This window comes from Microcoleus pseudofavosus SVA1_A4 (assembly GCF_036700565.1).
Classification (GTDB): Bacteria; Cyanobacteriota; Cyanobacteriia; order Cyanobacteriales; family Microcoleaceae; genus Microcoleus.
The window spans coordinates 57672-115342 of sequence record NZ_JAUBPE010000011.1 but is presented as its reverse complement, the minus strand read 5'-3'; the positions used below and the strand labels follow the sequence as shown (position 1 = coordinate 115342).

52 protein-coding genes, 1 pseudogene and 1 riboswitch (1 of these 54 only partly in view) are annotated in these 57671 nt (G+C 46.4%); of the genes and pseudogenes, 24 read left to right on the top strand and 29 right to left on the bottom strand.

The window, feature by feature from the left end:
* Positions 1–82: 82 nt before the first annotated feature.
* On the bottom strand, positions 83–1063 hold the full coding sequence (locus tag QUA02_RS07380; protein WP_333026384.1) for an Npun_R2479 family HD domain-containing metalloprotein: 981 nt from the start codon (positions 1061–1063) through the stop codon (positions 83–85).
* Positions 1064–1339: 276 nt separating this feature from the next.
* Here QUA02_RS07380 and QUA02_RS07375 point away from each other — a divergent pair, with 276 nt between their 5' ends.
* Complete coding sequence (locus tag QUA02_RS07375; protein ID WP_333026383.1) at positions 1340–3079, top strand: alpha/beta hydrolase; 1740 nt, start codon at positions 1340–1342, stop codon at positions 3077–3079.
* Between the two features lie 46 nt (positions 3080–3125).
* Here the strand turns inward: QUA02_RS07375 and uca are convergent, their stop codons facing one another.
* The 6 genes from uca to QUA02_RS07345 all read right to left on the bottom strand — a co-directional run bounded on the left by uca (position 3126) and on the right by QUA02_RS07345 (position 11580).
* On the bottom strand, positions 3126–6743 hold the full coding sequence (gene uca / locus QUA02_RS07370) for an urea carboxylase (protein WP_333026382.1): 3618 nt from the start codon (positions 6741–6743) through the stop codon (positions 3126–3128).
* Positions 6744–6887: 144 nt separating this feature from the next.
* Positions 6888–7529 (bottom strand): urea amidolyase associated protein UAAP2, encoded by a 642-nt coding sequence (locus QUA02_RS07365; RefSeq protein WP_333026381.1) that lies wholly within the window; start codon positions 7527–7529, stop codon positions 6888–6890.
* Positions 7530–7606: 77 nt separating this feature from the next.
* Positions 7607–8335, bottom strand: a complete 729-nt coding sequence (locus tag QUA02_RS07360) for an urea amidolyase associated protein UAAP1 (RefSeq protein WP_333026380.1) — start codon at positions 8333–8335, stop codon at positions 7607–7609.
* A 293-nt stretch (positions 8336–8628) separates the two neighbouring features.
* The gene (locus QUA02_RS07355; RefSeq protein ID WP_333026379.1) at positions 8629–9405 is read right to left on the bottom strand and encodes an ABC transporter ATP-binding protein; all 777 of its coding nucleotides are present in this window, start codon (positions 9403–9405) and stop codon (positions 8629–8631) included.
* 149 nt (positions 9406–9554) lie between these two features.
* On the bottom strand, positions 9555–10406 hold the full coding sequence (locus QUA02_RS07350; RefSeq protein WP_333026377.1) for an ABC transporter permease: 852 nt from the start codon (positions 10404–10406) through the stop codon (positions 9555–9557).
* Positions 10407–10512: 106 nt separating this feature from the next.
* Positions 10513–11580, bottom strand: coding sequence for an ABC transporter substrate-binding protein (locus QUA02_RS07345; RefSeq protein ID WP_333026376.1), 1068 nt, complete (start codon positions 11578–11580; stop codon positions 10513–10515).
* A 144-nt stretch (positions 11581–11724) separates the two neighbouring features.
* A riboswitch (guanidine-I (ykkC/yxkD leader) is annotated at positions 11725–11879 on the bottom strand.
* Between the two features lie 662 nt (positions 11880–12541).
* Between QUA02_RS07345 and atzF the strand changes: the two genes are divergently transcribed.
* From atzF to QUA02_RS07310, 7 genes are all read left to right on the top strand, one after another.
* Complete coding sequence (gene atzF / locus QUA02_RS07340) at positions 12542–14356, top strand: allophanate hydrolase (protein ID WP_333026374.1); 1815 nt, start codon at positions 12542–12544, stop codon at positions 14354–14356.
* A gap of 40 nt (positions 14357–14396) precedes the next feature.
* Positions 14397–15143: a calcium-binding protein gene (locus QUA02_RS07335; RefSeq protein ID WP_333026373.1), complete on the top strand. Its 747-nt coding sequence runs from the start codon at positions 14397–14399 to the stop codon at positions 15141–15143.
* A gap of 116 nt (positions 15144–15259) precedes the next feature.
* Positions 15260–16183 carry a tRNA pseudouridine(55) synthase TruB gene (truB, locus tag QUA02_RS07330; RefSeq protein WP_333026372.1) on the top strand — a complete coding sequence of 308 codons (924 nt, stop codon included), beginning with the start codon at positions 15260–15262 and terminating at the stop codon, positions 16181–16183.
* A gap of 18 nt (positions 16184–16201) precedes the next feature.
* Positions 16202–16843 (top strand): NADPH-dependent F420 reductase, encoded by a 642-nt coding sequence (locus tag QUA02_RS07325; RefSeq protein ID WP_333026370.1) that lies wholly within the window; start codon positions 16202–16204, stop codon positions 16841–16843.
* A 10-nt stretch (positions 16844–16853) separates the two neighbouring features.
* The gene (gene yidD / locus QUA02_RS07320) at positions 16854–17084 is read left to right on the top strand and encodes a membrane protein insertion efficiency factor YidD (RefSeq protein ID WP_333026368.1); all 231 of its coding nucleotides are present in this window, start codon (positions 16854–16856) and stop codon (positions 17082–17084) included.
* A 216-nt stretch (positions 17085–17300) separates the two neighbouring features.
* Positions 17301–18515, top strand: a complete 1215-nt coding sequence (locus tag QUA02_RS07315; RefSeq protein ID WP_333026367.1) for a response regulator — start codon at positions 17301–17303, stop codon at positions 18513–18515.
* Positions 18516–18620: 105 nt separating this feature from the next.
* Positions 18621–19619, top strand: a complete 999-nt coding sequence (locus QUA02_RS07310; protein WP_333026366.1) for a glycosyltransferase family 2 protein — start codon at positions 18621–18623, stop codon at positions 19617–19619.
* A 200-nt stretch (positions 19620–19819) separates the two neighbouring features.
* Here the strand turns inward: QUA02_RS07310 and QUA02_RS07305 are convergent, their stop codons facing one another.
* The 6 genes from QUA02_RS07305 to QUA02_RS07280 form a co-directional block, all read right to left on the bottom strand.
* Positions 19820–22492 (bottom strand): two-partner secretion domain-containing protein, encoded by a 2673-nt coding sequence (locus QUA02_RS07305; RefSeq protein WP_333026365.1) that lies wholly within the window; start codon positions 22490–22492, stop codon positions 19820–19822.
* 188 nt (positions 22493–22680) lie between these two features.
* Positions 22681–23253 carry a Uma2 family endonuclease gene (locus tag QUA02_RS07300; RefSeq protein WP_333026393.1) on the bottom strand — a complete coding sequence of 191 codons (573 nt, stop codon included), beginning with the start codon at positions 23251–23253 and terminating at the stop codon, positions 22681–22683.
* Positions 23254–23261: 8 nt separating this feature from the next.
* The gene (locus QUA02_RS07295; RefSeq protein WP_333026363.1) at positions 23262–23591 is read right to left on the bottom strand and encodes a HesB/IscA family protein; all 330 of its coding nucleotides are present in this window, start codon (positions 23589–23591) and stop codon (positions 23262–23264) included.
* 111 nt (positions 23592–23702) lie between these two features.
* Positions 23703–24122, bottom strand: a complete 420-nt coding sequence (locus QUA02_RS07290; protein WP_333026362.1) for a phosphomannose isomerase type II C-terminal cupin domain — start codon at positions 24120–24122, stop codon at positions 23703–23705.
* Between the two features lie 277 nt (positions 24123–24399).
* Positions 24400–25380 carry a Fic family protein gene (locus tag QUA02_RS07285; RefSeq protein ID WP_333026360.1) on the bottom strand — a complete coding sequence of 327 codons (981 nt, stop codon included), beginning with the start codon at positions 25378–25380 and terminating at the stop codon, positions 24400–24402.
* Between the two features lie 135 nt (positions 25381–25515).
* Positions 25516–25728 (bottom strand): DUF433 domain-containing protein, encoded by a 213-nt coding sequence (locus QUA02_RS07280; protein ID WP_333026359.1) that lies wholly within the window; start codon positions 25726–25728, stop codon positions 25516–25518.
* Positions 25729–25926: 198 nt separating this feature from the next.
* Here QUA02_RS07280 and gltB point away from each other — a divergent pair, with 198 nt between their 5' ends.
* Together gltB and QUA02_RS07270 are read left to right on the top strand one after the other, a co-directional pair.
* Positions 25927–30513: a glutamate synthase large subunit gene (gene gltB / locus QUA02_RS07275; protein WP_333026357.1), complete on the top strand. Its 4587-nt coding sequence runs from the start codon at positions 25927–25929 to the stop codon at positions 30511–30513.
* 104 nt (positions 30514–30617) lie between these two features.
* The gene (locus QUA02_RS07270) at positions 30618–31151 is read left to right on the top strand and encodes an NUDIX hydrolase (protein ID WP_333026356.1); all 534 of its coding nucleotides are present in this window, start codon (positions 30618–30620) and stop codon (positions 31149–31151) included.
* A gap of 74 nt (positions 31152–31225) precedes the next feature.
* Here QUA02_RS07270 and QUA02_RS07265 read toward each other — a convergent pair whose 3' ends face one another.
* The 5 genes from QUA02_RS07265 to QUA02_RS07245 form a co-directional block, all read right to left on the bottom strand.
* Positions 31226–31723, bottom strand: coding sequence for a hypothetical protein (locus tag QUA02_RS07265; RefSeq protein ID WP_333026355.1), 498 nt, complete (start codon positions 31721–31723; stop codon positions 31226–31228).
* 37 nt (positions 31724–31760) lie between these two features.
* Entirely contained in the window at positions 31761–35768 is a 4008-nt protein-coding gene (locus QUA02_RS07260) for a P-loop domain-containing protein (protein WP_333026354.1), read from the bottom strand.
* A 5-nt stretch (positions 35769–35773) separates the two neighbouring features.
* On the bottom strand, positions 35774–36499 hold the full coding sequence (locus QUA02_RS07255; protein WP_333026352.1) for a toll/interleukin-1 receptor domain-containing protein: 726 nt from the start codon (positions 36497–36499) through the stop codon (positions 35774–35776).
* A 254-nt stretch (positions 36500–36753) separates the two neighbouring features.
* On the bottom strand, positions 36754–36885 hold the full coding sequence (locus QUA02_RS07250) for a hypothetical protein (RefSeq protein ID WP_333026350.1): 132 nt from the start codon (positions 36883–36885) through the stop codon (positions 36754–36756).
* Complete coding sequence (locus tag QUA02_RS07245; RefSeq protein WP_333026349.1) at positions 36869–37012, bottom strand: hypothetical protein; 144 nt, start codon at positions 37010–37012, stop codon at positions 36869–36871. Before QUA02_RS07245 ends, QUA02_RS07250 begins: the two co-directional genes overlap by 17 nt.
* An 88-nt stretch (positions 37013–37100) precedes the next feature.
* On the opposite strand from QUA02_RS07245, the gene QUA02_RS33585 reads away from it, so the two are divergent.
* The 7 genes from QUA02_RS33585 to QUA02_RS07210 all read left to right on the top strand — a co-directional run bounded on the left by QUA02_RS33585 (position 37101) and on the right by QUA02_RS07210 (position 39179).
* Positions 37101–37271, top strand: coding sequence for an element excision factor XisI family protein (locus QUA02_RS33585; RefSeq protein WP_445305151.1), 171 nt, complete (start codon positions 37101–37103; stop codon positions 37269–37271).
* The gene (locus QUA02_RS07235; protein ID WP_333026347.1) at positions 37222–37470 is read left to right on the top strand and encodes a DUF4926 domain-containing protein; all 249 of its coding nucleotides are present in this window, start codon (positions 37222–37224) and stop codon (positions 37468–37470) included. The genes QUA02_RS33585 and QUA02_RS07235 overlap by 50 nt, the downstream gene beginning before the upstream one ends.
* Before the next feature lie 17 nt (positions 37471–37487).
* Positions 37488–37832 (top strand): XisI protein, encoded by a 345-nt coding sequence (locus QUA02_RS07230; RefSeq protein ID WP_333026345.1) that lies wholly within the window; start codon positions 37488–37490, stop codon positions 37830–37832.
* A gap of 94 nt (positions 37833–37926) precedes the next feature.
* A complete protein-coding gene (locus tag QUA02_RS07225) occupies positions 37927–38211 on the top strand; it encodes a hypothetical protein (protein ID WP_333026344.1) in 285 nt (94 codons plus the stop codon).
* The gene (locus tag QUA02_RS07220; protein ID WP_333026343.1) at positions 38201–38575 is read left to right on the top strand and encodes a type II toxin-antitoxin system RelE family toxin; all 375 of its coding nucleotides are present in this window, start codon (positions 38201–38203) and stop codon (positions 38573–38575) included. The genes QUA02_RS07225 and QUA02_RS07220 overlap by 11 nt, the downstream gene beginning before the upstream one ends.
* On the top strand, positions 38572–38820 hold the full coding sequence (locus QUA02_RS07215) for a DUF4926 domain-containing protein (protein ID WP_333026341.1): 249 nt from the start codon (positions 38572–38574) through the stop codon (positions 38818–38820). The genes QUA02_RS07220 and QUA02_RS07215 overlap by 4 nt, the downstream gene beginning before the upstream one ends.
* Positions 38821–38837: 17 nt before the next feature.
* Positions 38838–39179, top strand: a complete 342-nt coding sequence (locus QUA02_RS07210) for a XisI protein (RefSeq protein WP_333026339.1) — start codon at positions 38838–38840, stop codon at positions 39177–39179.
* A gap of 25 nt (positions 39180–39204) precedes the next feature.
* Here the strand turns inward: QUA02_RS07210 and QUA02_RS07205 are convergent, their stop codons facing one another.
* Entirely contained in the window at positions 39205–39975 is a 771-nt protein-coding gene (locus QUA02_RS07205; RefSeq protein WP_333026338.1) for a class II glutamine amidotransferase, read from the bottom strand.
* 541 nt (positions 39976–40516) lie between these two features.
* On the opposite strand from QUA02_RS07205, the gene QUA02_RS07200 reads away from it, so the two are divergent.
* The 3 genes from QUA02_RS07200 to QUA02_RS07190 all read left to right on the top strand — a co-directional run bounded on the left by QUA02_RS07200 (position 40517) and on the right by QUA02_RS07190 (position 43451).
* Positions 40517–40732 carry an ATP-binding protein gene (locus tag QUA02_RS07200; RefSeq protein WP_333026336.1) on the top strand — a complete coding sequence of 72 codons (216 nt, stop codon included), beginning with the start codon at positions 40517–40519 and terminating at the stop codon, positions 40730–40732.
* Between the two features lie 78 nt (positions 40733–40810).
* Complete coding sequence (locus QUA02_RS07195; RefSeq protein ID WP_333026334.1) at positions 40811–42730, top strand: iron uptake porin; 1920 nt, start codon at positions 40811–40813, stop codon at positions 42728–42730.
* A gap of 391 nt (positions 42731–43121) precedes the next feature.
* Positions 43122–43451: a hypothetical protein gene (locus tag QUA02_RS07190; RefSeq protein ID WP_333026333.1), complete on the top strand. Its 330-nt coding sequence runs from the start codon at positions 43122–43124 to the stop codon at positions 43449–43451.
* 156 nt (positions 43452–43607) lie between these two features.
* Here the strand turns inward: QUA02_RS07190 and QUA02_RS07185 are convergent, their stop codons facing one another.
* The 5 genes from QUA02_RS07185 to QUA02_RS07165 form a co-directional block, all read right to left on the bottom strand.
* The gene (locus QUA02_RS07185; RefSeq protein ID WP_333026331.1) at positions 43608–44498 is read right to left on the bottom strand and encodes a thermonuclease family protein; all 891 of its coding nucleotides are present in this window, start codon (positions 44496–44498) and stop codon (positions 43608–43610) included.
* A gap of 96 nt (positions 44499–44594) precedes the next feature.
* Positions 44595–45197 carry an acyl carrier protein phosphodiesterase gene (locus QUA02_RS07180; RefSeq protein ID WP_333026330.1) on the bottom strand — a complete coding sequence of 201 codons (603 nt, stop codon included), beginning with the start codon at positions 45195–45197 and terminating at the stop codon, positions 44595–44597.
* Between the two features lie 77 nt (positions 45198–45274).
* Complete coding sequence (gene acs / locus QUA02_RS07175) at positions 45275–47245, bottom strand: acetate--CoA ligase (protein WP_333026329.1); 1971 nt, start codon at positions 47243–47245, stop codon at positions 45275–45277.
* A 121-nt stretch (positions 47246–47366) separates the two neighbouring features.
* Positions 47367–47729 carry a DUF5615 family PIN-like protein gene (locus QUA02_RS07170; protein ID WP_333026328.1) on the bottom strand — a complete coding sequence of 121 codons (363 nt, stop codon included), beginning with the start codon at positions 47727–47729 and terminating at the stop codon, positions 47367–47369.
* Positions 47707–48222: a DUF433 domain-containing protein gene (locus QUA02_RS07165; protein ID WP_445305149.1), complete on the bottom strand. Its 516-nt coding sequence runs from the start codon at positions 48220–48222 to the stop codon at positions 47707–47709. Before QUA02_RS07165 ends, QUA02_RS07170 begins: the two co-directional genes overlap by 23 nt.
* 105 nt (positions 48223–48327) lie before the next feature.
* On the opposite strand from QUA02_RS07165, the gene QUA02_RS07160 reads away from it, so the two are divergent.
* Entirely contained in the window at positions 48328–48987 is a 660-nt protein-coding gene (locus QUA02_RS07160) for a restriction endonuclease subunit R (RefSeq protein WP_333026390.1), read from the top strand.
* 14 nt (positions 48988–49001) lie between these two features.
* Here the strand turns inward: QUA02_RS07160 and QUA02_RS07155 are convergent, their stop codons facing one another.
* Positions 49002–49841, bottom strand: a complete 840-nt coding sequence (locus QUA02_RS07155) for a hypothetical protein (RefSeq protein ID WP_333026326.1) — start codon at positions 49839–49841, stop codon at positions 49002–49004.
* A 454-nt stretch (positions 49842–50295) separates the two neighbouring features.
* Here QUA02_RS07155 and QUA02_RS07150 point away from each other — a divergent pair.
* Positions 50296–50514: pseudogene (locus tag QUA02_RS07150) on the top strand (AAA-like domain-containing protein); the annotation flags it as partial.
* A gap of 155 nt (positions 50515–50669) precedes the next feature.
* Here QUA02_RS07150 and leuB read toward each other — a convergent pair.
* Positions 50670–51749 carry a 3-isopropylmalate dehydrogenase gene (leuB, locus tag QUA02_RS07145; protein ID WP_333026325.1) on the bottom strand — a complete coding sequence of 360 codons (1080 nt, stop codon included), beginning with the start codon at positions 51747–51749 and terminating at the stop codon, positions 50670–50672.
* A gap of 119 nt (positions 51750–51868) precedes the next feature.
* On the opposite strand from leuB, the gene QUA02_RS07140 reads away from it, so the two are divergent.
* Together QUA02_RS07140 and QUA02_RS07135 are read left to right on the top strand one after the other, a co-directional pair.
* A complete protein-coding gene (locus tag QUA02_RS07140; RefSeq protein ID WP_333026323.1) occupies positions 51869–52690 on the top strand; it encodes a Uma2 family endonuclease in 822 nt (273 codons plus the stop codon).
* 249 nt (positions 52691–52939) lie between these two features.
* Positions 52940–54145, top strand: a complete 1206-nt coding sequence (locus tag QUA02_RS07135; RefSeq protein ID WP_333026322.1) for a DUF4336 domain-containing protein — start codon at positions 52940–52942, stop codon at positions 54143–54145.
* Positions 54146–54302: 157 nt separating this feature from the next.
* Here the strand turns inward: QUA02_RS07135 and QUA02_RS07130 are convergent, their stop codons facing one another.
* The 3 genes from QUA02_RS07130 to QUA02_RS07120 all read right to left on the bottom strand — a co-directional run.
* On the bottom strand, positions 54303–54944 hold the full coding sequence (locus QUA02_RS07130; RefSeq protein ID WP_333026320.1) for a HEPN domain-containing protein: 642 nt from the start codon (positions 54942–54944) through the stop codon (positions 54303–54305).
* 13 nt (positions 54945–54957) lie between these two features.
* Entirely contained in the window at positions 54958–56205 is a 1248-nt protein-coding gene (locus QUA02_RS07125; protein WP_333026319.1) for a GmrSD restriction endonuclease domain-containing protein, read from the bottom strand.
* A gap of 117 nt (positions 56206–56322) precedes the next feature.
* Positions 56323–57671, bottom strand: partial view of a purple acid phosphatase family protein gene (locus QUA02_RS07120; protein WP_333026318.1) — the 3' portion only. The gene runs 475 nt beyond the window's last position; 1349 of the gene's 1824 nt are visible here — the last part of the coding sequence; the start codon falls outside the window, past its right edge — the gene reads right to left on this strand; the stop codon is at positions 56323–56325.

Sequence of the window (57671 nt, the reverse complement as noted above, 5' to 3'; positions counted from 1 at the left end):
AAAGCGAGTCAGCAACTAGGTTAAAATATTTTCCCTAATTTTGGCTCGCTCGATTGGCTTCAGCGTAAGGCTGGTTACTCAATCACAAATTCAGGTCGGGAAACTCAGTAAATTTCTTCCGATCCCCCGACATGGAAGGTTGAAGATTCTCAGTATCTTTTTCGCCATTTAAGTTGCCATTGGCGCGGGATTTTATTAATTCTTGAGCGTTCGTCTTGTTGAAAGCGATGGGTTCAGCGTGTTCTACCTGAAACACGTTAGCGTAGAGGTTGGCAATAATCTGTTTGCCTCCCTGGGTCAATTCCAAGTAGTTCAAAGCTGCTGGAATGTAGGGAAAAACTCCGTTCCAATAAAACTTGGCGTAATTTTGCCGCAAATCTCCTGGAGACTTGTAGCCCAAGATTTTATTAGTGCCGACTTCCTCAAATTCGTAGAACAGGGCACTTATTTTTCGCAGGTAATTGGGATCGCTCAACTGACCGATCAAATCTGCGGCCCTAGCGAGTCCAGAATAATTGTTTCTGTCTTGATGAGTTTCGCTAGCAGGAACTGGGAAGCGAGTCAATTCAATATTGCGCTTGATTTGTTCGGCATCGATTAATGTGTGGCCGCCGAAGCGTTCGTCAATTACGAGTTTTCCTCGATCGACATGATAAGCAGTTAAACTGGCAGAAGTGGCGCCGATCGGCACAGAAACCATGCCCCCGTCAATACCCGTAGCGTAGAGTCCCACAGCTTCTTGGTCTTGGCGGCAAACACCTTTCACGTAGCCGATATCGTGGCACAGCAGCGAGATCAAGTAGTGCAGCCAATCTTCCGGCGACACTCCCCCTTCGCGAATATGCTTGCCCCGGAGAATCTCTTGTCCCACCAAGGCCACCAGCATTGTGTGTTCCACATTGTGGTACAGAGCATCGCAGTTAGCGATATTTTCCAGGGCCATAGTCCCCGCCCAGGCGATAATTTCAGGGTAGTCAGGCTTATACTTGCCGTAGGTGCGGCGGTAGCCGGCCTGCAGCTCTTGTACAAAAGCGTCAATCAGGATAGCAGTTGCATTGAACATGATAAATTCTCTCACTCAGACGGTAGTTACAAACTCGATCGAAAATATCTTGCATAGCTGAAAAAATAATCAATGGGCATTCCAGCAGGTTTGACCCCTCGGCGTTGAATTTTAAATTTCAGCTAGCCTTGTCAAATCAGAAAATTACTTTTAGGCTATGCTTCCCACGATAACCTAATTTCCGAAGCAACAGATCGATTTTGGGTTATTAAATATTGGCGAAACAATTTAGATCGTTTCACCGACTAATTATTAGAAGTCCTAGGTGTGAAAGTTATGAACTGTCTGTTTCCGAGTCTCTCCAATGCTGCCCTTCGCACTCGGCGGTCGATCGCCCCAAGATACCTAGGATTGTTTGCATTCACGGCTGTTTGCACCGCCGCACCAGCTTGGGGAGCAGAGCGAATTTACGTAACTTACGGGCCGCTAGAAGAATCAGTTCCCATCGAATCCCTGGCACTCTTCGCCAAAGAAGGCAAAATAGACTCAAACTTGGACGGCTTTGCTCAGTACGTCAAAAAAGCACAGCTAGCTGAGATTCGCAGCGCCCTGCAAGCGAAATCTGAAATCAGCCACGTGACGATCGCCCAATTCCTCTACACGCCTCAAGGAGAAGTGCTGCTGAAACGCTTGGGGCGAGTCATTCAAACCAAAGCTCGGCAGCCCGGATTTTATGCCATCCGAGCCGCCCTGATTTTAGCAGCCTCAGATCCCGAAGGCCTGACAATACTCAACGTGCTGCGGAAATTCCCCACTTACGGCATCAGAATTGACATCGCCCGCGGCTTGGGTATCGCCAACGAGCTGACATCGCTGATCAACCGTTCCAATCAGACGATCGCCGGAGTCGCCCAGTTGTCGGAAGCACAAGCAGCCTCAGAACCCGCCATACCGCCTGCCGAAATGCTACAGCCCCAGCTACCGGGCCCCTATACTTGGAACAAATCATCGGTAACTGTGACGAGTCCAAATCGCGCTCGCACCTTTGATATGGACATTTACCTGCCGCAGGGCAGCCCGAAACCGGCCCCTGTCGTAGTAATTTCGCACGGTTTAGGTTCCGATCGCACTTCCTTCCAGTATTTAGCCAAACACCTAGCCTCCTACGGCTTTGCCGTCGCCGTCCCCGAACACCCCGGCAGCAACGCCCAACAAATCCAAAACTTAGTAACAGGCAGAGCCAAGGAAGTAGCAGAACCAGCAGAATTTGTCAACCGCCCCCTCGACATCAAAGACCTTCTGGATTATTTAACCAAACTTTCTACAACCGATCCGACTTACCAAGGGCAGCTAGACTTGCAGCGAGTGGGCGTCATCGGCCAGTCTTTCGGCGGCTATACGGCTTTAGCATTAGCCGGGGCGGGGATTAATTTTGCACAGCTAGACCAAGATTGCCGGCTCGACGAAAACGACACTTGGAACCTCTCCCTGCTGTTGCAGTGCGGCGCCCGGGGCCTAGAGCGCAACCAGTACAATTTCGGCGACCCGCGCGTCAAAGCTGCGATCGCCGTCAACCCGATCGTCAGCAGCATTCTCGGCGAAACAAACCTCAGCAAAATCAAAATCCCAGTCATGGTAATCGGAGGCAGCGCCGATACCGTCGCCCCCGCTTTGCTCGAACAAATTCAACCGTTCACTTGGCTGACATCGCCCAACAAATATCTGGTACTGATGAGAAACGGGACTCACTTCTCAACGATCGAGGATTCCCCTCAAAGCCTATTTCTACCACCACCAGAGGTCATCGGGCCCGAACCAGCTTTAGCCCGCCGCTACCTCAGCGGACTCAGCCTAGCTTTCATGGAAAGCTATTTGAACAACAAATCAAATTTCCGCCCGTATTTGGAGCCATCCTACGCTTTAAGCATCTCCCGAGACACTCTCGGACTGAGAATTTTGCGATCGCTCACCCCGCAGCAACTCCAGCAGTTCAGCAGTGCTCCACCTCCTCGCAGCCCGGCCTCTCCACCTCCGATCGCTCCAGTTTCTCCAGATCCGGTAGCTCCGGTTCGTTAGGGTGTTATATCAATTCCGGCTGCACCGGAATTGATATGAAGTATTTTTAATGGGGTTGAACCGCCACTAGAATTTGTCCCGCTGTCACCGTTTGCCCCTTTTCACAAAACAATTCGGCAACAGTCCCCGCAACATCAGCAGTAATAGCAATTTCCATTTTCATCGCTTCCAAAATTAACAGGCGATCGCCCTCTGCAACCGCATCTCCAACATTAACCAGCACCTGCCAAACATTGGCCGAAACGTGAGCGACAACAGCCTCACAACCGATCGGCAAAGTAACCTCCGCCGCCGTTTCAGAACCCACATCCGCCGAGGATTCTGCCGCAGCTTCAGCGTCAAATTCCCCGGATGCGGCCCAGCGATCGCGCTCTGCATTAAATGCGGCCTGCTGCTGCGCTTTAAACTCAGCCGCACTGCTAGCAATAGAATGCAAAAACTCATTGTATTCTCTCAAATTAAAAGTGATTTCCTCAACCTTTAATTTAAACTTCCCTTCGATAAATTCTTCCCGACAGCGGTGCAATTCCTCATGAGAAACCGGATAAAATCGGATTTGGTCAAAAAAGCGCAAAAGCCAAGGTTTACCAGACTGGAAATCCGCCGTTTGTTTGAACCGATTCCACATTTGCACCGTGCGGCCGACAAATTGATAACCTCCGGGCCCTTCCATCCCGTAAACGCATAAATACGCGCCGCCAATGCCAACTGCATTTTCAGGAGTCCAAGTGCGGGCGGGATTGTATTTAGTAGTAACCAAACGGTGGCGCGGATCGAGGGGAGTTGCGACGGGCGCGCCTAAATAAACGTCTCCCAAACCCATCACTAAATAGCTAGCATTAAATACAATTTCTCTGACTTGTTCGATGCTGTCAAGCCCGTTTATGCGGCGAATAAACTCAATATTGCTGGGACACCAAGGTGCATCCGATCGCACAGACTGCATATATTTTTCAATGGCCAACAGCGTCGATTCATCTTCCCAAGATAAAGGCAAGTGCACAATTCGCGCCGGCACTTCCAAATCCTCGATCGCCGGAAGTTCCGCCTCCGCCGCAATCAGCGCCTGCATTAGCTGCTGTTGCGAAATCTGACGGCCCTCAAAGTGAATTTGGAGCGATCGCATTCCCGGCACTAATTCGATAACACCAGGCAACGGCTTTGCTTTCAACCGTTCCATCAATGCGTGCGCCCGAAAACGCAAATTTAAATCCAGCACCAACGGGCCGTATTCAACTAGAATATATTTATCCCCAGCCTGACGGTAAGTAACAGCAACCTGTCCCGGAGATTCTGGAATTTCGTGCAAAATTGGAGAAGCGGGAACTGCGGGCAATTCCTCCGCATTTTCCCCAAAAACAGACAAACAAAAAATAGTAAGTTGCCTATTTTGTGCTATTTCCCGCTGCAAAGCTTCAGCAAAACTCAAACAGTGAAAGCGAATGCTGTCACCCGGTTTTAGTTGCCCGATTTTCCACAATTCCGACTGCACAATAGTAGCAGGACAGACAAAACCTCCCAAACTCGGGCCGTCAAGACCGAGAATTACAGGCATATCGCCCGTAAAATCGATCGTGCCGATCGCATAAGCATTATCGTGAATGTTAGACGGGTGCAAACCCGCTTCTCCCCCGTCTTGACGCGCCCAGGTGGGCTTCGGGCCGATCAGCCGAATACCCGTCCGCGTCGAGTTGTAATGCACCTGCCATTCTGTAGAGAAAAACATTTCAATGTCTGACTCAGTAAAGAAATCCGGCGCGCCGTGAGGCCCGTACAAAACGCCAATTTCCCAATTATTGCTGTAGATGGGAATTAGTTCGGGAGGCAAAGATAATTCCGCTTCCAGAGTGGCAGTTTGATGCAGTTTCAACACATCTCCCGGACGCAGCGTGCGGCCCGCGTGTCCGCCAAATTTGCCCAGTACAAAAGTTGATTTGCTGCCCAAATACTCAGGTACATTAAAGCCGTGCTTTACCGCTAAATAAGTGCGGTAGCCGCCGCCTTCAATGCCTTTTAACTTGAGGATGCTGCCAGCTTTTACGGGAATTGCCGTCCAAAACGGCACCGATTCGCCGTTTAGCGTTCCCTTCATAATTGCACCGGTTAAACTAATAACTGTATCGGCATTAAAGCGCAGAGTTGGGCCTGTAGCTGTGAATTCCAATCCTGCTGTCGATTCGGGATTTCCTACTAAACGATTTGCCGATCGAAATGCCAGATGATCCATCGGCCCAGAAGGTGGCACACCAACATCCCAATAGCCAATCCGCCCCGGATAATCTTGAATGCTGCTGTAGGTTCCCCCATCCAATACGTCGATCGTTAAAGGGGCGTATTCAAAAGAGTTTAAAAAGCGCGTGCTCAGTTCGCCCCCGTTGAATGTGGAATCGTCCAAAATCTGGCGGAGGTAATCTAAATTAGTTTCAATTCCCGCTATTTCACTGGCATCTAAAGCAGCTTTTAGTTTTACGATCGCCTGTTCTCTATTATCACCGCAAACGATTACTTTGGCTAGCAGCGGATCGTAAAAAGGAGTAACCTCCGTGCCGGTTTCTATCCAACTGTCGCAGCGGACGTTTTCGGGAAACGCAACTTGATTCAGCAACCCGGAACTCGGCTGAAAATTCTTGCCGGCATCTTCCGCATAAATTCGCACCTCAATTGAGTGTCCCTGCGGCCGATAGCGGTACTCTTCCAGGGGGAACAAATCTCCCGAAGCCTGTTTTACCATCCACTCAACGAGGTCGATGTTGTTGACAGCTTCAGTAACGCCGTGTTCAACTTGCAAGCGCGTGTTGACTTCCAAAAAATAAAACTGTTTCGCATCGACATCAAATACAAATTCAACAGTACCCGCTGACTGGTAATTTACCGCTTTTCCCAACCGCACGGCTGCACCGTACAACTGATTTCGCTGTTCGTCGGTAATAGCAGGGGCGGGGGTTTCTTCAATTACTTTTTGATTGCGCCGCTGCACCGAACAATCTCGCTCGCCCAAGGCTATGACATTGCCTTTGCCATCTCCAAATATTTGGACTTCAATGTGCCTGGCTGTTTGAATGTATTTCTCTAAAAAAACGCCGCTTTGTTTAAAATTGCTTTGACTAAAACGCTGTACTTTTTCAAATGCTTCTGCCAAATCTCGATCGCCAAAACAAGCCTGCAAACCGATGCCGCCGCCGCCTGCGGTACTTTTGAGCATCACCGGATAGCCGATCGCCCCAGCCGCTTTTTCCGCATCCTCTAAACTTGCTAAAAGTTCGCTTCCGGGAGTTAGCGGCACTTGATTTGCAGCGGCTATTTCCCGCGCGGTGTGCTTCAATCCAAAGCAGCGCAACTGAGTCGGAGTCGGGCCGATAAATGCAATATTTTCGCTTGCACAAGCTTCGGCAAATTCAGCATTTTCGCTCAAAAAGCCGTAACCCGGATGGATAGCTTGAGCTCCTGTTTCGCGCGCAACTTCGAGAATGCGATCGAAGCGCAAATAACTCTCGGCTGCGGCGGCTGCACCGATACAAACGGCTTCGCTGGCGGCGAAAACGTGCTTGGCGCGGGCGTCGGCTTCCGAATATACTGCTACCGAAGCAATTCCGAGGCGATCGAGGGTGCGGATAATTCGGCAGGCAATTTCACCGCGATTGGCAATCAAAACTTTGTTAAACATTAGGGTAATTTGTAATTTGTAATTTGTAATTGATAATTGGTAATTGCTAATGGGCAATCGATTCTTCAGTCCTCTTTAGAGGACTTTAGCTATTAGCCAGGGGTTTAAACCCCTGGCGGTTTCTGGCGGGGATGCAGCTACAAACTATACCGCATCCCAAACAATCAACTGAATCGGCGTAGGATTGTAAGCATTGCAAGGATTGTTCATTTGCGGGCAGTTAGAAATAGCAACCAGCGCGTTCATTTCAGCTCGCAAATCAACTGTACTTCCCGGCTCGGAGATGCCGTCAACAATTTCAAGCGTGCCATCTTCGCTAACCGGAACATTCATAAAGAAGTTGATATTGCTGACTAAATCTCGCTTGCCCAAACCGTAGGGAAGAATTGCGGCGAGGAAATTTTCAACACAGGCGTGCTGGTATTTTTTATCTAGCCCAAACCGCACCGAATTGCTCTCGCAGCTACACGCGCCGCCGGAGGTATCGTGTCGGCCGCAGGAGTCAGCAATTATGGTCATAATGGCTCGCCCTTCGTTAGAAATGAGTTGGCTGTTTGTAGTGACAAAGATGTTGCCTTGATTGACGATCGTATCGGGGGCGCTGTAGCGTTCGGAAGGGTCATCGGCATTGTAAACTAAAAAATCTACTGCTTGATTTCCGCCTAAATCTACAATGCGGAGAATCTGTCCTTTTTTGATGACGCGAGACCAAGGATATCTGGCGGCTAAAACTTCGTTGTAAATTGCTGTTTCTGGATCTAGGGCTTGTTGGGTAGTTGCAGTCATGGTTCACTTTTTGTGATGGAAGTGCAGAATTTTTCCCCGCAGATTTATGCGGATAAGATTGAGTTGTGGAATCGGGTTTATTGCAGGAACAAAGCATCGGTGTTGATGAAGCCGCGCACGGCTTGCGGGTTGGCGGTGCGGCACAAGTCGTCTGGTGCGGGTGCGGGGGATTTCACAATCTGAATTTGGATGGGTTTTGGATCGTAAATTGAACCAGGATGCAGGATGTGGGGGCAGTTAGAGATAATGGTCAATACGTTTATTTCGGCTCGCAAATCGATAAAACTACCCGGTTTTTCGCAGCCTTCGCGAAACTCCATCGTGCCTTCTGGTTTGACGGCAATGCGAGTAAATAAGTTGAGGTTGGGCATGATATCTTTTTTGCCCAATCCCCACCGAGTTAGGGCTTTGAGGAAGTTGTCACGGGAGTTTTTCCAGTCTCCTTCGCCGTATTTTTTACTGTTGCTAATGGCGTTGCTGCATCCTGCTAGCAAATCGTGACAGCCGGAGGTGTCTTGGGTGATAGAAAATAGGATGCGTCCCATGTCTGTGTAGAGCACCATGCCTTGTTTGAGAAAGGCATTGAATTGAATTTTGGCTGTGTCTGCTGCGTTGAAACGTTCGATCGCATTGTCGGCGTTGTAGCACAGCATGGAAACGCCGCGAGATCCTTCTAAATCGGTGATTCGCAGGGTGTTTCCCCGCTTGATGACCCCCGACCAGTACGCGCCGCCCGGTACGGTTTCTTGGATTAATACGAGGCTTGAATCAATTTCTGAGTTTGTGTCGATCGATAGTTGCACCATGAGTTCCTCCTGATGTATTTAAGTAGGTTAGCAAAACAAAATAATAGTATTTTGTAGCTGCAAAACACGCACTCTCCGAATGTAAAATTTATCTCCACTGATATCTTGCACCATTCTCAAGAACAGGCAAGATGCCTGTTCCACAAGAAAATTTAGTCTTTGTGGAACAGGCATCTTGCCTGTTCCTAAATAGGTAATTGACATGGTGCAAGATGTTGAGTTTCCACTTACTTAGGTTTGCAGTTGAACTCTTGGCGCAGGCCCAAAAAGTGCAACTACAAACCTATTTCTATTTAAGCAGCCATTGCAACTGCTTCCTGTCCGTGTTTCCGCATCAAATCCATGAGTTCGTCGCGGTAATCGTGGAATTTGGCGTGGCGTTTAACGCTGGGAGTACGATCGGGCAAATTAATCGACATTTCCTTTCTCACTGTACCGGGACGAGCACCCAAAGCATAAATCCGATTGGAAAGAAACACCGCTTCTTCGACATCGTGGGTAATCATAAAGATTGTAATCTGAGTGCGGCGCCACAAATCGAGCATGAATTCGTGCATCGATTCTTTAGTGTGGATATCCAATGCGCCGAAAGGTTCATCCATTAATAACACTTTAGGTTCAGAAGCGAGGGCGCGGGCGATCGCCACCCGCTGTTTCATCCCGCCCGACAATTCCTTCGGTAGCGACGAAGCAAACTGCGTCAATCCTACCACACTCAAATAATAGCTAGCTTGTTCGCGCCGCTTTTTCTTGGACACGCCTTGAAGTTTGAGGCCAAACTCGGCATTTTCCTGCACGTTCATCCAAGGATAAAGAGTGTAATGCTGAAATACCATACCTCGATCCGGCCCAGGCGAAACAACTTCCTTGCCGTCAATTTTTACTTCCCCTGTTGTCGGCTTGTCCAATCCCGCAATCTGCCTCAACAGAGTAGATTTGCCCGAACCGGATGCGCCTACCGCGCAGATAAATTCGCCTTGCTTGATGCTCATGTTGATGTCCTTAAGGACAACTAATTTACCGTTTTTCGTTTCAAAGTTTTTGTGCAGATTGTTGATTTCCAGAAACATGAGTTTATCCTCTGTAATTTAAGTAAAAAATTGATTTTTTCATTCCCAAAATCTGTAAATTTTAGGACTAACAACGATATCTAGCGTGGGTTTCAATTTTATTTTACACCACTGCCTTCTTCCTTCTTCCTTCTTCCTTCAACATCTGCTTACTGTTTCTGACTTGACCATTTACAAGAAACCCGCAGCAGATATTGAAAAAGCAAGTCAAAAGTCAGTCCGATCGCCCCAATGACAATCAGCCCCACAAAAATTTCATCGGTTCGCAGAAATCGACCGGCGACACTGATCCGGCGGCCTAAGCCTTCGGTGGCGGCAATCAATTCCGAGACGATTACCAATTGCCAAGCCGCAGCTAAGTTGATGCGGCTTGCATCAAGAATTCCCGGCAAAACGTGAGGAAAAATAACTTGAGTGAGGATTTCCCAGCGATTGCCGCCCAACATATAAGTAGCTTCGATCAAGTCTTTTGGAACAAACTTGACTGTATCCATCACCATCAGCGAATTGAAGAAAAAGACACCGATAAAGATCAGGGTAATTTTGGGTTCTTCGCCGATTCCCAAGTAGAGAATTAGTAGGGGAATGAATGCTGGTGCGGGCATATATCGCATCAAGCCGAACATGGGTTCCAGCAAGGCGCGAATACTGGGAAAACTGCCCATCAGCACGCCAATTGGTATGGAAAAAACCAAGGCGAACAGAAAGCCCACTCCCACCCGCCACAAACTCGCTACCGTGTCTTTCAAAAGTTCGCGAGTGTTCCACAGCCGCCCAAATGCCTCTAAAACTTTGGCGGGGGAAGGCAAAAATTTGGGGTCTACGTTAGCGAAGGTTGTTACTAGCCACCACAGCAGCAGCGGCAGTGCGATCGATGTTACCGTTAACCCAATATTGAGGGGTTGTGGTATCTCTTCCGCAATCCGCCAGAAAACGGTGGGATTTAGGCTTTTTTGCTTGAGGTGAGATTGGATCGATCGGGGTTCGGGATTTGGTGCCATGATTTAATTGCAGAACGGTTGATCGAGTAATTTGAGTAGCTTTTGGGATTTAAAAAAGGAATATTTTTGAAATTTTATTTTCTGTGTAAAATGGAACTTTTGCCTTCTAACTTTTACCTTCGGAATAAGCTTTTATAAAGCGATCGTCAAATAACTTGCTGACATCGGGTTGGGTTTTTGCTAAATTTACATCGACGAGGAATTTAGTCATTTCTGCCGCCGCAAACTGCAATGATGTCATGTCATTGCCCGGTTGGAAAGCTTTCAAGTTTTCCTCAACCGTAAATATCTTAGTGCCGTTTTCATATTCTTTGTATTCCTCGACGCTGACTCCGGCGCGGTTTGCGAGAATTTGGTAAGATTTCTCTTTATTTGCTTTCATGTATTCTAATGTTGCGAACCATGAATTGACCAGGGCTTGCACTCGATCGGGGTGTTCGCCGATAAACTTTCGCGTGAATACCAAATGGTCGGAAATCGCCCCCGGAAAGTCTTTGGAACTAAACAGTTCCTTGCTGTTCGAGCGTTTTAATGCCTGCGTGGTAAATGGCGCAAATACTGCTACCGCATCGACTTGTCCTCCGACGAAAGCTGCCGCAGCTTTGCCAGTTTCCAGCGGTACAAATTGAATATCCCGCACTGATAAACCTGCTTTTCTCAGCCCTAACAATAAGAGAAAGTGATCGACTGTACCTTCTTCAGCAGCCACTTTTTTCCCTTTTAAATCGGCAACGGAATTGATGCCTTCGGCGACAATCACTTTGTCATTTCCCGTCGAGTTGTCGTTGACTAAAACAATTACTTGGTCGGCGCCGCCTGATATGGAGTTTACTGTATCGCCGAGGGTTTGGCTGTTAGCATTTATCTGTCCTGCTGTGAGGGTGCTGATCGATTCTAAGTAGCCGTCAAACCATTTTAAATCTACAGGAACATTGTTGGCTTCAAATATCTTTTGTTCTTTGGCAATTTGCCAAGGAAACCAGCCGGGCCACGCGCTGAATCCGAGGCTAACTGCATCAGCACTTACTGAAGAAGCTGCTTCGCTTTCTGTCGTGGTTTTTATATAAATTGCCGGGTTGACGCAGCCGACAGCGAAAAACAAGGTGATGAAAAATATGGCGCAGTAGGATAGGGGCGATCGCATTATTTTTGGGGAGCAATATCGGATATTCATAGCATATTCTGGTTGCTGGTTAAATGTGAATATGTCGATCGAGCTTTTGCACCTTCGCTGGCTTCCTTAGCTTCCGCAAACCCCCTTGATATACAAGGATAAAGCCCGAGAGCTAACGAACCGAGTCTTGCTGACCGATCGCGTTTCTCCCGGGCTTTTATCCCGCCGTGTAACTGGCTAGTGTTCCCCTCAAATTAATAAAATATTGGGATGACCAGTCTGCTTCTCTCGGACCAGCACTTGAACTTTCTAAGCTGAGTTAGAAACTGATTCAAATCGGAACCCTAGAAGCTGTTAAATTTTTTCGGTTTTTGCCTGTATAAGTCCTGTTTGCAACCCAAGGAGTTATTCGAGACTGTTGGTAACAGCAATGCACTTAGCTTTTTGAAAGGTAAGCATACTGTAGGGTGCAATCCTACTAGATTGGTACGTTTCAAACGGTAACAGCAAACTTGATAATAAAATGTGTAAAATGTTACAAAAAATGGTTTTTCTCGGATTTGTCAAATTAAGGTTTTTAGCAGATTAAACCGGGCGGTTGGAAATCGCGAAGTTTACGGGCACACAGACTTGCACCCGCAAGGCAAGGGTTGAATATTTTTTGAGAAATATTTCGATCGCCCTAGACTAGATGCGGAGGCGATCGACAATGCGGTAAACTAACATCCTATTTGTAATAACTGAGATGTTCCACCATTCTCAATAAGCCTTTTATGGGCGGGCAGGATGCCCACCCCACAAGAAGAAAGAAATACACTCTTTGTGGAACAGGCATCTTGCCTGTTCTTGAGAATGGTACTCTTCGGTGAGTAATAACGATCGCCAAACACAGCCTGTGAAGTAATTTCTTCAATCGAAAATCGAAAATCGAAAATCGATCGATCGCCCAGCAAAGCCTGTAAACCCAATTGTTCAATCTAAAATCTAAAATCTAAAATCTAAAATCGACTGACGGTGCATTATGGAAAAATTTAACTACAGCAACAGTCTCGACATTCATTCGCTGCTCGATCGCTACCGCACCGGCTCGCTCGCGCCTGCAGATGCGATCGCCAGCGTGTACGATCGGATCGAACGCTATGCAGATCCGGCAGTATGGATTTATTTAGCACCGCTGGCGGAAACCCTCGAACGCGCCAAAGCCTTGCAAAACCTAGACCCGCAGCAGTTGCCACTCTACGGAATACCTTTTGCGATCAAAGATAATCTCGATTGGGCGGGCGTTCCCACTACGGCGGGATGTCCGCAGTTTGCTCGCACTCCAGCGCGATCGTCCGCAGTCGTAGAGCGCCTGTGCGCGGCAGGTGCGATCGCGATCGGCAAAACAAACATGGATCAGTTTGCCACAGGATTAGTGGGAACCCGCACGCCTTATGGAGTTTGCCGCAATCCGTTCGATCGGCACTACATCCCGGGCGGATCGAGTTCCGGTTCCGCAGCAGCAGTCTCCGCCGGATTGGTGAGTTTTGCCCTGGGTACCGATACCGCAGGCTCGGGGCGGGTTCCCGCTGCTTTTACCAACATTGTCGGGCTGAAGCCAAGTTGCGGCTCGCTCAGCACTCGCGGCCTGCTGCCGGCGGTGCGATCGCTCGATTGCGTTTCTGTGTTCGCTCTCACCTGTGCGGATGCGGCCTCCGTGCTGCAAGTAGCCAGCGGTTTTGACGCTGAGGATGCGTTTTCTCGTCGCCCAGAAACGAAAGTTTTGCCGGATTTTTCCCGCTTGCGGGTGGGGGTTCCCCCAGACGGCGAACTCGAATTTTTCGGGAATGCAGAAGCCGAACAGCGCTACCGAGAGGCGATCGCGCGCTTGCAATCTTTGGGCTGCACGATCGCACCTATTGACTTCAAACCATTTGCGGATGCTGCCGAACTGCTCTACGGCGGGCCTTGGGTAGCAGAAAGGTTGGCCGCGATCGGCGATTTCCTCGACGCGCACCCAGAGGATATCGATCCGATCGTGTACGAGATTATCAGCGGCGGCAAACGCTACGATGCAGTCTCTGCCTACCGCGCGTCGTACCGATTGGCCGAACTCCGCAAGCTTGCAGAAATTCAGTGGGAGTCAATGGATGTTTTGGCTGTTCCCACGACAGGCACGATTTATACTGTGGCAGAAGTTGCAGCCGAGCCGATCGCGCTCAACACCAATCTCGGGCGCTACACGAACTTTGCAAATTTGCTCGATTTGTGCGCGATCGCAGTTCCCAGCGGGTTTCAAAGCAGCGGATTGCCCGCAGGATTGACACTGATGGCTCCTGCGTGGCACGATTTATCGCTCTGCAGCCTGGGATCTGCTTTCCACGATCGCTTGGGGGGAACTTTGGGCGCAACCGACCTGCCGCTGCCAACCCTCCCGGAACCCGCCATCGCCGCCAAACCTTCCTCAGAAGAACGAGTCAAAATAGCCGTGGTTGGCGCTCATTTGAGCGGTGAGCCGCTGAATTATCAACTAATCGAGCTCGGAGGCATTTTGGTTCGCGCCTGCCGTACCAGCCCGATTTACAAGCTGTACGCTTTGACGGGAACTGCTCTGGGCAAGCCGGGATTGGTGCGTCAGATAGAGGGCGGTAGCGCGATCGAGGTGGAAGTTTGGGAGTTGTCGATCGCGGCTTTCGGCGGATTTGTCGCTAAAATTCCCCCGCCCTTGGGAATTGGTACGCTGGTGTTGGAGGACGGCTCCACGGTGCAGGGCTTTTTGTGCGAATCTTATGCTGTGGCGGGTGCGATCGATATTTCCGATCTCGGCGGTTGGCGAGCTTATAACTTCCGCTTTTAAGCTAAGTTAGAATTGCAAATTTTTACGCATCTCCACAATCATGCCAACAGCAGTACCATCACAGCCAATTCCCAGAGTCACAACCCCAACCCCCACCACCGGTACGAGTCCCGGAGGGGCAGCTAGCGGCAGGAGAGGCACTAGCGGCCCCGACTCCATCAGCGGTACTGCGGGCGCTGACTTGATATTTGGTTTGGGCGGCCCTGACAGCATTTTCGGCTTGGCGGGAGACGATAGCCTGTACGGTGGCGACGGTGACGACTCCGTGCGGGGTGACGCTGGCAATGATTTGCTGTTCGGCGGTGCCGGCCGCGACAGCGTTTTGGGCAGCGAGGGCGACGATACTTTCTACGGTGGCAAAGGTTCTGACTCGGTAAGCGGCGACGATGGCAACGATCTGCTGTTTGGCAACCAAGATAGCGATACTTTGTTGGGAGGCGCGGGCAATGATACTTTGTTTGGGGGGGCCGGCGACGACTCGCTGGTTGGTGGGATTGGCGATGACTGTTTATCGGGCGATCGCGGCCGAGATACTTTAACTGGCGGCGTCGGAAACGATACTTTTGCGATCGGGCGTTTGGCAGACGGGGATGTGATTGCAGATTTTACTGATGGTACGGATCGAATTCGCTTGAGTGCCGGCCTTACCTTTGGCGAACTCACCATTTCCGCTGGGGCCGGAACTTCGCCGAGTACAATTATTCAGCTTACAAGCACCAAGGAAACTCTGGCTACTTTATTCGGAGTTGCCAACACTTCTATCAGTCAGGCGGACTTTATTTTTTAATTGGGAATTGTTGACGGTTGACTGTTAACTGTTGACTGTTAACTGTTGACAGGAAAGCTAATAACAACAGACAACTAACAACTAACAACTGACAACTGACAACTAACAACTGACTAATGACTACTGACGGTTTTCTCAATCTCAACAAACCTGCGGGCATGACTTCTCACGACTGCGTGGGGCGAGTGCGCCGGCTATTGAAACTCAAGCGAGTCGGACACGGAGGAACCCTCGATCCTGCTGTGACTGGCGTTTTGCCGATCGCCCTGGGCAAAGCAACCAGACTGCTGCAATTTCTCCAACACAATAAAGCTTACGAAGGTACGATTCGGTTTGGCTTAACTACCGCTACGGACGATTTGGAAGGAGAAATTATCCATTCTCGGCCTGTGCCGGAGTTGAGTTTAGAAAAAGTGCAATCTGCACTGCCAAGTTTCCTAGGAAAAATCGAGCAATTTCCGCCGATTTTTAGTGCGGTTCAGGTGGGAGGAAAACGCCTTTACGAGTTAGCTAGAAAAGGCGAAACGGTGGAAGTTGCTGCTAGGAATGTTGAGGTTTTTCGACTGGAAATCTTGGATTGGCGATCGGGGGATTTTCCTGAATTGGATTTGGCGATCGCCTGCGGGGCCGGTACTTACATTCGGGCGATCGCGCGGGATTTGGGCGCACTGTTGAATGCAGGCGGTACTTTGGCTTGTTTGACTCGCACCGAAAGCAGCGGTTTCTCGATCGACCAAAGTCTCAGTTTTGAAGAATTAGAACTGCAATTGCAGGAGAATAACTTCTGCCCGATTTTGCCATCGGCGGTTTTGGGACATTTAGGGGCGATCGTCCTTTCTCCTGAATATACCAAACGCTGGTTTCAAGGTCAGCGCCTCCCGATCGCAGAAATTATGGAAAATAGGAAAGTAGAAAAAAATCCCTCCCTTTCCTCATCTTCTCCCTTGCAGGTTTATAATGAAGATGGTCAATTTTTAGGTATCGGTCAAGTAGTTACTTCAGATACAAGTAGCATCTTGGCTCCTCAAATTGTGTTTTAGCTATCCAAGAGGCAAAAAATGAAAATAGGTATAATTGGCGCTGGAAATGTTGGCGGAACTCTGGGACGCATTTTAACCCAAAAAGGTCATGAAATTGTATTTGGTGTCAGAGACCCACAGAGTTCTAAAGTGCAGTCTGCTGTAGAATCTACAGGAGGGAAAGCACTAGCAGCTAGGGTTCAGGAAGCTGCAAGTCACGGAGAAGTTTTGATATTAGCTACGCCTTGGAATGCCACCCAAGAGGCGATCGCGGCTGCGGGAAACTTGACTGGCAAAATTATTATTGACGCTACGAATCCGATCGAAATGACTCCCGCTGGACTTGCTGCCGGACTGACGATCGGCTACACTACTTCCGCCGCAGAAGAAATTGCTAAATGGGCACCAGAAGCGCTGGTTGTTAAAGCTTTTAACAACATTGGCGCAAGCTGTTTTGAAAATTTGCAGTTCGGCTCGCAAACAGCAACTGCGTTTATTTGCGGAGACGATGTAGAGGCGAAGAAGATTGTAACTAATGTCGCGCAAGACATCGGATTTGAGGTGATTGATGCGGGGGATTTGAAGCAAGCTCGATTGCTAGAACCGCTGGGGATGCTGTGGATTCACCTAGCTTTTAGTGGCATGGGACAAGATTTTTCGATTAATCTAATCAAGCGCTGAGGCCACAATTGTGAAAATATTGCCGATCGGATTAATCCGAGGCTACAAAATGGGGATTTCTCCTTATTTGCCTAACGCCTGTAGATTTCACCCAACTTGTTCGCAATACGCGATCGAAGCCATAGAAAGATTTGGGGCGGCCCGCGGCGGCCGGATGGCAATTGGGCGGATTTTGCGCTGTCATCCTTTTCATCCTGGGGGTTACGATCCCGTACCTCCCAAAGATAGCGAGGGGAATTAGTTATTAGTGAGAAGCAGGATTTTAGTGATTAGTTAATAGTGCACAGAGGCGCTGCATCCTCATGGCTAAAACTCCCGAGGGGAATCACTCCCTGATGCGGTTAAACTCGTAGCATTAGTTGTTTTTTTTTACCCAAATTCAGTAATATTACTGTTCTCTTCCACAACTGGGCAGCTATATAATAGTAGAAACAGAGTACAGGGGATGCGAGTGAATATGTCTGCTACCGCAATCGGGTACAAAATGTTGTCTCATACTTTGGCAGTCCTTAGCCAGAAACAAGCAACGGGGAAACTGCTGTTAGAGCAAGGGGAACAACAGTGGCAACTTTACTTTTTTCGGGGTAGTTTGGTTTATGCCACAGGAGGAGCGCACAGAGCGAGGCGCTGGTACAGGGCGATCGGGCAACACTGTCGAAACTTTCAAGTGGATCTCAGAGACCTCGAAGCTGGGGAACTGTGGGAATATCAACTGATAGAGCAAGGGTTAGCTGCCAGCGAAATGAGTGTGGAACAAGCTAAGGCGATCGTCCACAGCAGCGTTTCCGAAGTGTTCTTTGCTCTGATCGGTCAATCGGGTTTGCGCCGGGAGTGGCGTCCGTCAGAAAAATATTTTTCTAAAATTATCTCTTCTTTGGTGCTGTCTTTAACGGAAGTAGAGCAAATTCTGTGCTCTACAGAACAACTTTGGCACAAGTGGAAAGCAATGGGTTTGTGGCTGGTAGATCCAGAACAAGCACCGCTTTTAAAAGCGTCGGCCCAGTTGCAGCAACATCGATTTAGTTCTAATTCTTTGATAGCTTTGACTAACGTCTTTAACGGCGAGAATACTCTTTGGGATATTGCATTTAAGAAAAAGCAGTGCGTGACAGTGGCAACTCGCGCTTTAGTTAATTACATCAAGCAGGGTTTAGTAAATTTCCGAACTGTACCAGACTTACCTTCGCCTATAGAACAGTGGCGCCTTGCCGCGGCGATGTCCCGGCCGGGTCGCCCTTTGATTGCCTGTATCGACGACAGTCCGACAGTATGCGAATTTTTAGAGCAAATTTTATTGCCGGCGGGGTATCGAGTCCTAAAAATTCAAGACCCGATGCAGGGAGTGGGCATCATCGCCAAACACAAGCCTGGTTTAATTTTTATGGACGTGGTGATGCCGAAGACAAGCGGCTTTGCTTTGTGCAATTTTTTGCGAAAAACACCGGCTTTTCGGGAAACTCCGATCGTGTTTTTGACCGGTCAAGACAGTATAATTGACCGCACGCGAGCGAAATTTACAGGTGCTTCCGATTTTTTGAGCAAGCCACCCAATCCAGAACAGGTTTTGCAAGTAGCTGACAAGTATTTGAAGGTAAAAGGCGATCGCAACCCTTTAGCAATTCGTCGCCCTGATTTAATGAATTCGCACCAACTTACATTTGCAAATTCTTGAACGGAAATTAATGAATAAAAGAACCCCTTGTAGGGTGCGTCAGTTCCTGACGCACCCTACAACTATTGTACAATAAAGACGCAACCGAATTTAATATAATTAATTATGAGTGATGTTATGAGCGATCGCACCCCGCAGGTAAGCGTAGTAATTCCGGCTTACAACTGCGCGGATTACGTCGGCCAAGCCGTAGATAGCGTTCTCCACCAAACCTATACTGACTGGGAAATTATTGTCATAGACGACGGTTCCAAAGATGATACGAGATTAGTTTTAGAGAAATACGGCGATCGAATTCGCTACATTTACCAACAAAATCAAGGAGTTTCGATTGCCCGAAATCGCGGCATCGAGCTAGCGCGAGGAGAATTCATCGCCTTTCTCGATGCTGACGACTACTTTTTCCCAGACAAAATAGCAGCACAAATGGCTGTATTTGCAGCGCAACCAAATCTAGGAATAGTCCACAGCGGCTGGCGTTTAGTCAACAGTAAAGGCGAACCGCTAAAAGATGTCAAACTATGGCAAAACATCCCTAAATTAGACTTAGAAATGTGGCTCAGGTGGAAACCAGTATTACCCAGTGCGATGGTATTTCGCCGCCATTGGTTAGAGCGCGCCGGCGGATTTGACCCGAGATTTCCCCCAGCCGAAGATACAGATTTAGTGCTGCGTTTAGCCTTAATGGGATGCGAAGCAGATTGGCTGCGGCAAGTAACAGTTTGCTACCGCCAGCACGAACAAAGCGCCATGTACAAAGGTTTACCGCAGGCTAAATCCCTCGCCGCAGTCATGGACAATTTTTTTGCCCGCCCCGAATTGCCGGATAAAATACGTTTGTTGGAAAAACAAATCAAGTACAGTACCTTAGTTTGGATTGCTTGGTATTTGTACCGCACCGGTCATTCTGTTGAGATGGTAGAGTTTTTGCAGCGTTCTTGGAATTATACGCCTTATTTGCCTGTGGAAACAGTAATTAATTGGACGGAATGTTTCGCCGAGTTTTCGCAGAATGCGGGAAATGAATTGGATGCAGATTTATTAGCTCAATCTCCCGAGTGGCAGCAGTTAATGCAGTGGGTAATTCTGGGTACGCCAGTTTAAAGATAGGACTAATATTGAAAAAGCAACGGAGGACACGGCAATGCCGTTTCCCTACCCCAAAATAATCATGAGCGATGGCTGGGAACCCCGCAAGCTACGCGAGAGATGTAACTATCGCCCGATTAATTGTAGGGAAACGGCACTGCCGTTTCCTGACTGTGGGTAATGTTAAATCTGATGGCAACTTAAAGAGAAGACTCTCAATTGCAAATAGGCGCTCCCCCTGGGCTGTAAGGCACAACTACCGCCGAATTCGCCACTAATTCCACCTCACCTTTAGCATTAACGATCCAGCCTTGAGCCTCAACCAACGGCTCAGCGGCATCAAAATTATCCTCGCCGCTGCTGCTGACTCGATCGCTGGGAATCGGCGGCAAACCGCCGCGCCCGGTAATCACAAACCGACTTGCTCTTTGGCCGCTACTTTGACAGCCTCGCGCCGGCTGCGGCGGAACTCCGGGAATTTCTGGCTGATTTAATCCTTGTACGGGGTCAATATCGGGAGTTCTGAGTTCGACATTGCCGTCAATTCCTAATTCTGAACTAGCGTCGATATCGCTGTCCAAAGAGCGAAAAATACCTTGTGTATTAATGATAATATTTCCGCCCCGACCTCGGATCGCATTGGCGCGGATGTCGCTATTTTCTAAAGCAGCTACAGTCCCAGCTTCGATATTAATATTGCCGCCTGTAGCAGTGCCAGAAGCATTAGTAGTAATTTGACTGTTGCGGCGCAGTTGCAAATTTCCTGTTTGCAAGGTAATATTGCCAAAATTTCCGGCTTGAGTTGTGGCTTTAATTGCTCCGCTATCTAAACGAATTGAGTCGGCCGCAATTCTCAAGTTTCCCGCAGCTCCTTGACCGTCAGCACTGACAGTAATTTCGGCGCTATCTCGGACAATTAACTGCCCGGTTCTAACGTTTAAATTGCCGCCCGCACCTGTGGAATCTTTCCCGGTACTGGCAAATAGTCCGCTAGCAGCACCTTCATTGTTACCGACGATGTTTGTATTGAATAGCGAGGCTCGATCGCTAAAATTGCGATCGCTACCTGAGAGAATAATTTTGTCAGCAGCATTGACTGTCAAATTACCAGCTTGACCGCTGCTGCGAGTTGTGGCGATCGCCTGTCCGCCCCCAGTAGCCTCAAAAATATTAGCATTAATCGTGATGTTTCCCCCATCATATTCGTTCTGGGTTTGGGAGTTAACAACCGCTCCATTTGAGACTCGAAAAAAATTAGTATTAACCGTAATATCCCCACCTCGACCCCCCGCCCCTGGCTCTGTTGGAGCTAGCAAAGCGCTGGACGATCGATCTGGACCGACCCCATCAACTGTCACGAAATCAGCAGCATTCACTGCGATATTTCCAGCTCGCCCCTGCCCTTCTGTTCTGGTAACAATAACACCACCATTTGCAATTGATAGCGATCGAGTAAAAAGGTTAATGTTGCCCCCCGTACCAACCCCTGTTCTTTTGACGCTACTATACAAGCCAGAGGATTGTTGGACTTGCAGCACTTCGCCAGATGGTAGAGTAAGTTGATATAATGGCCCCACTCCTTCCAAAACAGTATCATTCCTGACGTAAATCGCGATATTGCCAGCATTGCCCTTTCCTTCAGTGCTAGCTGTAATCACACCACCGTTTGTGAGTGAGAGGGAACCTGTCGCGATCTGAATATTGCCTGCATTACCCACTGCTCGATAATCTTCGACTCTGCTGTAGACGCCGCTGAAGTTCTCGCCATTCCCACCGTCAAAGGAGCTGGCATTGCGAATGCGAATGTTAACATTGCCAGCATTTCCGTCTCCAAACGTGCTGGCTTTTACTATAGATCCATTAGTTAAAGAAAGCGATTCGGCTGCGATATTAATATTACCCCCGTCACCAACACCTTCGCCTCTGACTAGATTGTATGTACCGCTCGGTATATCAATATTATCGACTCCATCAAAGGAGACAGCCCCCGCCACATTAATATCAATATTCCCCGCCAAGGCGTCAGGCGCGCCCAATCCTTCCGCTATTCCCGCCCGCAGTTTACTTCCTTCTGTCATGTTCAAGTTACGAGCATTGACAGCAATACTCCCGCCGCCTCCAGCGCGTACATTCACGTCAGCGCCGTTTGTGAGAGATACATCGGTTCTGGCTACCTGCGCTGGAAAAGTCAAACTCACATTGTTACCGAAGGCGTTCAGCCCTACAGTTTCCCCGCCAGCAACGGCTGCGAGTTCGACTCGGCCGCCCGGTGCCAGGATTTTTCCGCCGTCCAATCTCACATCGCCGCCCGCAAGTATCAAACTATTGCCCGATCGCACTTGCAGTCCATCAGTCGATCGATTTACTATAGTTCCGGGCTGTTGTCCGTACTGCAATCCCAGAGGAACGTTAACTATTAGCAAAGGCGTATTTTGTGAAACATTAACGCCGAATTCCCTGCCATTTCCAAACTGTACAGCACTCGCCGTAGTCGCCACAAACGAACCGCCAATATTTAATGAAGCGTTCGGCCCAAAAATAATCCCATTCGGATTGAGCAAAAATAGATTTGCAGTACCGTTAGCTTTGATTGCACCATCAATATTAGAAATCGAGCCGCCCGTAACGCGGCTGAAAATATTTTGAATGTCTGTGGAATTGTTAAAAAACGCCGTTTCCCCGGTCAGCAGCGAAAATTCTCGAAAACTGTGAAATAGATTGTCGCCCGATCGCGTTCCGCCCTGTATAAAGTTATTACTGTCGTTGACAATTACGGTGGTATTGACTGGGAGACTCGCATCTGGGACAATTTCAGCGGTGCTGGGGGCGATCGCGTTAAAGCTACAAAATATTATACCGAGCCCTAATTTCCCTGTTTTTAGTTTCATTAATTAAATAATTTTTAATTCTTGATTAATGCTGGATTATATCATTGGGCGGGTTAATTGTAGATAGCCATTTGGGCAAGATTTGTCAATGAGGTTTTTTTAAGGAACCGCAGAGAACGCAGAGAACACAGAGGAAGAGAAGAGATGCTTTTCGCCTTTCTGGCAATGTGAAACCTGCCTAAACTTTATTATGCTTGAGTTTGAGTTTCTGCTTCTGTAAAAATTGGCGGCCACAGTTCGGAAATTGGCAATTCCCAACCAGGGAAAAGTTCGGGTACTGTCAAAATATCTTCATTCCCCAACACAATCGGTTCACCTTCGGGACGATAAACTGTAACAGTTTCTTCATCCGGGTCAATCAAAATTCCTACTTGTGCTCCGAGTTCTATAAAATTCTGAATCTTTTTTTCTAGCGGTTTAATGCGATCGCTCTGTGATTTAATTTCTACTACCAAGTCTGGGACTAATTCTCCGAAATAACGCGGACTTTGCCTGAGACGTGCGGCCCGCACAAAAGAAACATCAGGTGCTGTGAGGTTAGCATCAGGTAAAATAAAGCCACCTGCGGAGTCAAAAATTCTTCCCAAGCGACGGGGATTCACCCAAACGAAGAGAAAGGCACTCAAGCGAATGCCTATTTCGCTAGATACAATATCTGACGGCCCCACAATGATAATCTTCCCGCTTTCTAGTTCAACTTGATAGTCTTGACCGGCTTCTTTGAAGGTTTTTTGGACTTTTTCTAAGTCTTTGAGTGTCATCATATTGATTATTCCTTGGCCCAAAAGGAGTTGCCGCAGCTACAGCTTTGAGCGGCATTGGGATTGTGAAATCGGAAACCTCCGCCCATCAAGTCTTCTGAATAATCCAAGGTGAGCTCATTGAGATATTTTAAGTGCTGGGGGTCGATCGCAACTTCAATTCCCTCGGACTCGCATACAGCGTCTTCTGGGGCAGGCGCATCGTCAAATGCCATTGTATAAGACAAACCCGAGCAGCCGCTCGATTCCACGCCCAGACGAAATAAAGCATTGGGGTTCGGATGCTTCGACTTGAGGCGCGTTACTTCTGTTGCTGCTGTTTTGCTCAGATGAATCATTATTTGTAATTTGTAATTTGTAATTGGAATGTAGGGTGCGCAATGCGCACCTTACCCGGAGAATGTAGGGTGCAGCCGTGCACCTTACCGCTATATCTTTAGCAACTTGAGTTACTTAGCCTTTTCATTACGAGCATAATCGTCTTGAAAGCGGATAATATCATCTTCTCCGAGATATTCGCCATTCTGCACTTCAATTAAAATCAGGGGGATAACTCCCGGATTTTCCAGGCGGTGAGAAGTGCACTGAGGAACGTAGGTAGACTGATTGGTAAATAAAACTTGTTCAGTTTCACCGCAAGTAACTTTAGCTGTACCGCAAACTACGATCCAGTGTTCGCTGCGGTGGTGGTGCATTTGCAGGCTGAGGCGGTGTCCTGGCTTAACTTCTATCCGCTTAATTTTATATCCCGGCCCTTCTTCAAGAGTTGTAAAAGAACCCCACGGGCGCAATTCTGTAGCGGCTATTCCGTTGAGTGCAGCAGATGCGAGCAGAGTAGATACTTGAGAAATTTCTTGAATCTGAACCATGATTTTAACTCCTTGAGGATTGCTTGTTGAAGCCTTTGGAAAACGACGTTGGGTTTGGGTATTAGCTAATTTATCCTTAAAACCGAAGTCCGATCGCGCGAACCGTTTAGCGGACTGTAGATTTTTGCACTTTTGTCTGCTTTGCCCGATCGACCCATCTTGACCACCATAGCAAAATCATCACAGCCGTTGTCAACCGGTATTCGCGATCGCCCAAATCTACATCAAATCTTCATCTACGGTCGCTGGTTCTTTAAATATTGATTAAAGGTGAATTTTAATCCAGCTCTTGAGACTGCTGCTGCAAAACTGCTAGCATCTCTTGATAGAAAGGCAGGCCTTGACCCAGGCTATCGCTGGCGGTTGCTAGGATTTGCAAGGTTTCGATCAGCGAGTATCGGGCCGCATCTACAATAATATCGAGGAGTGGATGAATCCCAGAACCATGCTGCTGTGCTTCTGCGATCGCATCGATGCAGGCAGCACGCACCTGGTTAGAGATAATGACAATGGGATATCCAGCCCGCAACAGCAGGAGATTCATCAATAACCGCCCGGTGCGTCCGTTACCATCGCGAAACGGATGAATCAAAACAAAGCGAAGATGTGCTTCGGCTGCAAACTCTAGCGGATGTAACGATTTGATTCGATCGCTGTTTAGCCATTGGATAAATTCCGGCATCAAACCCGAAAGCAAATAATGAGGCGGATAGAGGTATTCGGTACCGGCGGCTTTGACATCTAACTGCCGATAGCGTCCAGTTTCCTCCGGGGCGATCGCCCTGATAATTAAGTTGTGAATTTGTTTAATTTCCCATTCACCGATCTCGGCGTCCGATCGCGTTAGCGTTTCAATGTAGTCGATCGCATCTCGATGTCCGATGACTTCTAGGTGTTCGCGCAAAGTTTTGCCACCGACAGTGATGCCGGTTTCTAGGACTAATTCGGTTTCGCGCTGCGTTAAGGTGTTTCCCTCCAGCGCATTAGAATGATAGGTGAACCGAACGTCGTAGAGTTTTTTCAATTCTGCAACCAGGGTGGGAGAAAGCGGCCGAAAGCTATCTAACCAGGCTTTGAGTCGATCGACTTTTTGCAATTTTTCTGAAAAATTCATCGCTGTTGAGAAGGCAAAATGTTGATGGAGGATGTCACCCAGACGCTGAGGATACAGTCGGACTAACAGTGCGATAAACTCATTTCTCAATAACAGGCAAGATGCCTGTGAAGCGAAGAGTAAATTTTCTTGTGGGGTGGGCATCTTGCCCGCCTTTGAAAGGCTTATTAACAATGGTGCAAGATGTGAGTTGGTATCGGAATTACTCATCTCTCTTCTCTTCCTCTGCGCTCTCTGCGGCCTCTGCGGTTGAATAATTCAAAAGATATAACTTCTCCTCTAGTGGCCAACAAGCTGTTTTTCTACTTGTTCCAGCAACGCGATAACTTGCTCTTTAGTTACACTAGGAAATCCATCTAAAAAATCATCAATTGATTCTCCTGCTTTCAGATAGTCCATAAGTGTTTGGATCGGAACTCTAGTACAAGCAAAGACTGGAGTGCCACCCATAATTTCAGGAGATACGCTAATAATTAGATATTTTTTCAGCATAAATATTTAGACCTTCGGATTTCATAGTTAACTTATCGGTTATAACTATTTTTTCACGATCGATCGCACCAGCTTTGATTTTTTCGCGCATCTACCCAATGCAGTAAATCTATATATAATACATGATACTAGAGCGATCGGCTTCCCGCCTTCTACTCTAGATCAAAATCTTTTCACCACTTTGAGAGAGAAATCAAAATGAACAGCAACGGACTGCCACAAAAGCAAGGCCTGTACGATCCGCAGTTCGAGCACGACGCTTGCGGAGTCGGATTCATCGTACACATGAAAGGTAACAAATCCCACGAAATTGTCGAGCAGGCACTGACAATCCTGCTGAACCTCGACCACCGGGGCGCGTGCGGCTGCGAACCCAACACCGGAGACGGGGCGGGGATTTTGATGCAAGTGCCCCACAAGTTTCTCAAGAAAGTAACGGCGGGCCTAAACATCGAACTTCCCGAAGCCGGCGAGTACGGCGTTGGCGCGATTTACTCGTCGCCAAATCGAACTGAACGGGAAAACGGTCAACGCATTTTTGAGGAAATCGCGGCAGAAGAAGGCCAGGAAGTGCTCGGCTGGCGCGATGTTCCCACGGACAACTCGTCCCTCGGCGACACCGCCAAATCTAGCGAACCCTTCATGCAGCAAGTGTTCCTCCGGCGCGCCGCCGGTCTCGACGAGGCCGCCTTCGAGCGGAAACTGTACGTCATCCGCAAGCGCGCTCACAATGCCATCCGCAGGACGGAAGTAGATCCCTACTGGTACAATTCCACTCTCTCGTGCCGGACGATCGTCTACAAGGGTATGTTAATGCCGGTGCAAGTCGGCGATTACTATCGGGACCTGCACGACCCCGACATGGAAAGCGCTTTAGCCCTGGTTCACTCGCGCTTCAGCACCAATACTTTTCCGAGCTGGGAACGATCGCACCCTTACCGCTACATCGCCCACAACGGCGAAATTAACACGATGCGCGGCAACATTAACTGGATGCACGCGCGGCAATCCCTGTTCGAGTCGGAGTTATTCGGAGACGATTTGAAGAAAATCCCGAATTTAATCAACATAGAAGGTAGCGACTCGACGATTTTTGACAATGCTTTGGAATTGCTGAATTTGGCCGGGCGTTCTTTGCCGCACGCCATGATGATGATGATTCCCGAACCTTGGACAGCCCACGAGTCCATGAGTGACGAGAAAAAGGCTTTCTACGAATACCATTCTTGCTTGATGGAACCTTGGGACGGGCCGGCTTCGATCGCATTTACCGACGGTACATCGATCGGGGCCGTGCTCGATCGCAACGGTTTGCGTCCTTCCCGCTACTGCGTCACCAAAGATGACTTGGTAATTATGGCATCGGAAGCCGGAGTTTTGCCGATCGCCCCAGAACGAATTGTATCAAAAGGTCGCTTGCAACCGGGGCGGATGTTCCTGGTAAATACAGCAGAAGGCCGCATCGTTTCTGACGAAGAAATCAAACATCAAATCGCCTCCGAACATCCATACCGCGAGTGGATTGACAAGCACATGGTCGAGATTGCCAAACTGCCAGATGCGGAGGTATTGGTAGAATCCGACCCCGAAACATTATTGCAGCGGCAAATGGCTTTCGGCTACACCTTTGAAGAACTGCGGTTGCTGTTAGCGCCGATGGCGAAAGATGGCGTGGAAGCTGTCGGCGCGATGGGTGCGGATACGCCGCTGGCGGTGCTTTCCAATCGGCCAAAACTGCTTTACGAATACTTCCAGCAGTTGTTTGCTCAAGTTACCAATCCGCCGATCGATTCTATCCGCGAAGAAATTGTAACTTCTGCCGAAACTACGATCGGCGCTGAACGCAATTTGCTCAAACCAGAACCGGAAAGCTGTCATTTGATTGAACTGAAAACGCCAATTCTCAGCAATGAAGAATTAGCTAAGCTCCAACACGTAAAAGAGGGCAATTTCAAGTCCGTCACCGTGCCGATTTTGTTCGACCCCAAAAGCGGCGTGAAAGGTCTAGAACAAGCCTTAGAAGAGGTTTTTGCAGCAGCAGACAGCGCGATCGCCTCTGGGGTGAATATCATCATTTTGAGCGATCGGGGTATCAGTCCAGACAAAGCCCCAATTCCGGCGCTGCTGGCAGTTGCGGGCCTGCACCACCACTTGATCCGCAAAGGTACGCGCACGCGGGCGGGACTCGTTCTCGAATCCGGCGAACCGCGCGAAGTGCACCACTTTGCGACTTTAATCGGCTACGGCTGCGGCGCGATCAATCCGTATTTGGCCTTCGAGACGATCGCCGATTCGATCCGCGAAGGATTGCTGCTAAATGTCGAGTACAAAACTGCTTGCAAAAACTACATCAAAGCCGCCACTAAAGGCGTGACGAAAGTTGCCTCGAAAATTGGGATTTCGACAATTCAAAGTTATCGCGGCGCGCAGATTTTTGAGGCGATCGGCTTAAACAAATCCGTAGTCGATAAATACTTTGCTTGGACAGCCTCGCGGATTGAAGGTGTAGACCTCGAAGTCATCGCCCAAGAAGCAATTTTACGCCACAATCACGCCTTCCCCGATCGCCCATCCAGCGGACATACTCTCGATGTCGGCGGCGAATATCAGTGGCGGAAAGAAGGCGAGGCGCATTTGTTTAGCCCGCAGACAATTCACGCGCTGCAACAGTCGGTGCGCGAGGGCAGTTACACGCTTTTCAAACAGTATTCTGGGCTGGTAAACGAACAAAACCAACAGCATTTTACCTTGCGCGGTTTGTTGCAATTCAAGCAGCGGGAATCGATCCCCATTGAGGAAGTTGAGCCGATCGAATCTATTCTCAAACGCTTTAAAACTGGGGCGATGAGTTACGGTTCGATTTCCCAAGAAGCCCACGAATCTCTGGCGATCGCGATGAACCGCATTGGTGGCAAATCGAACACCGGTGAAGGCGGGGAAGACTCGGAACGCTACACTTGGACGAACGATCGCGGCGACTCGAAAAACAGCGCGATCAAACAAGTTGCTTCCGGGCGTTTCGGCGTTACCAGCTTGTACCTTTCCCAAGCGCGGGAACTGCAAATCAAGATGGCGCAAGGCGCGAAACCAGGTGAAGGCGGACAGTTGCCCGGTAAAAAAGTATACCCGTGGATTGCGAAGGTGCGAAACTCGACTCCGGGTGTGGGATTGATTTCGCCTCCTCCTCACCACGACATTTATTCGATCGAAGATTTGGCCGAATTGATTCACGACTTGAAAAATTCCAACCGGGAAGCGCGGATTAGCGTGAAACTCGTGTCGGAAGTTGGAGTCGGGACGATCGCGGCCGGGGTTGCAAAAGCCCACGCCGATGTCGTGTTGATTTCCGGCTACGACGGCGGTACCGGCGCTTCGCCGCAGACTTCGATCAAACACGCGGGATTACCTTGGGAATTGGGACTGGCGGAAACTCACCAAACTTTGGTTCTCAACAATCTCCGCAGCCGGATTGTGGTGGAAACTGACGGTCAAATGAAAACTGGTCGCGATGTAGTAATTGCTGCACTGCTTGGCGCTGAGGAATTCGGTTTTGCGACCGCGCCGCTGGTGACATTGGGCTGCATTATGATGCGCGTTTGCCACTTGAACACTTGCCCGGTGGGTGTTGCAACCCAAGACCCGCTGCTGCGGAAAAACTTTACCGGCGACCCGGATCATACGGTAAACTTTATGACTTTCATCGCGCAGGAAGTCCGGGAAATTATGGCGCAGTTGGGCTTCCGCACGCTGAATGAAATGGTTGGCCGGACTGATGTTTTGGAACCTCAGCAAGCTGTGGAACACTGGAAGGCTAAGGGTTTGGATTTCTCGAAAATCCTTTATCAGCCGGAAGTTGGGGCGGATGTCGGGCGCTACTGTCAGATGGCGCAGGATCACGGGTTGGAAAAATCCCTGGACATGACTGTGTTGTTGGATTTGTGCAAAGGTGCGATCGAAAACGGCGAAAAAGTGCACGCAAAACTACCGATTACCAATGTCAACCGCGTTGTCGGCACAATTCTCGGCAACGAAATCACCAAACGCCACTGGGAAGGTTTGCCCGACGATACCGTGCACCTGCACTTCCAAGGTAGCGCTGGGCAAAGCTTTGGCGCATTTGTTCCCAAGGGAGTCACCCTAGAGCTCGAAGGCGAAGCCAACGACTATCTCGGCAAGGGCCTCAGCGGCGGCAAAATCATCCTGTATCCGTCGCCAGATTCTACCTTCGTCGCAGAGGAAAACGTGATTGTCGGTAACGTAGTGCTTTACGGCGCGACTGCTGGTGAGGTTTTCATCCGAGGGATGGCGGGCGAACGTTTTGGGGTGCGTAACTCCGGCGTGAATGCAGTAGTTGAAGGTGTGGGCGATCACGGTTGCGAGTACATGACTGGCGGCAAAGTTGTAGTTTTGGGCGAAACCGGGCGCAATTTTGCAGCGGGTATGAGTGGCGGTGTTGCTTACATTTTGGATGAAGCGGGGGATTTTGCTACTCGCTGCAATATGTCGATGGTGGATTTGGAAAAATTGGAGGATGTTGAGGAAATTAGCGATTTGCGGCAGATGCTTCAAACTCACGTTGATTTGACTGGAAGTGCGAAGGCATCGAAGGTTCTGGCTGCGTGGGATGAGATGGTGCCGGTGTTTGTGAAGGTGATGCCGAGGGATTACAAGCGGGTGTTGCAGGCTATTGAAAGGGCGATCGCATCGGGTTTAAGCGGTGATGATGCGCTGACGGCTGCGTTTGAAGAAAACGTTCGCGATGTCGCTCGGATTGGCGGCAGCTAGGGTTGAGGATGAGGAATGGGTAATTGCTGTTACCAACGGCCAATTACCTATTCCTCGTTATTTATCGATTATCAACTATTTTAGCTAAGTTTGGAATCAGTAAAATGAGCTATGAAAAAAATATTTTTACGACCAACTGGATTACTGTCAAGGAAACTGCCAGGGGATTTCATTACTTGGAAAGAAAAGGAAAAGACTCAGTGGCTATATTCTTAGTGAGAAAAAGCAATGTTGCTAGAAGAGAAATAGAATATGAAGTCCTGATTAGACAGCAGCCTCTGTGTATAGATAGCTCCGATATAAATGAAGAACTTCAGCTCTATCCTTGCCCCATTACTGGGGGGATAGAGACGGGCGAGTCACCAGAGAAAGCAGCAATCAGAGAGGTAGATGAAGAATCTGGGTTTTCAGTTCAGGTTGTGCCGTTAGGTAAATATATTGTTGGCACTCAAACGAACGAAATTTGCTATATGTACTATGCTGATGTCAGCGATATACAACCCCATAATGCACAGCAAGATGGTTCTTACTTTGAAGCCATCAGTAAAAATGAATGGCATCCTTTTGACTATTTGAGTAAATGCGATTATTCAGCTTGCCAGATCGGATATTTTAAGCTCAAAAACATTCTTTTTTAAAAATATGTGCAGTGTGAGTCTGTACGAAAGAAGGATTTACAACACAGATGATAAATTTCAAGAAATAGAAAAAATTATTTTTTTACTCCTACAATTTGGGCCAAGGCTTTAACATATTCATCTAATTCTTCACTAAGTAATCGCAATTCTTGACGCAACTGAGGTTCCTGTGACCAGTTTTTTTCATGTTCTTTAGGGCTAGTAGTGGGAGGACACTGTGCCTCCCATGCCTGTAGTAAAGGATGCCACTTAGATAGAAATGGACGCAAACCTTGATTGAGTACAGCAATAGCAATTCCGCCAACAGAGTTATAGGATATGCCTACATCAGGGCCGGCTTCTCTGAGGATTTGACGTGTAATCTCAAACATTTTGTAGAGCGAATTTAGAGCTTCCCGCAACAGTCCTTGGTCGGATTGAAGCGATTCTACAGTAATGCGAGTTACCAGTTCCACATAAAGCGCCCATGCTGCTTTTCGTTCCGTTACATCGGCTTCCCATTCTGCACCACCAATGCCGAAAGGAAGGTTGACAGATACTTTTTTTAATTTGGCTGGGTCTTGTTTTGGCATTGGTTTATTCCTTTTATATATTTACTATTTTATCGATTTAATTCAAGATAATTTTTTTTACTTTCTCAGCGACCCATTCTGCTTTTTTAGGATACAGCCTCGCTAGAAGAGTACACATTTTATAGGCAGTATCGGAGGAGTAAGCACAGGGAATTAACAGCTTTTTGAAGTTATCTTTGTCTTGAATTTGGTCAAGGATAGTAGCAATGTTACACAATAGTTGATGACGGTTAGTTAAATTTTTCTCTGCTGTACGAAATGCCTGTTCCACTTGTCCTGCCATTGCCTGTATGTAAGCAATCAGCTCAATTGCTTGAAGTTGCTTGTATTCATCTGTAATTTTTTCTTGGGCTTTAATAGCAGCATTAAGTGTATTCAATATCTCTTCTTGGTCTCCTTTATTCCATTGCAATTCAGCAATATCATAGAGTGTTCTTACTTGTTCCAATGTATCCTCAATTTTGTTAACATTTTCCAGGGCAAGAGTAATCTCTCCTGCCTCTGCTTGGTCTGCTGCTATTCTTGATAGAAGTGAGTCTGGATTTGTCCTGATTGCTTGGGTTGTCTGCTCTTCGACTATCTCAAGGGCTTCAGAAAAAATAGCTAATGCTACTTCTCTATCTCCAAGTGCCATTTGAGCCACTGCTATGGAACTTAGAGTTGTCGCTAAATGGTCAAACCCCCGACTAAAAGAACTGAAAGCATCTTCATAAATAGTCGCGAGGGCTGTCTTTAATATTTCCTGTTGTTTTGCATCTGGGTGTACCTGTGCTAGTGTTTTAAGTACCTGGGCTTTAAAACCAATAATTTTAATTTTTTGTACTGTCTCTAAAGCACCATTAAACTCTCTTGCTCTTGCCTGTGCTCTACCTATTGTTGCAAACAGTTTAACAACAGACACCTTAACAGAATTGGGAGAATTTTGCTTTTCAACCGTTTGTATAATCTCAATCGCCTCAGTGAAGATATCTTGTGCATTATTTCTTTGACCTGCTTTAGTGTATACTTGTCCTAAGAATGCTAGAATATTTAATCTGTCTTTCAAATTATGAATTTGACTGGAAATTTTATAGACATCATTAGCATAATCTATACCTTGCTCGTTGTGATGATTTTCTATAAGCAAATCTGCCAAATTTATTAAAGCCAAAGCTTGTTGATATGAAAGCTCAGAACCAAAGGAAATTTTGATTCCCATTGCCAATGTAGATCGAGCTTCTTGGACTAGGCCAGCTTGTAGCTGTACTGTAGCGATCGACTGTAGAAGTTCAACCTTTTTGACTTGATCGAATAGTTGATTAGCAATCTCGATCGCTTTACTAAAGTTTTTAGCATGAGCGTATGCTTCGGCTATTCCTACCGCAGCATCCTCTTGTGTACTTTGTTCTTGAAGGTCACTGCTAGTTTTAAGTGCTTCCTCCAATTGTCCTGCTGCAAACTGTTCTTGCACGGTTTTCAACAGTGCTGAGTCTCGATCTTCTTGAATTTTTTCAAATATTTCAGCCGGATCTTGCGGTTGATTAAAAGGTTGAAGACTTGCAAGTTCTTTAATAGTCTCATTCGCCTCTGCCAATCGACCCATTTGTCGCTGCTTGCTGGCTATGGTATTAAGAATACGATCAAAGGAGTTTTTGTCCTCATTATTTCTGGCTAATTGTTTCGCTTGACTCAGTGAAGTTATTGCCTGTTCTTTATCCCCAATATTTGCTTGTACCTCGGCAAGAGATATCCAGGAAGCTGCGGATGCACCTTGCATATCAATACGTTGCAGCGTTTCGCGGACATCCAAAAATAATCCTACATCTGCCTGTAAATTTGCTATCGCAATCAAGATCCTCCTTCGAGTTTTTGCCTTTAAATTTTTAGCAGTTTCAATAGCTTCGGCAAAGGTGGCTCTTGCCTCCTCCCTCTGTCCCGATTCCATTTGCGCTTTAGCTATATCACCTATCCCCCGTAACCAAATCCAACTTGGAAGGATTTTCCTGGTAATCTCAAGAGATTTTGCCAAGATAACTTTGGTTTCTTGACTATTTCCTTTTTCTATTTGCGCTTTTAATATATTTTGCAAGGGATACCACTGCTTAAGTTCTAAAAGAATTCCTTCCGCAATTTTCAGCGCCGTTTGAAATCTTTCGCGATAGATGAGAATTTGGCAAAGTCGGTAGCGAGTCATATATTGAAAAAGCCTCTGCTGCAAAGCAATACAGGCTTCCTCATTTACTTCAAAAATATGGGCTAGAAGATAAGCAGCATAATCACCTTGCCAATGGGTGGCGGTCCCTATTTGAAAACGTGGCAAATTCTGCTGCTGCAATCTATCCAAAGTCTCCCGTGCTTGCTCTAATTTGCCCTCATCATTCAACTCCCACGTCAGCAGCAGATACCACAGGATGCAGCGTTCAATTTCCCATCCATCCGCTAGTCTCCATGCTCTTTCTAACCTACGAGATCGTAGCCCCTCTAGTGGTGATTCTGGCGAATCTACAAGCCGTGCGTGTAATAGCAAAAACTCGGCTATTATCTCTGCCTTGTCTTCCTCAGCAGCACCCAGCAAAGCAGTTTGCACAGTTTTCAAAGATAGATCGGGTTCATCAAGTAATTGTTGCAATTGGGCAGATGCAAACTCTTCATCCCGTGCGAGTTTATACAACTCTTCCCAGCGCTTCGCTTTTCTCAGGTGTTCAGCATAATGCCGCAACACATAATCACTATGGTTTTCCTGCCATTTAGCACAGTATTCGATTAACTTGCCTTCAGCCGAGGAAGCCTGATGCCCTAGCACACCGCAAAACTCTTGGGCTAGTAATGGGTGAGCAAAGCTGTAGATACGTGCTTGAATACTGAACCACCGTGTTGCCTGCCAGGGTAAATCTGCCAAATCCCATACAGTCAGACTGGTTAAATGCTGAATATCATGCTCTGATAGCGCTCCCAGTGCTACTGACAGTAAGGCGAACAATTCCTGCACTTCCGGTTGCCGCTTTATCTCCTTTATTTTTGCCAGTTGCCGAAACTGTTCTTTCACATAATCTTTGAAGCCTCCTGGACTATCTTTAAGTACCGCTTGCACATCCTGACGTTTTATTGCCGCCTGTCTCAAATCATCAAGGAGATAACGTAGGTAGAGCGGCAATCCATCCGTTGTCTTACGCAGTCTGGTGACAAAATCCTCATCTTGCGAATAAGTAGCTAACTCGCTGATTTGCTCTAGCCACTTAGCAATTGCCTCACAAGGTAGCCGTTTAAGGGGCAATCTCTGCTGGGCATTATCTGTCCAATTACGCAGGTATTCGGGCTTCTCCCCTTTCTCGGCTCGTGCTGAAGCAATGACAAATACACCAGCAGATAGACAGGTAAAAAACGGCTCAAAAGTTTTGTCTGCTTCATCTAACCCGTCTAAAACTATCACTAGGCGTTTGCCATCTTCCGAAACAGGTTCGCGCAGCATCCCCACAAGAATATCCCGCATCCTATACTCATCATTCGGGTACTGCCCGTTCCTGATTTTGTAATAATAATAAAGTTGCTTCAGCAAATGGCGATAGGCTTCAGAAACCGATCGCGTCTTCTCGTAACGGTAGCTAAAACAGTGATAGGCAATAAAAAAATCATCCTGTCGCGTCTTTTGCCAGTGAGATAATAGAGCTGATTTCCCAAAGCCAGCAGCAGCCGTTACCAACAACACGCCACTAGAATTGTTTGTCAAAAATTCATCGAGTTTATGCTTTTCTTCTTCGCGTCCCTCAAATGGCTGCTGGGTGTAATCGCTGACAATTTGCCTTACTTGAGCTTCAATCTCATATCCGATATATTGCTCGCCAACGATTGAGATTGCGGGTTCAGCAAGTATTTCTTCTAGGCGAACGAGTCCATCATGCTCTTGCTCGATCCTTTTGATGACCGCGATAGCTCTACGGCTTTGCTCTGCACAAGGGCTGGGAATAATCGAAGGATCGATATCTAGATGAAACAGCACTTCCTCAAATTGAGCGGGACTAAGACCCTTGAGACGCTCCAGTAGCTCTATCTTTTTTCGATTAGCCATTCACATTATCCCTTTAAATGTGGAGCAACTTGATAAATAGCATCTAGCAATCCTGAAAGAGACCCTCCTTCTTTTTGACTGGCAAATTTAATAACATCTTTAGCCTTTTGCACTTGTGCCACATTCGTTGGTAGTTGAGATTCGTCTATATGATAGCGGAAAATAACTTCGTCAAACTGCGATGTTAAGAGGCTTTTGAGCAGATTAAAAGCTAGTATTCTCGGCGCAACACCGGAGTCAAATTGTCCTTCAGGTAATGGAGAAACAGGTGTAGCCGTAGTCTCACCCTTGAGAGGTGGCTTGCCAGACTCACCCCGAATACCTCTGACAAGTTGTTGAAAACCATCCTCATAGTTTTGGTCATTTATGCTTACGTGTAAAAAAGATTGGAGAAAAAATGGCTTTTCACAGGCTTTATAAAGGACAGGTATCAAGCGGCGGTTGGGGGTACGCGACTCTTTTTTAGCGGCTACTTCCTCGTTTACTTGTGCAGTCAACCATGCGTCCTTCTCGTAGCTAACCCACTGAGAGTTGACGCTTTCCGGTGACAGTACCAGGATAAGAATGCCTGAACTAGAAAGACCTTCTTCAAGTTTCTCAGGTATTCTGTCACCAGGGCGAATTTCCCATTTGTCTAACCAAGCATCAATTCCTTCGCGCGTGCGTAAATCTGTTGCCAGACGCTCGACAAATGGTTTATCTACACTGCTATGACTTATAAAGGCTTTCATACTTTTATTTGTTGCAGTATGCAATATCATTGTTCCGAAATTAACAACAGTTTCAAATTAGGGCCTCCCCGATATATTCCCGTTGATATCTCCCCAATAAATCCCTCAAATCCTTTATCTACGCGCTGAAAAATTTCCTATAAAATGGTTGAATCTACTCTTTACAATCGACATTGACACTTTGATTATAATTAGGGCTTACTGAAAAAGCAAGAAAACAGCTTTTAGAAAGACGGGTAGTGCCATTTCGGAACTCATGCTGCTGTCTGTAAGTGTGTATAAGCATGAGCTTTGGCTAAACGCACCCAATGTTCTAGGAGCAAGTATCGATCGAGTTCGACTTTTTCCGATCGCTCGATCATACCATATTTATGGCAGGAGTTCATTTTGGTAGGGGATGGTTTCTGTGGCGGTGAGTTCACCAAGTGCGCGATCGAGTGCTTCCGGGAGACGATCGCCCAATTGTTGTAGTTTTTCGCCGAGGTGATCGGGGACTTCTAGGATAATTTGCATTCTTCGGTAATATGAGGAGAGGAATTACTTAGATTGTAACAAACGGGCGATCGATTAATATCTTAAGTAGGATTGCCCAACGGATTTAATAAAAGCAGGGGTTCCCAAGGAAGATATCGTGTTGGCATTTCACGAGCCGGAAGTGCGGCAATACACAGATTTCGCAGTTGCTTCCTACCACATTTATGGAAAAATTAGCAGAGAACGCTATGAAGTACGAACTTTATTCAGATGTTATCTTACTAGACGATCGCCCTGACGAAGGACTCTATGCCGGTGATATCGGTACAGTGGTAGAACAACATGACGTTGAGGGACTAGAAACAGGTTATAGCGTTGAGTTCTTCGATCTGTTGGGAAACACTGTAGCAGTTGCCACGCTACCTGGAAGTTATTTGCGATCGCCCACAAGTGCAGATAGACCTACCGTTAGACTGGTTAATAGTTTTGCTGCGTAAGTAGAGGCAATTGTGCAATGGATAAACTAACTGAGTATCCCAAACTAATCAAGCGGATTTTAACCGAGTATATAGAATTGTGCCGCCATCCTCAACCAGACATCGAAACAGTCTTAATTACCGATGAACAAAACGGTCATTATATGTGGTGGATGAATCTTGGCTGGCAAAAGGGAGAACGCATGACCGGTATGACTGTCTATGTTCGGATTCGGGATCGCAAATTCTGGATCGAGGAAGACTGGACAGAAGATGGAATTGCAACGGATTTGGTGCGCGCAGGAGTTCCCAAGGAAGATATTGTCTTGGCATTTCACGAGCCGGGAATGCGGCAATACACAGATTTTGCAGTAGTTTCCTAGCAGTTTATGAAACTTTGAATTGCTGTTGAGCCACCCGTTTGATATAATGTTGTTACTAGATTGTAGAATAGCAATCAAAAAAAAAGGGATAATTATGACCGTCGAACAAGCCATTTTGGAAAATGTGAAGGTCTTATCACTAGATCAGCAACAAGAAGTCTTAGCCTTCATCAAATTCTTGCAGTCCGATAAATGGGAAGATATCTATAAAGGACGCTTCAAAGAACTGCAACAAAAAATTCGTCAAGACACTGATATCGATCCCGATGATGACCCCACTGAAACTGTCCTCGAAGGGCTTCAGCAAGGCTTCCATGAGGCAATTACCGGACAAACTCTCCCCTTGTCTCAACTGTGGGATGGCATCGATGACAATTGAGCGACAACCGATCCAAATTGAACTCACCCCCCGATTTCAACGAGACTTGCGAACTTTAGGCAAACGCTATCGCAACATTCGCAACGACATTCAGCCTGTAATCGAACAACTTCAAGCGGGGGAACTTCCGGGCGATCGCATTCCGGGAATGGAGTACGAAATTTTTAAAGTTAGAATTAAGAACAGCGACATTCAAAAAGGCAAAAGCGCGGGCTACCGTGCTATTTATTACCTCAAAACTAGCGATTCGATCGTTTTGGTGACTATCTATTCTAAATCAGACCTATCAGACATCGCGGCCGAAACAGTTCGAGAAATTCTAGCCCAATATGAGCAACAATTTCCCGAATCAGAAGAATTATGAACTATCAACTTTATTCTGATGTCATTTTACTGTGCAACATTCCAGAAGAAGGACTTTATGCCGGCGATATCGGTACGGTTGTAGAACAGCATCACGTTGAAGGACTAGAAACAGGTTATAGCGTTGAGTTCTTCGATCTGTTGGGAAACACTGTAGCAGTTGCGACGCTACCTGGAAGTTATTTGCGATCGCCCACAAGTGCCGACAGACCTACAGTTAGACTTGTTAATAGTTTTGCTGCGTAAGTAGAGGAAATTGTACAATGGATAAACTAATCGAGTATCCCAAATTAATCAAACGTATTTTGACCGAGTATATAGAATTGTGCCGCCATCCTCAACAAGACATCGAGACATTCTTGATTACCGACGAACAAAAGGGTCATTACATCTGGATGAATCTTGGCTGGCAAAAGGGCGATCGCATTACCGGTATCACTGTTTACGTTCGGATTCGCGATCGCAAATTTTGGATCGAGGAAGACTGGACAGAAGATGGGATTGCAACGGATTTGGTGCGTGCAGGGGTTCCCAAGGAAGATATTGTGTTAGCATTTCACGAGCCGGGAATGCGGCAATACACAGATTTTGCCGCCGCTTCGTAGCGGTCATTTAACTTAACTCCAGCGGTTAAAAATTGACCGGGCAACCATCCTGAAATACCAGCAATTCTCCCGGGTGAATTTGCGTCCAAACTTCGTTATCAGTCAGCGGAAAAGTGGCAATAACGGCCACGCGATCGTCCTCCTTTGTCAGTTCCCGGAAATCGACTGTCACATCTTCGTCGATCGAGTGCGCGCTAGCAAAAGGTGCTTGTCGCACAATATAATGCAGATTAGTAGAACAGTGTGCGAACAAGTGTTCTCCATCAGAAAGTAAATAGTTAAAAATTCCTTTATCTGCCAAAGTTGTAGTAATTTCGTTCAGTACCGGGTAAATATCCGTCACACTAGGCTTGTTTCGAGGGAAACTTTTTCGCAGCTTTTCTAATATCAAACAAAAAGCTTTTTCGCTGTCAGTTTTGCCAACAGGTTTGTAAACTCCGGCACATTCTGGATTAAAATTTTCGAGATTTCCATTGTGAGCGAACACCCAATAGCGCCCCCAAAGTTCCCGAATAAAAGGGTGGCAGTTTTCCAGAGCAATTTCGCCTTGGGTAGCTTTGCGGATGTGAGCAATGACGTTAGTTGAATGAATGGGATAGCGACGCACTACTTCAGCAACCGGAGAAGCAATCGCAGGTTTAGAGTCTATAAAAAGGCGGCATCCCAAACCTTCAAAGAAAGCAATTCCCCAACCGTCTTGATGAACGTCTGTTCTGCCACCTCTTGCAGAAAAACCCTCAAAAGAGAAGCAAATATCTGTTGGAACATTGCAGTTCATTCCCAGTAATTGGCACATAGCTTTTAAATCTCTGGAGTTTGAATGGATGTCGCAGCTATTGGCAGCTACAGATTTGCGATGAGAGTATTATAGTATTAACGGGTTAAAATAAGTTAAATATACTTAATATTTTTGTTTTGTCAACCGTAATGATACAGAACTTAAAAAAATTGGCGATCGCTAAAAAAATTGATCGCGTTTCCCTCCTAACGATGTTAAGCGATAACTCGCTCGGCACTTTTTCCAGTGCGGACAGCTAGTATAAAGTGTTAGCCGATATCCGGGAAGGAATTGATAGCACTTTGATGATTTTGCAGCACCGTTTGAAGACCAATAATAACCGTTCGGCTATTCAACTTATCAAAAATTATGGCTAGATTAGTTTGTTTAAATGCTATTAGAACTGAATCCGGTGTTTATGACTGGTACTAAAAAAGGCGCTCGATGATTGATAAAAAGCTAAGCAAAGGTGTATTTTTGCATCGATTACATCCGCACCCAACATCATTACTATTACTACACTATTACTACTTAGTTATATGAGCAAGAGCGAGATATTTTGATTAAAATCAAAGACAATGACACAGGAGTGTCTGAGGAAATAATATCGCAGATTTTTGACTCTTCATTCACTACAAAATCTGTTGGGAAAGGAACGGGAACCGGATTGTCAATCAGCCGTCACATAGTGGAAGAAACCGAGGGCGACAGTTTGACTTGTTCGTCGGTTTTGGGAGAAGGAACGGAATTTACGATCGCCCTTCATCTAGAATAGTGCGTGAAGGGTAGCTATCCCGTAGTAAATCGCCTTTTTTCTCACTTTTTTGGACAAATCTTAACAAAGTATAATAAAATGAAAAATCACAAGTGCGATCGACAAATTTGGAAAATCCTTAGCAGCTTAATAGTAGGATTCGGATTGCAGGCATTATTCAGCATTTCAGCCTTAGCAGAAACGACCGATCCTGAAACAACAGCAAATAGTGCAAATTCCGAAGATCCAGTTAATGAATGGTATCAATTACCCGCACCGACAAATAATCTACCGGATAATTTCGATCGTAATCCCGATCGCAAATTAGTCGAAAATGCTCACAATGTAGATGTAACTTCACCGATAAACCCCACATCGGAGCCGCCCCTACCTATGGCGAGTGAGATAGAAACTCACATATCCGAAGCCAGCGAAACGCAGCCCGCAGAAATACCTCCGTTAATTGAAGAAAATAAATTAGCAAATCCCCCATTAATTTACCCTACTGAAAACTCAATAGAACAAGTTACATCTGTTTCCCAACTCAGCGACGTACAGCCCACAGACTGGGCATTTCAAGCACTGCAATCCTTAGTAGAAAGATACGGCTGCATAGCTGGATACCCCGACGGAACCTATCGCGGAAACCGCGCCCTCACCCGCTATGAATTTGCAGCCGGAGTCAATGCTTGTTTAGATAAAATCCGCGAGTCGATCGCCAAACAAACCCAAAACCAAGTCAACCGAAATGACTTGATAAAAGTGCAAAAATTGCAAGAAGAATTTGCAGCCGAAATTGCCACCCTGCGAGGTCGAACCGACCTTCTAGAAGCGCGAGCTACCGAACTAGAAGCCAATCAATTTTCAACAACAACTAAGCTATCGGGATTCACCGTTTTTGGAATACAAGGGCGCACACCCAACCGTGCAGACCGCGCTCCCAGAGACGGCAAAAGAGATACCAAAGACCCCGGTACAAATGTCAACATTATCAACCTAAATCAATTCTACTTAACCACTCAATTTAGTCCTCGCAGTAACTTATTAATCGGTTTTTACAACCAGAACGGAGGTACTTCACCACAATTAACCGAAGACGTAAACCTTGCTTATAATTTAGCCGAAACTTCTGGATTAACTCTCAGCGACCTCAACTACCGCTTTCTGGTCGGCGACAAATTGGCAGTGTTTGCAGGGACAGCAGGAGTTAACCTGGTTACCGGTTTTCGAGGGCCGAATCGGGCTGAAAGTGCAGCTTCCGGCCCCCTTTCTGCCTTCGCCCAAAGAAACCCAATTTTGAACACTGGTTTGGGTTTAGGCGGCATCGGCATTGACTGGCAATTTGCGAATCGAGCCAGTTTGCAAGCAGTTTATTCTACTAACATTCCCGGATTTTTTGTCAGCTCTAACGGGTCTAAAGGACACAATACATTGGGGGTACAACTAACTCTGACACCAGCCGATCCAGTTGATGTTACTGTGTATTATGTTAACGATTATTCGCCTAACGGTAATCTGATTAATTTGGCGGGCGATGGCCAATTAACTGCTATAAATCCTAGCACAAATAAGTCAGCATCTCTGCAAACCAATGCAGTGGGAGCCAGTTTAAATTGGCGCCTTTCATCGCGAGTTTCTGTGGGAGGTTGGGCTGGTTATACTAATTCTCGCATTCCGGGTAAATCTGGTACAGTAGCAACTACAAATTATATGGTTTTTGTAAATTTTCCCGATTTGTTTAAATCAGGAAGTTTAGGAGGAATTTATATCGGGCAACCGCCTAAAATTGTCAGCAGCAATTTACCTACAGGCAATAACGTTCCTGATTTTTTAGATACGGGTTTAGGGCGATCGGGCGGGCAACCCGGAACGACTACTCATGTAGAGGTATTTTACCGCTGGCAGGTGAATGATAATATCAGCGTCACCCCTGGATTGATCTTGATTTTTCAACCCGGTCACACTCCCGATAGCGACCCGATCTCAGTTGGTGTACTGAGAACTTCATTTTCTTTTTAAGAGTCTAATGCTGTGAGGGCGGGTTTAGTAGATCGATCGCGAATTGCAAACAATTTTGGTGAACCCGCCCGGAACAGCCCACAAGAAAATTTAATTTTGTCAAAGAGGCATCCTGCCTGTTAAGCGAGAAATATGTTCTTCGGTCAGCAGGCAGTGATTAAAACCCCAGCGGGATTTCCTAAGATTTTTTCTCAGTAAAAACCCGCTATCTTTACTGCAACTTTACATTTAGTAGTAATTTCCCCGTTTTTATCTTTTTTTCCTACATACAAATACCTAATTATTAAGTTTAAAAAAATACGCATAAACACGCTTGAAACATAAGTTTTCCTAACTTAATCTATTATCAGGAGCATTACTAATAGTTCTTTAAGTTTAGGTTTAGATAAATATGATTAAATCAACGGGCTATCTTGGGTTTCTGGGCTGTGCTGTAATTTCTGCTATGACTGCCTATCCGTGTCAGGCACAAACGACTGTCAAATCCCGGATCAATGTAACTGAAACACAGGATATCACAAGTACCGAGTCAGCAGATGTTGCTAAAACTCCTGCGAGCGATCTGGGGAAAAATCCTAACATTTCTAAATCTTTTACCGTCTCAGAATTGAATAGCACACCTTCTAGCTCTAGTCCTCCTATAACAACTCCTCAAAATCAATCTGCACGCACAAATCCATTAGGATGTCGATTTTTTGATACTCCTTCAATGCAGCAATAAATGTTCCTGCATCTCTTGATAAATAGAATATCGTGGCTAAATAGAGGGCGATAGCTTCCTAGCATCATCCTCTATTTTTTTGTGTTTTGCGATCGTACTTCCGAAGAACATTAGAAACCGTAAAAAAGATGGATGAAATAAAGTGTGGTTTAAATATTATCGGGGAAAATCCGAAAGTTGTTTGATATCTCTCAAAACAATTTGAGGCTTCCCTTTGTACTGTTCTACCTTCCCGCTAATATAAACGTAGCCGCGTCCTTGACCAGCATAACGCTTGTCAATCAGCCGCTTTAAAGGTGCCATCGTCTCAGTTTGAGCATCCGGTATCCACAAATCTAATTTATGATAAACCGAACCAGCATAAATCAGAGCGCTCCCGGCGATCCATTTATTAATTCCCGCTTGCAAATCGCAGAAAATAGTAATAGATTTAGCTCTCTCAGAAGCCGCTAAGATTTTCGGGTAGTGCAATCTCAAAGAAAGCGCTCCTGTCGTTGCTTCGGCCAACCGAAACTCTTCAACAATTGAGCCTCGCATCGACCACCAAGGCAGTAAATTAGCATAGTTGCGAGAGGGAACTTTGGCATTGGTAATCGGATTCCAAATCATCAGATTGTAAGCTTTTGCCGCCGATTCTGCCTCAGTCATTTGTCGGTGATACAATCGGGAGCGCCCGTATTTTACAAAGTAGGGACTCCAACCTTCTGCAATCAGTTTTAGATTGTAATTTTCTCCATCTTTATGTACGTAACACAGGAGACGCCCGTAGTTGTCGCGGTGTTTTTGTAGAGCAACTTCAACTGAATCGTCTGTATCAAATTCTAGGTCAATTTGAGCAAGTTTACCATCTGCTGTCGCGAAGTATTTTTTAGCCATTTCCGAAGCTGCTTTGCCCGCTGCAGTTACAGGTTTGGAGCCTCCCGAATTACTTTCTTCTGTATCGACGCAAATCAGTCGCAGAGACTCGGTTTTGCCGTTGAGAGAAATTTTGATGCTGTCGCCATCAACTACTTTAGTTACTTGCAGGTTCGGAATTCTGGTTGCCATATTGTGAACCCTGTTGCACTTGAGATTTCATGCAGGTATCGGTTGAATTATACACGAGTCCGCTATTAATAGCAACTGTAATTTTTGTTGTTTGTATTAATATTTGTCAACTGTGGCGTATTCGATCAAATCGGGGAAAAAATCCCGAAAATCAGATTCTAAGCGCTGATAGTTAGCCGTCAAATCTTCTATGCCGCTTGCCAAGTTATTTGTCCGCTTGATTCGGGCAGACATTCTTGTAAGAGTGATGCCGATTTCGGCAATTTCCTGATAAGATGAAAGCAAGTCGCCGGCAATTATTGTTGGCAGTACCCGCTGGAGAGATTCAGGCAATATATCGCGGTTGTCTTGCAGGACTTTATAGACATCGCGAGAAAAATCGCGGAGCGGAATTTCTGAATATTCCAGCCAATTTTTAGCTAAGAAGTGGTCGTAAAACACGTCAATTAAAACTCCGGCAAACCTGCGTCTCTGGGCACAAACAAGGCTTTTACTCGATCGCACTATTGCGTGAGAGTCCGTGTAGCTATCTACTTTGCGGTGCAAATCGATGCCCTTTCTAATTTCCTCGGGATAAAGGTTGACTGCCGAACCTTTGACAAAATCTCCTAAGAGGTTGCCAATCAGGGATTCTGGCGTGCCTTCTGATAAGAATAGATGAGCCAAATAATTCATTGCTACAGTAAAAATATCTAACATAGCATAAGGAGAAAGAGTAAGGTGCGCCCGGTCGTGCACCCTACTGCTATTAAGAACCTACCCTTAAAAAAATTACCCTACGAACCGCCGCGCAATTTATCCAAAACCGTCCGGTCTTCCAAGGTCGAAGTATCCCCAGAAACCTCTTGTCCCGCCGCCAAAGAACGCAGCAATCGGCGCATAATCTTCCCGCTTCGCGTTTTCGGCAAAGCATCGGTAAATCGAATTTCTCCCGGACGGGCGATCGCCCCAATTTCCTTAACAACGTGCTGCTTCAATTCCTTAGCCAATTCATCGCTAGGTTGCTGCGAGTTGTCCAGCGTGACAAAGGCGACAATTTCCTCTCCTTTAATCTCGTCGGGTTTGCCAACAACCGCAGCTTCCGCCACCGCTGGATGCGATACCAAAGCTGACTCAACTTCCATCGTGCCGAGTCGGTGTCCGGCCACATTAATCACGTCGTCAACGCGGCCCATTACCCAGTAATAGCCGTCTTTGTCCTTGTGCGCGCCGTCTCCTGCAAAGTACACAAATTCGCCATCTTTCGGTTGCAAATATTCCCAATAAGTGCGGCGGAAACGATCGGCATCGTTGTAAAGCGTCCGCATCATTCCCGGCCAAGGATGTTTTACCACTAAATAACCGCCGCTTTCGTTAGTTACTGGTTCGCCATCTTGGTCAACAACATCAGCCACAATTCCGGGGAACGGTAGGGTTGCAGAACCGGGTTTTGTAGGAATTGCACCGGGCAAAGCGGTAATCATAATTCCCCCGGTTTCTGTTTGCCACCAAGTATCGACGATCGGGCAATTCGAGTTGCCAATTACGCGCTGATACCACATCCAAGCTTCAGGATTAATCGGTTCGCCGACAGTTCCTAACAATCGTAAAGATGACAAATCTCTGGCATTTGGCAATTGTTCGCCCATTTTCATAAAGGTGCGAATTGCGGTGGGTGCAGTATAGAAAACTGTGACGCCGTATTTTTCAATTACATCCCAAAAACAGCCGGGATTTGAAGGGCGAGGAGCACCTTCATACATTAAAGTTGTCGCACCGTTGGACAGCGGCCCGTAGACTATGTAACTGTGTCCGGTAATCCAGCCGACATCAGCAGTACACCAGTAAACATCGGTATCTTGGAGGTCGAATATCCACTTGGTTGTCATGTGGGTGTAAAGGTTGTAACCGCCCGTTGTATGGACGACTCCTTTGGGTTTTCCGGTACTTCCAGAAGTGTAAAGAATGAACAGCAAATCTTCGCTATCCATCGGTTCTGCCGGACAATTTGCCGAGGCATCTTTTTGCAATTCGTGCCACCAAATATCGCGCCCCGGTTCCATCTCAATTTGCTGTTTGGTGCGCTGAACTACCAGAACGTTGGTAATGCTGGGTACGGCATTATTTGCTAGTGCTTTGTCTACTTGTATTTTGAGACCGACGGCGGTATCTTTGCGGAAGCCTCCGTCAGCGGTGATGACGAGTTTTGCTTCGCCGTCGTTAAGCCGATCGCGCAATGCTTCTGCACTAAAACCGCCAAAAACAACGCTGTGTACTGCACCGATTCTGGCGCAGGCTAGCATGGCGATCGCAGCTTCGGGAATCATCGGCATATAAATGCCGACGCGATCGCCCTTTTGGACTCCCAATTGTTTGATGACGTTCGCCATTTGGCAGACTTCGCGGTGGAGTTGCGCGTAGGTGAGGGTGCGCGAGTCTCCGGGTTCGCCTTCCCAAATCAGGGCGGCTTTATTTTTGCGCCAAGTGGTTAAGTGGCGATCGAGACAATTGTAAGAAATGTTTATTTTACCGTTGACAAACCATTTAGCAACAGGCGGTTGCCAGTCGAGCACGGTATCCCAGTTTTGGAACCAGTGCAATTCTTGGGCGGCAAGTTCTGCCCAGAATGCTTGGGGGTCAGCTTTGGCTTTGTCGTAGAGGGCTTGGTACTCTTCTAGGCTTTTGATGTGAGCTTTTTGAGAGAATTCAGCGGGCGGCTGAAATAGGCGTTTTTCATGCAGAATTGATTCGATCGTATCTTGTGACATTGCTTTTAACTTTAACTTCGGTTAGTCTTTTTAACTATTGTTTGCATAATTTGGGGCAAAAGTATGTTTATTTTCCTTAAGACTTTGGGGAATTTTGTAAATGTTGGGACTGTATTAGAAATTATGGTAGCGGTAAATGCTCAATTTTATCTTGGTACTCATCATCAAACGATCCTTCATAAATCAAAATCAGTTCGTCAATATTTTGACCTATACTCAGCTTGGAATTTAAGATGAAGATTCCTGGGATATGGCGATTTTGCTCTCGATGATCTGTTAAATGAACGGGCATAGACCGACGGTTGTTGGTAACAAGAATGAAATTGTGGATTTCGCACCAAATAAGAATTTCTGGATCGAGAGTGCCTTTGGAAGGTGCTGTTAGTTCTCCCACTGCTAGAACAACCATATCGGGATTGCGTCTGCGAATTTGATTGACATACGCAGTATCGACATTTTCATCAAAGAGATACTGGATTGCCATCAGCCTTTCTCCTTGCATCTCTTTCTGCTCTCAGTTTGCGGATTTTTTCATATACTGGACGAGGATTGCGACGTTGTTCTTCTCGCATTTTTTCGCCCCATTCCAGCCATTCGGTTATGTATTTACCGACTGCTTCTTTGTTGTGCAGGTAGTACAAAATGGTCGCATAAACTTGTTCGAGGGTGAGCGATGTATAAATGTTAGCGATTTCTTCGGCAGTTCGAGCGCGAAACAGGTATTCATAGAGAATGGTTTCGATGCCAATGCGGGAACCTTTGAGCCGAATATCATCTGGTCTTAGGAAGTTGAAGTAGTCTTCTAGTTGCGTGGTTTGGTGGTTGGCTTCATGAGATTGCTTCTCTTTATTAATTTCTGTTACTTCGGGAACCAGCACAATTACTTCGGCTCGGCTGTTTCGATATAACTTGAGCGGTTCACCAACGCACAATTGTCCTCGATCGTCGATCGTTGCCATCACTTTAATTGCTTTCATACAATCTACCCGATTTACAGGAGCCATATCTGGTATGATTATATCATAACAAATCCGATGGTAATGCTTTTATAATTGACATTAACAGCCGATCGCACAAAAGCCATGACGCAAAATTTGGAAGCAAGCCAACTCTCGCTAAATGACGTTCGCCGCCTTCTCAAATTGGAAGAACGAGAAGGAGACGCCTTCACCGATTTTTTCTCTTTGGAACCGCTGTCAGAATTAGAACAGCAGGAAATATTAAAAATTAGAACTGACTTTCGACGCTACTTATCCGCAGGAAAAGTTTCAGAAGAACTCGTTAAATTTTTAGTGCTTTCACCGTTAATGAGATTAGCAGGATTTTTTGATATTCCGATCGTGCTGACAATGGAAGATAGCATCCCGATCGAGGTTGAGGATGGGGATACTTTAATTAAAGGGCGCTTGGATGTTTTAGCCGTAAATCAGCCGGATGCAGAGCTCGCGGCTGCACAGTTTTGGATTTTGGTAGTGGAGGCGAAAAATAGTGCGATCGCACCTTTGACTGGTTTGCCGCAACTCCTGACTTATACTTATAAAAGTTTGCAGCAGCAATCGTCTGTTTGGGGATTGACGACGAATGGCGAAAGTTATCGGTTTGTGCGGGTGACGCGGGGAAATCCTTGCACTTATCAGATTTTACCGGAATTGAATTTGATTGATAGAGATCGATCGCTCTTGTTGGCGCAAGTGTTGAAAGCAATTTGCAAGTTGCAGAACGTGCAGTTGCAAATCGTATAAAAAGTGTTATGTTTCTAACGTCCTGACCGCATTTTTGTTGCTACCGCATCCCCATATTCGCCCATCCACTCCTGCTTCGAATTCACCGCAAAAAGTAAAGCTTCTACAACACCAACAATTATATTTTTGTGCTGGAGAGCCTGTTTGCGTTTAATCCTTGCTTCCCGTTCCAAAGCAAAGTAAAAGTCTGGTGAAGTATCGGTCAATTCCGTTACTTCTAGGTTAAGTGTACTAACAATTTGTCCGAGTCGCTGCAAATGTGTTTGTAAAAGTTTGGTCGAACTAATACCAGGCTTGCTAATCCACAAAGTCCGAGGTTGACGCCACATATACATTATACCCCATAGAAAACCGCTTACTTTCTTATCGGTAGTAGATAATGACCAGTCGGGTTTTAGGGAACTTATGATACTGGCTCCTATAGGCATGGGCTTTTTGCTTTTCAAAAATATCTGACCCACTTCCGCCCAGCAATAATGTTGTGGATGAACAAAGAGTCTAGCAAAACCTCTATTTTTACTAACAATTGTGAAATCGATAAGTTGGACAAAACCTGCGGATTCTAGCGCGTCAGTATACCGCTGCAACGAGTTGATATCTAGTTGCGGAAATTCATTGGCATCGACTGGTACGAACTCTTGATCCTTTGAGAGGTCTTGAAGGATCAAAGGTTTGGCAAACACCAACAGTAACAGAACACAGATAATGAACCAAGTCACCACAAGAACTAAAACACCAATCAGCCACTCTGGTGCCGCCACACTTCTGAGAATTGCAGTTAAGTAATACCTCACAATTGGGGTTACAAATGCGCTGAATATGAAGGCAAGTACAAAAAGAATTATTTTTTTCACCAGTCAATATCCTCAGACTTGAATAAAAGTAATAAGAGCGATCGCTCTCCTGGTTTACGCAGTTTAGATAATTTAGCCAAACAGCGATTATCTACTCATTTACAATAATATTAATATAGGAAATTCCCGATGTCAAGATTGGTTAATCTTTTGTAAGACCGCACTGACAGAGAGCAAACATTTACATCCTGAGATTGTATATATTCCTCTTTATCTACTTAAGTATCTTCTTTATATTCAACTGCACGCCATTCATATTCTAAAACGCTCTCCGTAATTTCCGCTGCTGGAAGGGATCTATGTTATCATAATAGGTCGGTTCTGCGTCCAGGACTGCGATTGTCAAAAATTCTTGCAAGGGTTTTGTATTAGTGTTGCCAAATGTTTGGGTTTAGAAAACAAATTAGCAGACTTTTGGGATAGCGATTTGTAGGACGAACACGATAACACTAAAACTTACTTCGAGGACTATTTATTTAAAAAACAGACTGTACCTTTGATATTGGTTTTGCAAAATGTCGATCGCGTTTTTGAACAAGAATTATTTAGCATGGATTTTTGTCGCTTGTTGCGATCGTGGAGTCAACTACACGCGGAAGCAAATCACTTTGCTGAACTTTGGAAAAAGTTGCGGTTGATAGTGGTTCACTCGACAAATGTTTACGGTTTCTGAGATATTCACTTCTCTCTTGTGATTTAACCTGTTTTCATCAAGCCTCTATCTTGGCTGTGGGAAATTTCTCGTTCCCTACAAGTAGGAGCAAGTGTCGCCATAGACATTGGTGGCGACCTTTGCGATACCGCAACCTGCGTTGCGGCGATCGGTTACTACAGAACTTCAATTAAAGCATCGCCCATTGCCCGACAGCCGACGAGTTTCATGCCTTCTGACATGATATCGCCAGTGCGATAACCTCGATCCAAAACTTCGACAACTGCTTGCTCGATTTTATTAGCAGCTTCCGGCTGATTTAAGCCGTAGCGCAGCATCATTGCCGCGCTTAAAACTTGGGCGATGGGATTTGCTTTATCTTGTCCCGCGATGTCCGGTGCGGAACCGTGCACGGGTTCAAAAACTCCCGGCCCGGTTGCTCCCAAACTAGCAGAAGGCAGCATCCCAATGCTACCAGTTAACATCGCCGCCGCATCGGAAAGAATGTCGCCGAATAAATTGCCGGTGACAATCGTATCGAACTGTTTCGGCCAGCGAATTAACTGCATGGCGGCGTTGTCAACGTAAATGTGAGAAAGTTCGACATCGGGATATTCTGAAGAAAGGGCAATAATACGATCGCGCCACAGTTGCGAAACGTCCAAAACATTCGCTTTATCAACGGAACACAGCCTTTTGCCCCGCTTCCTGGCAGTCTCAAAAGCAACTCGCCCGATTCTGTCAATTTCCGAGTCGGTATAAGCCATCGTATTGACTCCCCGCTTTTCTCCGGTTTCCGTCTCAAAAATGCCTTTCGGTTTGCCGAAATAAATGCCCCCTGTGAGTTCACGGATGACCATAATATCCACGCCTTCGACAACTTCCCGTTTCAAACTAGAAGCATCAACCAATTGCGGTAAAATAGTCGCAGGACGCAAATTTGCAAACAATCCCAATTCGGCGCGCAGTCCTAATAATCCAGTTTCCGGGCGCTGTTCGCGGGGCAAATTATCCCACTTGTAACCGCCAATGGCTGCTAACAATACTGCATCGCAGTTGCGGCATTTTTCCAGTGTTTCTTCGGGCAGCGGATTGCCGGTTGCGTCAATAGCAGCGCCACCCATTAAAGCTTCTTGAAATTCAAAGCCGATGTCCAATTGTTTGCCGACAAGTTTCAGGACATCTACCGCCACAGCGATAATTTCAGGGCCGATGCCGTCTCCTGGTAAAAGAGTGATGCGGTAGTTTTGAGTCATATCGATTTTGGAGGTTTGATTTGAGATTTGAGATTGAGAGTTAATGGGAATTCTTTGGAAATGCAAGACATTCTCACAAGGTTATAATCATATCAGGATAAGCAACCTCAGAATTCATTATGACATTCCCGACTTACCCGCCTGCTCAAGCTGAACCGCCTCTTGACCCCCGGCAGAGTTTGCCAACAATGTACGATTTACCTAGCGAAGACCCAAAGGAGCCCGGTTTGCCAGATACATTTCATTTAGATCAGCCGCAACTCTTGGAATTCACGTTTTTGCCGCCGGGATGGGATGCGGAACAAGTCTTTACAGCCAGTGACCTAAATTTGTATTACGATGCAACACAACCGCGCTGGCATAAACGCCCGGATTGGTTTGCTGCGGTGGGTGTGCCAAGGCTTTATCAAGGGCGCGATATGCGTTTGAGTTATGTAGTGTGGCAAGAACGGGTAAATCCGTTTGTGGTGGTGGAATTGCTATCGCCAGGAACTGAAGATGAAGATTTAGGGCGGACTGTTCAGCAAGCTGGGGAACCGCCGACTAAGTGGCAAGTTTACGAACAAATTTTGCGGATTCCTTACTATTTTGTGTTCAGTCGCTACACGGATGAATTGCGAGCTTTTCATCTTGTAGGAGGCCACTATGAACCGGCAGAATTAATTGATGGGCGGCTATTTATTCCTGAGTTGCAGTTGAGTTTAGGTTGGTGGCAAGGCACTTATAAGAGTATGAATCGTTTGTGGTTGCGGTGGTTTACTGCCCAAGGAGGGTTGATTTTGAGTCCGGGTGAAAGAGCAACGGCGGCGGAACGGCAACTGATAGAATCTCAACAGCAACTGACAGAATCTCAACAGCAACTGACAGAATCTCAACAGCGAGAGGAAAGACTAGCGGCGCGGTTGCGGGAGTTAGGCATCGATCCTGAACAGTTGGTTTAATAGTTTTCGCACCCAGGCCTGGTGAAACCCGGTTTCTTCCTTCTATTTCTCGTGACTCGTAGAAACCGGGTTTCTAGCCCCCATCCGTAATTCTTGCTTGAGTATTCCAAAAGCACGCGCGGCGCCGCTATCCCGTAGGGAATCGTCCATAACCCCTTTTCAACTCCTCGAATCCCCGCAACACGAGTGAAATAAGATAAAAACAGTTCGATCGCACGCACGCACAAACATTCAGCAAGGGGGCGCGGAGTGGCAGAGGGCGAAGGCATACCAACATCAGCACAGATTGATTCTCGGGACTATTCTTGGGCCTTTTGGCCGGTCGTCCCCCTCTATCCCTACAGCAAGCGGCGCACCATCCGCAAGGAAATAGTCAAGGACACAATCTGGACTTTTGACCAGCTACAAGGCATTTTCTACGTTGTCGTCCCGATTCGGATGACAGTAATTAAATTAGAACCCGAAGGCCTTCTCGTCTACGCCCCCGTTGCACCGACTCCTGAGTGCATCCGCTTGGTAAAGGAGTTAGTAGCAGAGCACGGCGAGGTTAAGTACATCCTGCTGACAACGGTTTCGGGCATCGAACACAAAGTTTTTGTCGGCCCCTTTGCGAGGTGTTTTCCCGAAGCGCAGGTGTTTGTCGCCCCGCAGCAGTGGAGTTTCCCGCTGAATTTGCCGCTGAGTTGGCTGGGTTTGCCCGCCAAACGCACGTCTGTACTGCCGTTTGACAGCAGCAACACGCCGTTAGCCGATCAATTTGACTGGGCAATTCTCGGCCCGATCGACCTCGGTTTAGGCAGATTTGCAGAAGTTGCCTTATTTCACAGGCGATCGCGCACGCTGATGTTAACAGATTCCATAGTTTCCATTCCCGAAAATCCGCCCGCGATCATCCAACTCGACTCGTACCCGCTGCTGTTTCACGCCAAAGACAGCGCCTCGGACACGGTGGCAGACACCCACGAAAATCGCCGCAAAGGGTGGCAGAGAATCGCCTTATTTGCCATGTATTTTACGCCTAGCGTGCTGGAAGTGCCGCCGTGGTCGGAGGTATTTGCCAGCGCACGCAAAGCGCCAGAACGCTCTAGGAAAGCTTATTTCGGGTTGTATCCGTTCAAGTGGAAAACCCATTGGGAGCGATCGTTTGAGGCTTTGCGGGGAGGAGGGCGGTTGTTTGTCGCGCCGATTTTGCAGACATTGATTCTCAACCGCGCGCCCAGGGAAACTCTCGATTGGGTGGATCGAGTGGCGAGTTGGGACTTTCAAAGGATTGTACCTTGTCACTTCGATAGTGCGATCGACTCCCGGCCGCGTCAATTTCGGCAAGCATTCTCATTTCTGGAAAAACACTCGCCTGTTAATTCCTTACCCGAAGACGATTTTAAATTGCTCAGGCAGATTGATGCGGGTTTGAATAAAACTGGTTTGGTTCCGCCTGCGAAAGAGAAAGTTTAATCTGAAATTTTGCACCATTCTGAATAAGCTGTTTGATCGCAGGCAAGATGCCTGTGCCACAAAAAAATAAAGTATTGTGGAACGGGCAAGATGCCAGTTCCGGCTAGAAGCCTACCAAAAAGATTAAACTCTTGACAATTGGTGTCGGTTTATTCATTTATCTCATTAAATTATTAATCAGCTCATCCACCCTCGAAAGTCCTTGAATAATTTGCTCTACCCTCCGCAGTTCATTTATAGGATTTAGGCTTCTAATAGTTTTCGGGGATGTAGCTGAAGTATGTGCCGCAACACCTCTTTCTTCCCCAAACGTATTCATGGTAGCCAGCCAAGCAGGATCTAAATCATCGGTATCTATTCCTATTGGCAAAAGCAACACCATAAGATTAGCTTCTTTGATTCCATGATTCGAGTCAATGCTTCGCTTAAAACTATTAATAGCTAAATCTATTTTTTTGTTTACTTTTATTTTTTCCGGTGGCAAAGCTTTACTTCCCTTAGTTGGAGTCAGTGTATCTGGTGGTGCTTCCATCATTTGACCAGAAAAGCCAAGCAAGCAGATTAAAGTACGGCAAGTCTTACCCTGACTATCCCAATTCTTTTTAGCATTAAGGGCTACTTCCCAAACTCTGTCCTCAAAATAAGCCTCAATTTCGGCATGAACTAAAACTCGGTAGGCAAGAGTTAAGGCTAGCTGCCGCTCGGAATATAAACCTAGAGGATTAATCTTAGGAATAAATTGTTTTTTTAACCTATTTAACTGCTGGGTTAGAGTACGAAATCTAACTGATTTTGGCATACCTCTCAATAACTTACCTCAAACCGTTAAAGATAATATGGTTATCTACGAGTTCAGGTACATTAAACTTTACATCCAAAACCTTTAACAAAGCTTTGCCCCACAGTGAGAGACGAGTATGAGTTTCGCGAATGCTAGTTGTGCTTTTCTCAACAGCTTCTCTGAATTCGCTATTAGATGATGAACATAACTCTTTAAAAGCTTTTTCCACACCCGCCGGATTCTTCTCAGCAGCTTCACTAATAACTGGATCTGAAAAATAAAAAACCATTACATCTAAAATAGCTCGATTAAACTTGCCTCGGTAAGTATTAGAACTACTCAACCACACGCGAAATATATTTTCTTCTCCAAATATTGTAGTGGTTGTTTGCACTGCCTTTTCAAATTGGCTAACTGTATATCTGACCTCAGTTTCTTTCTCTTTCCAATCCTTGTTGAGTTTTTTGCAAGTCATATCCAGGAACACTTTAAGATTACCGCGATAATCGGATAAAAAATGATGGAATCCTACATATCGCAGTAATAATTCGACATCGCGCATCCGAGGATCGGGATTTTGGGATTTAAGTATTTTTCTTAAAGCCTGATTTTTAATTGATTCGTCATCTAAAAAATTGATGAAATCACCTGGATGCAATGCTTGCCTGAGTTCTTGTGGAGATAGCGGAGTATTTTCTACATTCAGACGGAGAAAAATTTTGTAGAGTAAACTTTCTGTATGCCAATTCCGAATCAATGTAGTACGAAGAGTTTGATTATCGAGTGCATCAAGTACAGAACTATGGAGAAGATCGTTTTTTAGAGCCTCATGCGTACAACCATTGAGTTCAGGTCTAAATTCTAAGTTTTTCAAAGCAAAACTATCGTTGGGAGTTTCGCTCCTTCCATAAAATTGCAGAATCGTAAGCAAGCGTTGCTTGCCGTCAAGAACTACAAATTTTCCGCGCTTTTTATCTTGAGAAGCCAAAACTATATCTGGAATGGGAAATCCTAGAAAAATTGATTCAATAAACCTGCTTTTGCGAGTTATATCCCAAGCATCTCGTCTTTGAAATCTTGGATTAAGTTGAATATTGTCACGAACAAGTTGATCGAGTATGGTGGCTGTCGTCCAGTCATTCCCAGCTACTATAATTTCTGAAATTTCGTCTAATACTGATTTGGGATTACCATTAGATTCAAGCTCATAATCTAGAGCTTCATCTTCCTCCTCAAAGCTTACTTCTTCTTGTTTTTCTAAGAGGTTTAGTTCAGGCATGACCGCGCTCTACTGGGTAAGTTTAATTTGGATACAGTATACCTAAGTATAGCAGAAGTCAGAAGCGTTAAGTTATCATAGCAGTAACTAATTTATCGATTATGAAAACGAGCGCTTTTAATTTTTACGGATTTTTAAGCTTGATGGCGAATTTTTCAACTTAAACTCATCAAACTTCACCACTTCCGACTCCGGTTTCCGCGTATCAAAATAGTAGCTGCTAACCGTACCCTCCCCCGTATCAAAAATAGTAAAAGCGGTAATATCGTTGCTATCAATATACGGCAGCGGCCGCCCGTCTTCTCCCAACAAAGGTGCAACAGTCGGCACCACAGGTTCCAATCCGTTCGGGTCTCCAATAGCGCTGTAATCTTCCCGATATCCCGGCGGCACAAATCGGCGCTTTTCCCCCACAAAAGCACCGTAACTGTTGCCCACATTAGAAGTCTCCAAAAAGTGCATTCCGCTGGAACTTACAAACCGATTCCACAAGTGCGAATGTCCGTAAAATACCAACTGCACCCCCGCTGTTTCTAGCAACGGCACTACATCCCGAATCAGATAATCTTGCTGTTTCGGATACTCGTAACGCACCATTTTAATCTCGCCATCGAGAGCGCGATCGACTATTTGCACAGGGTCGGTATAAGCAGGTACAATATTGTCACCCAGAGAATGCGGCGGGTGGTGAAACATCACAATTTTATATTTTGCCTGCTGGAATTCCGAACTTTTTAACTCTTTTTGCAGCCAAGTATATTGAGCGCTACCCTTGACAATAGGCTCAAAAATATGCTGTCCGTATCCCCATTTTTCGGGATTATTAAAATCTTCGTTTCGTTCGCGATACCTGCCTCTAGCACCCGGATCTAAATTCGGAGTCCGCCAGATATTCGCAACGTACAAAGTCACTAACCGCACGTCCCCAAAAGTCACAGCATAGTAGTTTTTGCCTCCAGGTAAATTGAAAATTTCGTCATAGGTATCGCTATTAAAAGTATTGTTTTTTAGCCATATTTCCCGCACAGAAGAGTCATTATTGGGATTCAAAGAGGCAGCACGTTGAGCGTAGATTTTCTCGGCAGCAGCGCGGGGAAAAGGATCGTTAAATTGGTCGCCGAGTGTGCTGTTGGTTGCAAACCTACCCATGATTTCATGGTTCCCAATGGCGGGAAATAAAGGCGCGTGTTGGATCAGTTCGCCGCCGCTGTAAACGGTTTTGATGCCGTTTTTGTCCAGTTCTGAAAATGCGCGACCTTGCAGAGTCGGAAAGAAGGCGCGGCCTCGGTAGTCGTCGAACCATTCAGAAGCGCGATCGGGTATATTAATTAAATCTCCTGCCATAAAAACCGCGTCAACTCTCCCAATTGTTTCGGCTACTTTCTGGAGATTTGCTGCTGTCATAGGCATCAATTGATGGTCGGAAGTGAGGAGAATTTTGAGCGGCATTCCTGCTGCTGGTGTCG

Excerpts from the sequence above, each read along its gene's own strand:
- QUA02_RS07250 (WP_333026350.1), bottom strand. The coding sequence starts at position 36,885 with ATGAACTCCTGCCATAAATATGGTATGATCGAGCGATCGGAAAAAGTC.
- QUA02_RS07380 (WP_333026384.1), bottom strand. The coding sequence starts at position 1,063 with ATGTTCAATGCAACTGCTATCCTGATTGACGCTTTTGTACAAGAGCTG.
- QUA02_RS07270 (WP_333026356.1), top strand. The coding sequence starts at position 30,618 with ATGAGCTATGAAAAAAATATTTTTACGACCAACTGGATTACTGTCAAG.
- QUA02_RS07295 (WP_333026363.1), bottom strand. The coding sequence starts at position 23,591 with ATGATTCATCTGAGCAAAACAGCAGCAACAGAAGTAACGCGCCTCAAG.
- truB (WP_333026372.1), top strand. The coding sequence starts at position 15,260 with ATGACTACTGACGGTTTTCTCAATCTCAACAAACCTGCGGGCATGACT.
- QUA02_RS07365 (WP_333026381.1), bottom strand. The coding sequence starts at position 7,529 with ATGACTGCAACTACCCAACAAGCCCTAGATCCAGAAACAGCAATTTAC.
- QUA02_RS07310 (WP_333026366.1), top strand. The coding sequence starts at position 18,621 with ATGAGTGATGTTATGAGCGATCGCACCCCGCAGGTAAGCGTAGTAATT.
- gltB (WP_333026357.1), top strand. The coding sequence starts at position 25,927 with ATGAACAGCAACGGACTGCCACAAAAGCAAGGCCTGTACGATCCGCAG.
- acs (WP_333026329.1), bottom strand. The coding sequence starts at position 47,245 with ATGTCACAAGATACGATCGAATCAATTCTGCATGAAAAACGCCTATTT.
- QUA02_RS07345 (WP_333026376.1), bottom strand. The coding sequence starts at position 11,580 with ATGAATATCCGATATTGCTCCCCAAAAATAATGCGATCGCCCCTATCC.
- QUA02_RS07140 (WP_333026323.1), top strand. The coding sequence starts at position 51,869 with ATGACATTCCCGACTTACCCGCCTGCTCAAGCTGAACCGCCTCTTGAC.
- QUA02_RS07375 (WP_333026383.1), top strand. The coding sequence starts at position 1,340 with ATGAACTGTCTGTTTCCGAGTCTCTCCAATGCTGCCCTTCGCACTCGG.
- QUA02_RS07130 (WP_333026320.1), bottom strand. The coding sequence starts at position 54,944 with ATGCCAAAATCAGTTAGATTTCGTACTCTAACCCAGCAGTTAAATAGG.
- QUA02_RS07285 (WP_333026360.1), bottom strand. The coding sequence starts at position 25,380 with ATGCCCACCCCACAAGAAAATTTACTCTTCGCTTCACAGGCATCTTGC.
- QUA02_RS07185 (WP_333026331.1), bottom strand. The coding sequence starts at position 44,498 with ATGGCAACCAGAATTCCGAACCTGCAAGTAACTAAAGTAGTTGATGGC.
- QUA02_RS07125 (WP_333026319.1), bottom strand. The coding sequence starts at position 56,205 with ATGCCTGAACTAAACCTCTTAGAAAAACAAGAAGAAGTAAGCTTTGAG.
- QUA02_RS07290 (WP_333026362.1), bottom strand. The coding sequence starts at position 24,122 with ATGGTTCAGATTCAAGAAATTTCTCAAGTATCTACTCTGCTCGCATCT.
- QUA02_RS07225 (WP_333026344.1), top strand. The coding sequence starts at position 37,927 with ATGACCGTCGAACAAGCCATTTTGGAAAATGTGAAGGTCTTATCACTA.
- QUA02_RS07360 (WP_333026380.1), bottom strand. The coding sequence starts at position 8,335 with ATGGTGCAACTATCGATCGACACAAACTCAGAAATTGATTCAAGCCTC.
- QUA02_RS07315 (WP_333026367.1), top strand. The coding sequence starts at position 17,301 with ATGTCTGCTACCGCAATCGGGTACAAAATGTTGTCTCATACTTTGGCA.
- QUA02_RS07305 (WP_333026365.1), bottom strand. The coding sequence starts at position 22,492 with ATGAAACTAAAAACAGGGAAATTAGGGCTCGGTATAATATTTTGTAGC.
- QUA02_RS07205 (WP_333026338.1), bottom strand. The coding sequence starts at position 39,975 with ATGTGCCAATTACTGGGAATGAACTGCAATGTTCCAACAGATATTTGC.
- QUA02_RS07235 (WP_333026347.1), top strand. The coding sequence starts at position 37,222 with ATGAAGTACGAACTTTATTCAGATGTTATCTTACTAGACGATCGCCCT.
- QUA02_RS07190 (WP_333026333.1), top strand. The coding sequence starts at position 43,122 with ATGATTAAATCAACGGGCTATCTTGGGTTTCTGGGCTGTGCTGTAATT.
- QUA02_RS07355 (WP_333026379.1), bottom strand. The coding sequence starts at position 9,405 with ATGTTTCTGGAAATCAACAATCTGCACAAAAACTTTGAAACGAAAAAC.
- QUA02_RS07180 (WP_333026330.1), bottom strand. The coding sequence starts at position 45,197 with ATGTTAGATATTTTTACTGTAGCAATGAATTATTTGGCTCATCTATTC.
- QUA02_RS07300 (WP_333026393.1), bottom strand. The coding sequence starts at position 23,253 with ATGACACTCAAAGACTTAGAAAAAGTCCAAAAAACCTTCAAAGAAGCC.
- QUA02_RS07265 (WP_333026355.1), bottom strand. The coding sequence starts at position 31,723 with ATGCCAAAACAAGACCCAGCCAAATTAAAAAAAGTATCTGTCAACCTT.
- QUA02_RS07220 (WP_333026343.1), top strand. The coding sequence starts at position 38,201 with ATGACAATTGAGCGACAACCGATCCAAATTGAACTCACCCCCCGATTT.
- QUA02_RS07215 (WP_333026341.1), top strand. The coding sequence starts at position 38,572 with ATGAACTATCAACTTTATTCTGATGTCATTTTACTGTGCAACATTCCA.
- atzF (WP_333026374.1), top strand. The coding sequence starts at position 12,542 with ATGGAAAAATTTAACTACAGCAACAGTCTCGACATTCATTCGCTGCTC.
- QUA02_RS07335 (WP_333026373.1), top strand. The coding sequence starts at position 14,397 with ATGCCAACAGCAGTACCATCACAGCCAATTCCCAGAGTCACAACCCCA.
- QUA02_RS07165 (WP_445305149.1), bottom strand. The coding sequence starts at position 48,222 with ATGAAAGCAATTAAAGTGATGGCAACGATCGACGATCGAGGACAATTG.
- QUA02_RS07245 (WP_333026349.1), bottom strand. The coding sequence starts at position 37,012 with ATGCAAATTATCCTAGAAGTCCCCGATCACCTCGGCGAAAAACTACAA.
- QUA02_RS07160 (WP_333026390.1), top strand. The coding sequence starts at position 48,328 with ATGACGCAAAATTTGGAAGCAAGCCAACTCTCGCTAAATGACGTTCGC.
- leuB (WP_333026325.1), bottom strand. The coding sequence starts at position 51,749 with ATGACTCAAAACTACCGCATCACTCTTTTACCAGGAGACGGCATCGGC.
- QUA02_RS07170 (WP_333026328.1), bottom strand. The coding sequence starts at position 47,729 with ATGGCAATCCAGTATCTCTTTGATGAAAATGTCGATACTGCGTATGTC.
- QUA02_RS07325 (WP_333026370.1), top strand. The coding sequence starts at position 16,202 with ATGAAAATAGGTATAATTGGCGCTGGAAATGTTGGCGGAACTCTGGGA.
- QUA02_RS07255 (WP_333026352.1), bottom strand. The coding sequence starts at position 36,499 with ATGAAAGCCTTTATAAGTCATAGCAGTGTAGATAAACCATTTGTCGAG.
- QUA02_RS07230 (WP_333026345.1), top strand. The coding sequence starts at position 37,488 with ATGGATAAACTAACTGAGTATCCCAAACTAATCAAGCGGATTTTAACC.
- QUA02_RS07350 (WP_333026377.1), bottom strand. The coding sequence starts at position 10,406 with ATGGCACCAAATCCCGAACCCCGATCGATCCAATCTCACCTCAAGCAA.
- uca (WP_333026382.1), bottom strand. The coding sequence starts at position 6,743 with ATGTTTAACAAAGTTTTGATTGCCAATCGCGGTGAAATTGCCTGCCGA.
- QUA02_RS07210 (WP_333026339.1), top strand. The coding sequence starts at position 38,838 with ATGGATAAACTAATCGAGTATCCCAAATTAATCAAACGTATTTTGACC.
- QUA02_RS07280 (WP_333026359.1), bottom strand. The coding sequence starts at position 25,728 with ATGCTGAAAAAATATCTAATTATTAGCGTATCTCCTGAAATTATGGGT.
- QUA02_RS07260 (WP_333026354.1), bottom strand. The coding sequence starts at position 35,768 with ATGGCTAATCGAAAAAAGATAGAGCTACTGGAGCGTCTCAAGGGTCTT.
- QUA02_RS07195 (WP_333026334.1), top strand. The coding sequence starts at position 40,811 with ATGAAAAATCACAAGTGCGATCGACAAATTTGGAAAATCCTTAGCAGC.